Source organism: Streptomyces sp. NPDC056580, assembly GCF_042793175.1.
In the GTDB taxonomy this organism is placed as follows: Bacteria; Actinomycetota; Actinomycetes; order Streptomycetales; family Streptomycetaceae; genus Streptomyces.
Genome location: NZ_JBHTVE010000004.1, coordinates 471,522 through 524,884 on the forward strand (window position 1 = coordinate 471,522; position 53,363 = coordinate 524,884).

Genomic DNA, 53,363 nt, shown 5'->3' on the forward strand with positions numbered 1-53,363 from the left:
CGCGCAGCGCGGCGTCCGTCGCGTCCTCGGGGAGCGTGCGGGTGACGTGCAGGGGACTCAACGGCAGGGCTCCTTCTGGGATGGGGGCTTCCCCGCCCGGACGGAGCCGGGAGTGGGGGAGGACGCCGGCTCCTCGAGTGGGGTGAGGAGTACTCCGGCGCTGCTCGCGGTGAGCACGGTGCGGTCGGGTACCTCCTGCCAGAGCGGGTCGTCGTCGTACGGCTCCGAGGCGACGACCGTGCCCCGGCCGGGCTCCGCGCGGTACCAGAGGCTGTCGCCCCAGGCGGTGGCGGCGATGGTCCCGCCGTCGGTGAGCAGCAGGTTGAGGCGGGACGCGGGGGCCGCGGCGGCGAACCGGCGGACGGTGCCGCCGAGGGCCTCGGCGGGGTCGTCGCCGGCGCGCAGCCGGTGCAGCACCAGCGCCCAGACGAACGCCGAGTCGGTGCGCGCCTGCAGCGACAGCAGCTCGACCGGAGGCAGCCCGGACACCAGGTGCGCCGCCGTGTCCGGCCAGCCGGCGATCGCGCCGTTGTGGCTGAACAGCCAGCGCCCGGCGGCGAACGGCGCGGCCGCCGCCTCGGCGTCCGCGCCCGCGAGGGTGGCGTCGCGCACCGCGGCGAGCACGGCGCCGGAGCGCACCACCCGGGCCAGGTCGGCGAAGGACAGGTCGGCCCAGATCGGGCCGGCCCGCCGGTAGCGGGCCGGCGCCGGGTCGTCCGGGGCGTACCAGCCCACCCCGAACCCGTCGGCGTTGACCGTCCCGTACCGCTGCCGGCGGGGCTCCCACGACTGCCGGTACAGGCTGTGCGGGGGCTCCACGAGCAGCCGGCCGAGCGGCTGCTCCGGCCCGAGGTAGGCCAGGTGACGGCACATCAGACGGCCTCCGGGCGGGCGGTGCGGAACCCGGAGAAGATCTGGCGCCGGACGGGGTAGTCCCAGTTGCGGAACGTGCCCCGGCAGGCCACCGGGTCCACGGCGAACGAACCGCCGCGCAGCACCTTGTACTCGGGGCCGAAGAACACCTCGGAGTACTCCTTGTACGGGAACGCGGTGAACCCCGGGTACGGCAGGAAGTCGCTCGCCGTCCACTCCCACACGTCACCGATCAACTGCCGGACGCCGAGCGGGGACTCGCCGTCCGGGTAGCTTCCGGCGGGGGCGGGCCGCAGATGGCGCTGGCCCAGGTTCGCGTGCTCGGGGGCCGGGTCGGCGTCGCCCCACGGATAGCGCCGGGAGCGTCCGGTGGCCGGGTCGAAGCGGGCGGCCTTCTCCCACTCCGCCTCGGTCGGCAGCCGGCGCCCGGCCCAGCGGGCGTAGGCGTCCGCCTCGTACCAGCACACGTGCAGCACCGGCTCGTCGGCCGGCACCGCCTCGGTGACGCCGAAACGCCGCCGGAGCCACTGACCGCCGTCCCGCCGCCAGAACAGCGGGGCGGTGATCCCGTGCTGCCGGACGTGCGCCCAGCCCTCGGGGGTCCACCAGCGCTCGGTGCGGTAACCGCCGTCCTCGATGAACGCCTGGTACGCGGCGTTCGTCACCGGAGTCGTGTCGATCCAGAACGGCGCCACGTCCACCGGGTGCGCCGGGCGCTCGTTGTCCAGCGCCCAGGGCTCGGCGGAGGTGCCCATGGTGAACGGGCCGCCGGGGACCAGGACTTCGGCCGGGCCGGTGAACAGCGGGGCCGGCGCGGGATCGGGCGCGGTGAGGACCTGCGGTCCGGTGCGCAGCTGATGGGTGATCAGCATCGTCTCGTCGTGCTGCTGTTCGTGCTGCGCGATCATGCCGAAGGCGAAGCCGGCCTCGGTCAGCCGGCTGCCGTGGAAGTCCGCGGCCTGAAGCAGGTCGAGGGCCCGGCCGCGCACGTCGGAGGCGTAGCCGCGGGCCTCGGCGGGCGGCAGCAGCGGCAGCGAGGGGCGTTCGGCGCGCGAGTGCTCGAAGGCGTCGTACAGGCCGTCGATCTCGGGCCGCAGCGCCTCCCGGCCGCCGACCGCCCGCAGCAGCCACAGTTCCTCCTGGTTGCCGATGTGGGCGAGGTCCCACACCAGCGGGGACATCAGCGGGGAGTGCTGGGCGGTGAGGTCCGGGTCCTCGACGCAGTCGGTCAGCAGCTGGGTGCGGGCGCGGGCGGCGGTGAGCGAGGCGGCCGCGCGCTCGCGCAGCGCCTCGGTGTCCGCCTCGGTCGCCGTCGTCTCGGTCTCGGGGGCGGTCATGTGCGGATGTCCTTCCTCCCGTGGGCCGCGCGGCGGTCGGCGCCGCGCAGGCTGTCCAGCAGGTCGTCGGCCGGGCAACGGCCCCGGGCGACATGGCGGTCCAGGTATGCGGCGACGGCGTCGACGACCGCCGGTGTGGCGCCGAGCCGGGGCAGCGCCTGGAGCGCCGCCGCGAAACAGGTCACGGCGGCCTCGTGCAGTTCCGGGTCGGTGAGGCCGTGCCGGGCCGCGTCGATCCACAGCGGATTGTGCGGCGCGGGGAGGTTCATGGCCCGTTCGGCCAGCGGTTTGACCGCCTGGTGCGCGGCCTCGGCGGCCTCCGGGTCGTCGAACAGCGCCGCGGTCACCGCGAGCGGCACGATCCAGCCGTCGTCGCCGGGCTGCGCATCGATCATGCGCAGTTCCAGGTGGCCGCGTGGCCGGACCGGCGGGAACAGGGTGGTCAGGTGGTAGTCGAGATCCGCCCGGGTGGGCGGCCGGGGGGCGTGCGAGCGGGTCCACTCGCGGAAGGTGAGGCCCTCGGGCACGGTCCAGGGGCCGCTGTCGCTGCGGACGCACATCACCGGGGAGTCCAGTACGTGCCGGGCCCAGGCGGCCCTCGGCGCCCCGTCCGGCGGGGGAGCGCCCGCTCGGCCGGCGCCGATCTCCGTCCAGTGCAGCTGCCGGGTGGACCGCCAGCCGGTGGGCCGTCGCCCGACCAGCGGGGAGTTGGCGAACGCGGCCACCAGGACCGCGCCGAGCTGGTGGGCCAGCCACCAGCGCTGCTCAAGGCCCAGGACACCGGGCTCCTCGTGTCCGGCGTCCACGCACACCTGGACGGAGGCCGAAGCGCACATCATGTGGCGGCCGGCCGGGCCGGTGCGGTCGAGACAGGCCTCCATGGCGTCGTAGCGCGGTTCGCGCAGGAACCGGCGGGGCTCGCGCCAGGGGTCGTGGCCGACGCCGAGGAGGCCGAGTCCGTCCTTGGCGAGGACGGCGCGCACGGTCTCCAGATCGGCGGAGACGATGTCGACGCACTCCATCAGGGAGGCGGCGGGCGGCGAACTCAGTTCGAGCTGGCCGCCGGGCTCGATCGTCAGGGGCGAACGCAGCGGCACGCTCCGCAGGGTGGCGTAGGCCGCTTCGAGTCGTTCGGGTGTGACCGGGAGCTGCGGCTGCCGCAGCTCGTGGACGAGCCATTCCACTTCGACCCCGAGGGTCCGTGGCGGCCCGGTCTTGAAGCAGATGCCCCGGACCAGGGCTTCCACCTCGGCTTCGGTGACGGCGTCGCGGCGCTCCGTACAGTCGCCGCAATCGCTCCTCGAATCAGACATGTCGGGATCCTCCTGAGATTCCACCATGCCACCGGTCCGGCCCGTGCCGGGCCCCGGACTGGCACCCGTCCACCCAAGACCCTCGAGCCGATTCGCACAAGGGTGCCCATCGGGACGTTCCGGACCGGTCACCTCCGTTCCCCTGCGCGTTCCCCGGCCGTTCCGGTACCCGGGAAACTCCGTTGCACCGCGTACCAGCATCACCCAGGATGCGTGCATGAGCACGACGGGGGAGACCGCGCGGGCCGCGGTCGCGGCGCCCACGGGGGTGGCGCCGTGAGCGCGCGCCTGCGCGGTCTGGCCGCGGAGACCGAGCGGATCGTGGCGGCCGGCGCCTACCGCGCGCCCGGCGGAGGGGAAGTGCCGCTCGCGGCCGCCGTCGAGGCCGCCCGGGCGGGCACCCGGCTGTACGGCCCCGAGCCGGTACCGGTGCCGGAGGCCGCGGACGCCGAGCCCGTCTTCGAGGTCACCGGCGAGAGCAGTGCCGAGGCCGCGCGCCGGCTGACCGGCGCGCCGGTCGCCGTCCTGAACTTCGCCTCGGCCCGCAATCCCGGCGGCGGCTACCTGAACGGCGCCCAGGCCCAGGAGGAGGCCCTGTGCCGCGCCTCGGCGCTGTACACCTGCCTGCTCCAGGCCCGCGCCTTCTACGACCACCACCGCGCACACCGTGACCCGTTCTACACCGATCGGGTGATTCACTCCCCGGCCGTGCCGGTGTTCCGCGACGACCGGGGCGCACTGCTCGACCGGCCGTACCTGGCGGGGTTCCTCACCGCGGCGGCGCCGAACGCGGGTGTCGTACGGCGCACGGCCCCCGAGCGGGCCGGTGACCTGCCGGCCGCCCTCGCCCGGCGTGCCGAGCGGGTCCTGGAGACCGCCGCCGCGCACGGTTACCGGCGACTGGTGCTCGGAGCCTGGGGCTGCGGCGTGTTCCAGAACGACCCGGCGCAGGTCGCCGGGGCCTTCCGGGCGCTGCTCGGACCCGGCGGGCGGTTCGCGCGAACGTTCGAGCACGTGGTGTTCGGCGTCCTGGACCGCACGCCGGGAGCGACGGTGCGGGAGGCCTTCGCGCGCTCCTTCCCGGAGGGCGCGGTCACGGGCTGACGGGCGGCGGGAGCCGGCCCGGGACGGTCGTGCCGCCCGCCGGGGGTGCCTCACCGGCCGGCGGCCGTCGTGCCACCGGCCGGGGGGCCGCTTCACCGGACAGAGCCGTCGGACCGCCGGTCGGGTCCCGTCAGGTCCAGCCGTACCGCTCGTGCAGCCGCTGCCTGACCAGGCTGAAGCGCATCCGGTCCAGCGCGCACGCCTCCCGGCGCATGCCGTCGTCGTGCAACCTCAGCACGCGGTCCACGTCGACCCACGAGTCGCGGCCCGACCGGTCCCAGGGGCCGCTGCCGATCGCCACCCACTCGCGGTCGCCGTCGTGCCGCTTGCTGGAGAGCTGGACGGCGAGGAGGGTGCCCGCCGCCTCCCGGGCGACCACCAGCACCGGCCGGTCCTTGCCGCGGCCGTCGTTCTCCTCGAACGGCACCCAGGTCCACACGATCTCGCCCGGGTCGGGGTCGCCGTCGTGGGCGGGGGAGTACTCGGTACGCACCCGGCCGACCCCGCGAGGGTCGGCCTCGGTGGTGGCGTGGGGGCCGAAGCGGCCCGGGACGTTCTCATCGGTAGGCGTGCTCACGGACAGCACCCTAGGGCCTGACGTGGGCACGCCGGGACCGCGGGGGTGCTCGCCGGGCGGGCGGCCGACCACGGTGAACGGGGCGACAGGCCTGCGGAGTTGCCGGCCCGCGCCGCGCGGCCGGGGCGAACGTCCGCGCCCGGCGCCCGCGCGTCACGCCGGTGCGCCGCCGTGCGACCGGATCCGTTCCTGGAACTCGCCGCGGAGTACGGCCGCTTGGTGTGTCCGTTCCATCTCGGCCTGATGCGGGGCGCGTTGAGCGGGCTCGGCGCGCCGCTGACCGCCGCCGGCCTGGAACCCTTCGCCGAACCCGGCTTCTGCCTCGCCCACCCGGGCGGGGCGAGGACCGCGGAGCAGAAAGGGGCGACCCCCCGATGAACACCGCGTCGGCCGCCACCGCGAGTGCGGTGGTGTTCGTCCGGCTCGGCATGGTGCCGGCGATCTCCTTCCCGGAGGCGCCGCCGAAGTTCCGTGCGCCGGGCGTGACCATCCCCGTCGGCCTGGGCATCGGCCGGCTGGTCCTCCGGACGCTGAACGCCGTCGAGACCGTCCTGGCCGTCGTCGTGACCGCCGCCGTCGCCCTGGGCGGCGCCACGGCCGGGACCGGGTGGCGGACCGCGGCCGTCGCCGTGCTCCTCGCCGCCCCTCTCGCCGTCGTCAGGCCGCGCCTGAACCGCAGGTCCGACCGTGTGCTCGCGGGTGATGGAGCTGCCCCGCTCCCGCGGCCACCTCTGGTACGCGGCCTGGAGACGGCGAAGGCCATGGCCCTGATCGCCCTGGGCGTGGCGCTGCTGCGGGGCTGACCGGAACGGCGCGACGGCCGGGGCCCCGGTGCGGAGCCCCGGCCGACGGACGGCCCCCGTCGGACCTTCAGCCCTCCTGCTCCACCGGCACCTTCTGCGACGCGGGCGGCACCGTCCCGTTGAGCGAAGCGCCCGGCTCACCCTTCCCGTGGTGGTTCGTCGACGCGAGCAACTGGCGGGCGAGGCCGAGGCCGGTGCCGCCCATGGTGAGCGCCTTGGCGAACAACTCGGCCATGCCGTCGGCGCCGTTGAGCAGCACCATGTTGTCCACGTTGCCGAACGCGGACGCCCCCGCCTGGACGATCTCCGGCCAGTTCTCGGCGAGTTGCTGGGCGACGACGGCCTCCTGGTTCTCCGCCAGGGCGGTCGCCCGCGCCTTGATGGCCTCCGCCTCGGCGAGGCCCTTCGCCTTGGTCGCCTCGGCCTCGGCCAGACCCCTGGCCTGGGCGGTGGCGGCCTCCGCCTCACCGGTGGCCCGGGTCGCCGCGGCGGAGGCTTCGCCCCGGGTCCTGGTCGCCTCGGCCTCGGCGCCCGCGGCCGCCTTGACCCGGGTCGCCTCGGCGGCCGCCGCGAGCTCCGTCTCCTTCGCCTTGGCCTGCGCCGCCGAGATCCGAGCGTCGCGCTCGGCCTCCGCCAGCGTCCGCTTCTCGTAGGCCCGGGCATCGGCGGGCTTGCGCACGTCCGCCTGGAGCTGCTGCTCACGCCGGTGCGCCTCCAGCTCGGCGACCCGGGTCTCCTGGACGACGACCTCCTGCCGGGCGGCGGCCGCGGCCAGCGGACCGGCCTGCTGCGCCTTCGCCCCCGCCTTGTCCCGCTCGGCCTGGTAGCCGGCCTGCAGGATCTCGCTGTCCCGGGTTGCCTCCGCCATCCGGGCGTAGGACTGCTGCTCCGCCTCGGTGGCCAGCCGGTTCGCCTCGGCCTGCGCGATGCGCGCGTCCCGCTGCACGGCCGCCGCGTGCGGCATGGCCAGGTTCTGGATGTATCCGGTCGGGTCCTCGATCTCGTGGATCTGCAGCGAGTCGACGATCAGACCGAGCTTCTCCATCTCCGTGCCGCACGCCGCCCGGGTCTGCCCGGTCAGCTTCTCCCGGTCGCGGATCATGTCCTCGACCGTCAGCCCGCCCACGATGGACCGCAGATGGCCGGCGAAGACGTTGTGCACCCGCTCCGACATCAGCCGCTGCTGGTCCAGGAAGCGGCGGGCCGCGTTGGCGATCGACACGAAGTCGTCGCCCACCTTGAAGATGACCACGCCCCGCACCTTCAGCGGGATGCCCTGGTGGGTCACGCAGTCCACCTGCAGCTCGGTCTCGTTCAGATCCAGCGAGAGCTTGCGCACCGCCTGCACACCGGGCAGCACCAGCGTGCCGCGCCCGGTGACGATGCGGAATCCCATGCCCTCCTCGAGCCCCTCGGTGCGGTGCTTGGACCCGGAGATGATGAGCGCCTCGTTCGGCTCGGCGACCCGCCACATCATCTTGAACAGCCCGATCAGCACGAGGACGGCAACGACGGCCGCCCCCGCAACGACGCCGATCACCATCGGCATTCGCCCCCTTTGCATGGTGCCCTCTCGGCACCGAACGAAGGGAGTGTGCGCCCGTGGCGACGCGCCGAGAAGACCTCGGCCCGTCCTTGTCGCAATCTTGATGCACACGCCCCTCACCTGGGGCGGCGCAGGCTCAACTGTCGTACGCGGCCGTCACGTACACCGTTCTCGGCGGCAGGTGCTCCACCACCATCACCACCGTGCCCCGCTCCAGGCGGCCGACGCCGTCGGCGGCGTAGGCGAGGAAGTGCTCGGCGCCGCCGCGCACCCGGACGATCACCTCGCCCACCAGACCGGGCCCGATCGTCCCTGTCACCCGTCCCATGAGCCCGACCATCGACGCATCGTCCATGGCCACAGGGTAAGGGCGGAACGCGCCCCCGCCGCCGGGCCGTTCGGTCCTTTGACCGGGCCGCTCGCGCGCGCCGGGCCGTCACACCACCCGGGCGTCCGGCTCCGCCACCGGCGGCCACCGCTCGTGCCAGCGAAGCTCGGCCTCGAGCTGCGCGGCCAGGGAGACCAGCAGCGGCTCACTGGCGGCGGGACCCAGCAGCTGGGCGCCCACGGGCAGGCCCTCGCCGACGAACCCGGCGGGCACGTTGACCCCGGGCCAGCCCAGGACGTTCCAGGGCCAGGCGTAGGGACAGGCGGCGATCATGGCGCGGTCGGTGGCCAGCCCGCCGAGCCCGGACAGTGCGCCGATCGCGGGCGGGGGAGCGGCCGTCGTCGGGGTGAGCAGCACGTCGTAGGAGTCGAAGAAGGCGCCGATCCGCCGGTGCAGGACCGCCTCCGCGCGCCGGGCGGCGCGCAGCGGGGCGCCGCCGAGCAGCCGGCCCAGCCGGGCCGCGCCCCGGGTGCGCGGGTCGAGCAGCGCCAGGTCGGGAGCCTCGCGGACGTAGTCGGCGATACCGGCGGTGGCCCGTGGGACGAAGGTCAGCCCGATCTGCCCGTAGGGCGGGTCGGCCTCCTCCACGATGTGCCCCGCCGCGGCCAGTTGCTCGGCGAGTTCGAGGACGCGGGCCCGCACCTCGGGGAGCAGGCGCGCGCGTACGGCGGTGAACGGGGGCTTCAGCGACAGGGCGATGCGCAGTCGGCCGGGGGCGCGTCCCACCGCCTGCGACACCGTCAGGGCGGGCGGCCGGTGCGGGTCCCGGGGGTGGTTGCCCCCGGCCGCGTCGAGCAGCAGGGCCGCGTCGGCGACCGTGCGGGCCAGCGTGCCGTTGACGGTGATGCCGTGGAAGGCCTCGCCGCGCGGCCAGGTCGAGATGCGCCCGCGCTGTGGCTTGATCCCGACCAGATGGGTCCAGGAGGCCGGGATGCGCACCGACCCCGCGCCGTCCGAGCCGAGCGCCGCGGGCACCAGACCGGCGGCGACCGCGGCCGCGGAACCGCCCGAGGAGCCGCCGGGCGTGTGTCCGGTGTGCCACGGGTTGCGGGTCTCCCCGAACGCCGGTCCCTCGGTGAACGGCCACTGGCCCAGCTCGCAGGTGTTGGTCTTGCCGATGATCACCACCCCGGCCGCCCGCAGCCGCCGTACCGCCTCCGCGTCCGCCGCGGCCGGCGGGAACTCGCCCCGGCAGCCGAAGGCGGTCGGCTCGCCGGCCACGTCCATGTCGTCCTTGACCGCCACCGGCACCCCGAGCAGCGGGCGCCGCACTCCGGCCGCCAGCTCCCGGTCGGCCGCTTCGGCTTCGGCGAGCGCGGCCTCGGCCCGCACCAGCCGGAAGGCGTTCAGCGTCGGCCGGGCGGCCTCGATCCGGGCCAGGGCCTGCTCCACCAGCTCGCGCGAGGTCACCTCCCCGCCGGCGAGCGCGCGGGCGGACTCCGCGAGTCCTGCGGCACGGTCGGGCGTCATTGCCGGATACCTCCGAGAGCCTGCGGGCACGGTATCTACCGAACGGTAACCTCAGAACGGGGGAGGGCGTACAGCTTCGGCACGGGCGATATCCGGTCGTGTTCGGCCGGGCGGGCGGTCCACGCGCGGGCCCGCGGCCTCAGCCGGCCAGCAGTCTGCGCAGCCACGCCAGCCGGGCCGCACGGGCCGCCCGGGACAGGGACGCCCGCGGGACGAGTCCGTCGAAGCCGTGGAAGCCGCCGGGCCAGACGTGGAGTTCGGCCACGCCGCCGCAGCCCCAGATGCGCGAGGCGTAGGCGACGACCTCGTCGCGGAAGGTCTCCGCCGAGCCGACGTCGAGGAAGGCCGGGGGCAGGCCGGACAGGTCCGTGGCGCGGGCGGGGGCGGCGTAGGGGGAGACGCCGGGGCCGCCCCGGCGGTCACCGAGCAGCGCGGTCCAGGCGGTGTCGTTGGCGGTGCGGTCCCAGACGCCGACGCCCGCCATCTGGTGGCTGGAGACGGTGTCGTTGCGGTCGTCGAGCATCGGGTACATCAGGAGCTGGCCGATGACCTGCGGGCCCTCGCGGTCGCGCAGCAGCAGGGCGAGCGCGGCGGCCAGGCCGCCGCCCGCGCTGGCCCCCGCGAGCACGATGCGGTCCGGGTCGCCGCCGATCTCCTCGGCGTGCCCGGCCGTCCAGACCAGGCCCGCGTACACGTCCTCGACCGGCGCCGGGTGCGGGTGCTCGGGCGCGAGGCGGTACTCGACCGAGACGACCACGGCGCCCAGTTCCCGTGCCCAGTCCAGCGGGGCCTCGACCCCGGCCCGGTTGTGGCCGAGGATCATGCCGCCGCCGTGCACGTGGTAGATCACCGGCAGCGGGGCGGCGGGGGCCGCGACGGGGCGGCAGATCAGCAGGGAGACGTCCGGCGCGCCCCCGGGACCGGGCACCGCGCGCTCCTCCGTCTCGAACGCGCCGCCCATCGTGACGTCGAACAGCTCGGCCAGCTCCTTGCTCGCCCCCTGCCGGGCGGTGGGGATCTCGTCCGGCGTCAGCCCGGGCGGGACCGTGTCGGCGGCCGGCTCCAGCACGGCGGCGAGCTCCGGATCGAACGGGGGCGGCGGGGACGGGGAGTGGACCGGGGGCATGGCTTCTCCTCACCTGGCTCGACGGGGCGCGGTCGCGCGTCCTCGCGACACGTATGACCCGTGCGTTTGTTTCGAGTCCTCGGTGTCCACCGGACGGCGGCCGCCCGTCCGGGCCCGGCCGGGTCATGCCGAAGGGGCCGGAACCCACCGGTTCCGGCCCCTGACGGTGTGCGTACGGCTCAGGCGGCCGCGACCTCGCCCACGTTGCCGTGCAGACGGGCGACGACCTCGGTGAGCTGCGCGGCGACCTCGGCGTCGTCGACCGGGTGGGTCTCGGCGAAGCGGGTCACGGAGCCGGGGATGGACAGCTTGATGTCCTCGATCACCTTGCCGCCTGCGATGCCCACGGCCTTGCGGGTGTCGTCCTGCGCCCACACGCCGCCGTACTGGCCGAAGGCGGTGCCGATCACGGCGACGGGCTTGCCGCCGAAGGCGCCGGCGCCGTACGGGCGGGACAGCCAGTCGATGGCGTTCTTCAGCACGGCCGGGATCGTGCCGTTGTACTCGGGGGAGAAGAGCAGGAAGGCGTCGGCGGCACCGGCGGCCTCGCGCAGCGCGGCGGCGGGCGCCGGGACGTCGCCCTCGACGTCGATGTCCTCGTTGTAGAAGGGGACCTCGGCCAGGCCCTCGAAGACCACGACCTCGGCGCCCTCGGGAGCGAGCTTGACCGCCGCCTCGGCGAGCTGACGGTTGTGCGAACCGGCGCGGAGGCTGCCGACGAGCGCGAGGATGCGAACAGACATGGGGGTACTCCAAATGGGGGGCTGAAACATCGCCGTTACGATCCGGACCGAGGTCCGCTTAGCTTTTGTATCAGGCTAACCGGACCGCGGTCCAGTTTTCTTCCCGATGCTTTACGCTGTCGTCATGTCCGCCGCCCTGCCCCCCTTCCCGAACCAACAGGAGCCCCACGACACGCCTCAACTGCTGGAGGTCGAGTCGGGTCCGGGTGAGCCCTGCCTGCGCGCCGACGCGGCCCGCAACCGGGCCCGGCTGCTGGAGGCCGCCGCCCGGCTGATCGCCGAGCACGGGGTCGCCGGCGTGACGATGGAGGCCGTGGCGGCGGCGGCCCAGGTGGGCAAGGGCACGGTGTTCCGCCGCTTCGGCGACCGCACCGGCCTGCTGATGGCCCTGCTCGACCACTCGGGCCGGCAGCTCCAGGGCGACTTCCTGTGCGGGCCGCCGCCGCTCGGTCCGGGAGCGCCGCCCCTGGAGCGGCTGCGGGCGTTCGGCGTGGCGGTGCTCTACCGCTCGGCCGAGCAGCTCGACCTCCAGCTCGCCGCCCAGCCGGAGCCGGACCGCCGGTTCTCCCACCCCGCGGTCCAGGCGCTGCGCACCCACGTCACCATGCTGCTGCGGCAGCTCGTGCCTGGCGCCGACTGCGACCTGCTCTGCCTGACCCTGCTGGCGTACCTCGACCCCGCCCAGATCCACCATCTGACCCGGCAGTGCGGGATGCCGATGGAGCGCCTGGAGGCCGGCTGGACCGACCTCGTGGCCCGGGTGACGGGCACGGAGCCGCCCGCCTGAGGCGGCCGCGGTCCGGCCGCGGAGCCGCTCAGCCGGCCTGGCCGGCGAACATCTCGAGCAGTCCGCGCGGCGCGTCGGACCGGAACAGGGTCGCGCCGCTGCGCGCCGACTCCGCCGCGGACGCCTCCGCGCGCGGGAACATCCGCTCCTCGTAGGCGGCGAGCGCGGCCTCGGTGTCCCCGGGGTGCGCGGCGACGGCGAGGCCCAGCTCGGCGCCGTCGAGCAGTGCGAGGTTGGCGCCCTCGCCGGCGAACGGCGACATCAGGTGCGCGGCGTCGCCGAGCAGGGTGACACCGGGGGTCCGGGCCCAGCGGTGGCCGGTCGGCAGGGCGTGGATCCGCCGCGGCACCAGCGCCCCGTCCGCCTCCGCCAGCAGCGCCCGCAGGCTCTCGTGCCAGCCGTCGAACTTCTTCAGCACGGTCGTCCGCGCCGCCTCGGTGTCGGTGAAGTCGATCCTGTCGAGCCAGTCCTCCGGCGCCTCGACGGCGGCGTACACGTGCAGGCTGCCGTCGCTCTCGCGGTGCCCGAGGAAGCCCCGGCCGGCGCCCAGTGCGAACAGCATGCCGCCGCCGACCACTTCGGAGGCCTCCGGATGCCGGGCGTCGGCGTCCAGCAGGTCCGCCTCGACGAACGACACGCCGGTGTACGCGGGCCGCGCGGCGGAGAGCAGGGGGCGGACGCGGGACCAGGCGCCGTCCGCGCCGACCAGCAGGCCGGTGGTGAAGACGCCGCCGTCCGCGAGCGCCACCTCGTGCCGGCCGTCGCCGAGCGGGCGTGCGCCGGTCACCTTCGCGCCCCAGCGCACGGTGCCCTCCGGCAGGGAGTCCAGCAGCAGGCCGCGCAGGTCGCCGCGGTCTATCTCGGGGCGCCCGCCGGTGCCGTCGTCGGACTCCGCCAGGTGGACCGCGCCGTCCCGGTCGAGGACGCGCAGCGCCTGGCCGCCGGGGTGCACCCGGGCGAGGAACGCCTCGTGCAGCCCGGCCGCGCGCAGCGCCTCCTGGCCGGAGTCGTCGTGGATGTCGAGCATGCCGCCCTGGGTGCGCGCGGCCGGTGAGGCGTCCGCGTCGAAGACGGCCGCTTCCACGCCGTGGACGTGCAGCACCCGGGCGAGCGCGAGCCCGCCGAGTCCGGCGCCGACCACGGCGACGGGGTGGTGGGGAAGGGTCATGGTGGTCTCCTGGGGCCGGGGCCGTGGCTCAGTCGGGTACGGCGGTGTGCTCGATGCCGTCGATCAGCGCGCGGAAGGCCCAGGACATACGGGCCTCCGGGGCGCCGGACAGCAGTCGCCCGGCGCGGGCGGCGATGTGCGGATGGGTCTCCCGGGACGCCCCGCGCAGGGCGCCGTCCAGTGCCTGCCAGTCGCCCGGGGACTTCTCGCCGGCGTGCTCGGCGGCGGTGGCGGTGGCGTGCTGGAGGAGCAGGTCGACGCCCCAGGCGGCCCGGTCGTGCGGCACCCCGCCCTCGGCGAGCAGGGCGAGCAGCGTCTCGATGAGGTTCAGGTAGTGCGGGCCGCTCGGCCGGGCGGTCAGCGCCGAGCGCGCCAGGTCGGGGTGGGCCAGCAGCATCCGCGTGCAGTCGGTGAGCACCCGCTCCAGCCGTTCCCGCCAGTCGCCCCCGGCCGGGGCGGGTCCGACGGTGCCGAGCAGCTCGTCGAGGACGGCCGCGTGCAGCTCGTCGGTGCTGCGGACGTAGACGTAGAGCGAGGCCGGGCCGGTGTCGAGTTCCTGTGCCAGCCGCCGCATGGTCACCTTCCGCAGGCCCTCGGACCGCAGGATCGCGACGGCGGCCGCGACGATGCCCTTCCGGCTGAGCGCCGGCTTGGCGGGGCGTTCACGGCGGGAACGGGGGGTTTCGGTCATGCGGCGAGACTAGCGAACATGTTCGTCACGAACAAGTTCGTCCTGCTCGTGTCCGACGACTGCCCGGCGTCAGTCGTGAGCCCTGCGGACCGGGTTGGTGCAACGGTGAACGACGTTCCCCCGGCCGACCCCCGCCGCGGCCCCTCTGCCAAGATGCCGTCTGTCATGGTGCAGATACCGAACACGCCGCCGTCCGCGGTGCCGGCGCAGCACTCCGTCCCCACGAGTGCCGACGTGGCCCGGTTGGCGGGCGTCTCGCGCGCGACCGTCTCCTACGTCCTCAACAACGCCACGGCCGTCCGGATCAGCGAGCCGACGCGCCGCCGCGTCCGCGAGGCCGCCCGGGAGCTGGGGTACGTGCCCCACGCCGCCGCCCGCAGCCTGCGGGCCGGGCACAGCCGCATGGTCCTCATGCCCGCCCCCGCGATCCCGGCGGGCCCCCTCTACAGCCGCTTCCTCGCCGAACTGCAGTCCGCCCTCGGCCGCCTCGACTACACGGTGGTCCAGTACGGCACCGTCGGCCTCCAGGGCGACGAAGCCGCCCGCGCCTGGGCCGAGCTGCGCCCCGTGGCCGTCCTGGTGCCCGGCGCGGGCCTCGGCCCGCCGGGCGTCGCGGTGCTCAGACGGTCCGGCGCCCGGGCCGTGGTGACCCTCGGTCCCGAGCGGGTCGAGGGCGCCCACGCCCTGCTGATGGACCACGAGGCCGTCGGCCACTGCGCCGGCGCCCACCTGCACGCCGGCGGGCGCCGCCGCATCGGTGTGGTCGTCCCCGGGGAAGCCGGTCTCGAGGCGTTCTCCCGGCCCCGGCTGGCCGGTGTCCGCCGGGCGGTGCGCGGCACCGACGCCACCGTGACCGCTCTGCCGCTGGTGTACACGGAGCAGGCCGCCGCCCGGCTGGCCGCCCGCTGGCGCGAAACGGGACTCGACGCGGTCTTCGCCTACAACGACGAGTACGCGATGCTGCTGATGCGCGCCCTGCAGGACGAGGGCCTCCGCATCCCCGAGGACGTCGCCGTGGTCGGCGCCGACGACCTGATGCTCGGCCGGCTGCTGCGCCCGCGGCTCACCACCGTCCACGTCGAACTGCCCTCCGGCCGGGACCTGGCGGAACTCGTCGACCGTGCGGTCCGGGAACCCGGCGGCGAGCCCGAGGTGCACCGGGTGCTCGGCGCCACGCTCGTGCCCCGCGAGTCCGGCTGACCGCGCCGCCGGCCCGGCCGCCGGTCCGTACGGACGCGAACGGCCCGTGGCGCGTCATGCGCCACGGGCCGTTCCGGGACCGGACTACGAGGACTGCTCGCCCTGCGCCTGCTGGGCCGCGATGCTCTTGCGGACCTCGTCCATGTCCAGCTTCCGGGCCTGCCCGATCACGTCGGCGAGGGCGGCCTCCGGCAGGGCACCCGGCTGCGCGAAGATCGCGACCTGGTCCCGGACGATCATCAGCGTCGGGATCGACTGGATGCCGAAGGCCTCCGCCAGCTCGGGCTGGGCCTCGGTGTCCACCTTGGCGAAGAGCAGGTCCGGGTTCTCCCCGGCGGCCTTCTCGTACACCGGCGCGAACTGACGGCACGGCCCGCACCAGGACGCCCAGAAGTCGATGAGGACGAACTCGTTCTCGGTGACCGTCTGGTCGAAGTTCTCCTTGGTCAGCTCCACAGTGCTGCTCATGGCCTGTTTCCCTCTTCCTGGTGTGGGGTGTGCCGTCGGCGGAAACACGGCGGCCCGGCCGCCTATTCCACGAGTGTTCCGTGCGGACACGCGCGTGTCCCGCGCGACTACCCGTGTGGCTTCCGCGCCAACCACCCACCAGACTGACCCCATGACGGAAACGGAATCCATCGCGTACGACGTCGTGGTGCTCGGGGCCGGGCCCGTGGGGGAGAACGTCGCCGACCGCACCCGTGCGGCCGGCCTCACCACCGCGGTCGTGGAGAGCGAGCTGGTCGGCGGCGAGTGCTCGTACTGGGCGTGCATGCCCAGCAAGGCGCTGCTCAGGCCGGTGATCGTCCAGGCCGACGCGCGCCGCCTGCCCGGCCTGGAGCAAGCGGTGCAGGGCCCCCTCGACACGCCCGCGGTCCTCGCCCGCCGGGACGACTACACCTCGCACTGGCAGGACGACGGCCAGATCCGGTGGCTGGAGGGCATCGGCGCCGACCTGTACCGCGGCCAGGGCCGACTGGCCGGCCCCCGCACGGTCACCGTGACCGGCCCCGACGGCACGGTCACCACGCTCACCGCCCGGCACGCCGTGGCCGTGTGCACCGGCACCAGCGCCCGGCTGCCCGGCCTGCCGGGCCTGGACGCGGTCAAGCCGTGGACCAGCCGCGAGGCCACCAGCGCCAAGTCGGCCCCCGGGCGGCTGATCGTCGTCGGCGGCGGAGTGGTCGCCACCGAGATGGCCACCGCCTGGCAGGCCCTCGGCTCCCGGGTCACCCTGCTGGTGCGGGGCAAGGGCCTGCTGAGCCGGATGGAGCCGTTCGCCGGGGAACTGGTCGCCGACGCGCTCACCGAGGCGGGCGTGGACGTCCGCACCGGCACCTCCGTGGAGTCCGTCTCCCGGGAGAACGGCACGGTCGTGGCCGTCACCGGCGCCGGCGACCGCATCGAGGCCGACGAGATCCTCTTCGCCACCGGGCGCTCCCCGCGGACCGAGGACATCGGCCTGGACACCGTCGGCCTGGAACCCGGCTCCTGGCTCGACGTCGACGACAGCCTCCTGGTCGCCGGCACCGACTGGCTGTACGCGGTCGGCGACGTCAACCACCGCGCCCTCCTCACCCACCAGGGCAAGTACCAGGCCCGGATCGCGGGCGCCGCGATCGCCGCGCGCGCCGCGGGCAACGAACCGGCGGAGGAGCCCTGGGGCGCGCACGCGGCCACCGCCGACCACCACGCCGTGCCCCAGGTCGTCTTCACCGACCCGGAGGCCGCCGCCGTCGGGCTCTCCCTGGCCGAGGCGGAACAGGCCGGGCACCGCGTCCGCGCCGTCGACGTCGAGTTCTCCTCGGTCGCGGGCGCCGGCCTGTACGGCGACGGCTACAAGGGCCGCGCCCGCATGGTCGTCGACCTGGAGGAGGAGATCCTGCGCGGGGTCACCTTCGTCGGCCCCGGCGTCGGCGAGCTCATCCACTCCGCCACCGTCGCGGTCGTCGGCCGGGTCCCGGTCGGCCGGCTCTGGCACGCCGTACCGTCGTATCCGACGCTGAGCGAGGTGTGGCTGCGGCTGCTGGAGGCCTACCGGGACAACTGAGCCGCGGGATCAGGGCAGTTCGAAGCCGAGCGCCTCGGCCGCCGCACGCGGTTCCGGCTGCGCCCACAGCGCCGCCACCGCCTCGTTCGTGGACAGCGAGCGCGGCTGCGCGCGGTCGAGGTAGAGCACGCCGTCGAGATGGTCCGTCTCGTGCTGGACGATGCGGGCGGGCCAGCCGGTGAACACCTCGTCCAGCGGGCCGCCGTGCTCGTCCTCGCCGCGCAGCCGCACCTCGGCGTGCCGGGCCACCACGGCCTGCCAGCCCGGCACGCTCAGGCAGCCCTCGAAGAACGCGGCACGGGCGCTGCCCACCGGCTCGTACGAGGGGTTGACCAGGACCCGGAACGGCTGCGGCACCCGGCCGCGGGCCCGCGCCACCTCCTCCGGAACCGGCGCCGGGTCCTCGATGACCGCGATCCGCAGCGGGATCCCGACCTGCGGCGCGGCCAGGCCCACGCCGGGTGCCGCGTGCATGGTCAGGCGCAGCGCCTCGACGAACCGGGCCAGCAGGGCGGGGCCGAGCTGGCCGTCGTACGCCTCGGTGCCGCGCCTGAGGACCGGCCGGCCGGCCGCGACGATGGGCAAGGGGCCGCCGGCGGCGAGGAGTTCCTCGACCCGCTCGGCGACAGGGGCCTGATCGCTGGGAGGTGCCATCGCGACAGAATGCCATGCCCGCCCGGCTCGCGCGGTGCCGGCCGCCAACTCCCCGGGGCCCGGGGTGCCGGAGCGCGCCCCGAGTGCGGCAGCGGCAGGGGCCCGGTTCCCACCGGAACCGGGCCCCGGGGCGTCGTCGTTCACTCCTCGGGGAAGTCACCCGCGAGCGCGGCGGCGATCCGCAGGTGCGGGGCCGCCTCGGCGTGCCGGGCCTGCCGCTGCAGCGTGCGGCCCAGCATCAGCCGGGCGTAGTGCTCCACCGGGTCCCGCTCCACGATGATCCTCAGCTCGGCCTCAGCGCGGCGCAACTGGGCGGAGTGGTAGTAGGCACGGGCCAGCAGCAGCCGGGGCCCGGTCTGCTCCGGCACCTCCTCGACCAGTCGCGCCAGCACCCGCGCCGCGGCCGCGTAGTCCTCGGCCTCGAAGAACAGCCGGGCGCGCTCCCAGCGCTCGGCCGGGGTGCCGTGGTCGTAGTACGTGGTGTCCACTCGTTGCGTCTCCACTGTGACCTCCTTCGACGGCCACAACGGAGCGAATTCGTTGAATATTCCACTACCTGTGCGCGCTGCCCCGCGCGCTGGGTCAGGGGCGCGCCCACTGCCGGTCGTAGCGCGGGACCGTGGCTCCGCCGCCCGCCCGGACCGCCTCGACCACCGCCTGGTGCAGGTCCCTGCTCTCCGGCTGCGAGGAGCAGGGCACCGGGCTCCCGGTCAGCGTGTACCACAGGGAGGTCCCGGTGTACTGGACCCGGACCACGGCCTGCCTGGCGTCCCATGTGGTGTGCACGGTCAGATCGCCGGTGACGATCCCGGCCTCGTCGGTGCGGACGCCTCCCGGCCCCGTGAAGACGCCCTGCGTCGTCCAAGATGTCTGGACCATGATTCCGGCCTTCCTCGTGAACGCGGGCGCGGCGCTTCCTCCGGCGGCTCGCCTCCGCACGGATCCAGTGTGTGCCCACTCCCGGCGCACGTCCTGTCGGGAGGGCCGCTCACTTCAGCCCGCTGAGCATGACCCCCCGGACGTAGTACTTCTGGAGCAGCAGGAACACGGTCAGCACCGGCAGGACGCTCAGCACCAGGCCGGCCATGACGACGGGCATCGTGCGGGCCGGGTCGACGTGGTCCTGCAGGAGCTGGATGCCTACGGGCAGCGTCATCACGTCCGGGTCGGCGGTCGAGACGAGCAGCGCCCAGATGTACTCGTTCCAGGCGTCCACGAAGGTCAGCAGCCCGAGCGTGACCACGACCGGCTTGGTCTGCGGCACCACGATCCGCCACCACACCGCGAACTCGCCGGCCCCGTCGATCCGCGCGGCCTCCAGCACCTCGTCCGGGATCGAGACCATGAACTGGCGCATCAGGAAGATCCCGAACCCGTTGACGAGGAACGGCATGGTGAGCGCCACGATGCTGACGGTCAGGCCAGCGCCGCCGTGGCCGAACAGGTCGTTGCCGCCCGCCAGCGGCCAGTGCACCAGGATCAGGAAGTGCGGGACGAAGAAGAGGAACGGCGGGAACATCATCGTCGACAGCACCAGGCGGAAGACGAAGTCCCTGCCGGGGAAGCGGAGTTTGGCCAGGGCGTAGCCGGCCAGCGACGACGTCAGCAGCACCGAACCGGTGATCACCGCGGTGGCGGTCACGCTGTTGCGGAAGAGCACCGGAAGGTCGAGCTGCTCGACGGCCGCCCGGTAGTTGGACAGGTCGAACGCCTTCGGCAGGAACCGGTACGGCAGCGTGCCGGACTCGCCGGGTCCCTTGAAGGACGTCATCACCATGTCCAGGAAGGGCACCATGGTGACGACGGCGCCGCTCACCACCAGCAGGTACGACAGCCACGGGAAACGGCGGCGGATCACGCGTCCTCCCCCTCGCGCCGGAAGAGCGGCAACTGCGCCAGGGTGACCACGAGGACCACCAGGAACAGCACGAAGGCGGCGGCGCTCGCGGTGCCCCAGTCGCCGTAGCCGAAGGCCTGCCGGTACATCTCCAGTGCCGCGACGGCGGTCGCGTCGCCGGGCCCGCCCTTCGTCATCACGGTGATCAGCGCGAACGACTGCAGACCGGTCAGGAACTGGGTCACGCACACGAACAGCAGGGACGGCCGCAGCAGTGGCAGGGTGATCCGGAGGAAGACGGTGACGGGCCCGGCGCCGTCGAGTTCGGCCGCCTCGTAGTACGACCGGGGGACCGACTTCAGCCCGGCGGTCAGGACGAGGATCGCGGAGCCGACCGAGGCCCAGGCCTGGACGACCACGACCGAGGGCAAGGCGGTGCCCGGGTCCTGCAGGAACGCCACCGAGCCGACCCCGAGCGCGTTCAGCACGCCGTTGACCAGGCCGCCCGGCTCGTACATGTACTTCCACACGTTGCCGACGGCGACGACGGTCGTGACGATCGGCAGGAAGTACAGGGTGCGCCACAGCCCCTGGAACCGCAGCTTGTCGATGCAGGTGGCCACGACCACCGAGCCGGTGAGCGCGAGCACCACGGTGCCCAGCGCGTACAGCAGCGTGTTGGTGAGGACCGGGGTCAGGAAGGTCGACCCGTCCGCGAAGAGGCGGGCGAAGTTGTCCAGGCCCACCGGCTCGATGTCGGCGAGCTCGAACCCGGTCCAGCGGGACATCGACAGCAGCAGCGCGAAACCGAGCGGCAGGAACAGGAACACCGCGAAGAACAGCAGCGTCGGCGCCAGGAAGAGGTAGGCGACCGCGGTCTGGCGGCGCCGGGCCCGCCCGGGGCGGGCGGCGGCCCCGGGCCCGGCGTCCCGGGCGTCCCGCGCCGTCCGCCCCGCGGTCCGCGGCGCCAGCGTGTTCACCATGAGCGGGACACCTCCTGGTCGACCTGGCGGCGGGTGGCGCGCAGTGCCTCGTCCACCGACCGCTGGCCGGTCCACAGGGCCTCGATGTTCTTGCGCAGCAGCGACTTGGCCTGCTGCGCGCCCGGCACGTTCGGCTCCGGCACCGCGTACGCCAGCGCGTCCAGGAAGCAACGCAGGTTCGGATCCCCGCCCCCGCTCAGCAGGGTCCGCATGTCGTCGGCGCGGCCGGTCAGCGAGCCGACCGACACCTGAAGGGCGCTCATCCGGGTCGCCGCCGCATCCTTGCCGGCGCCCTTCACCCCCACCTTCTCGGTGTTGAGCCAGCGCAGGAACTCCCAGGCCTCGCACGGGTGTTCGCAGGCCGCGTTGACGCCCAGCATGAAGCCGGTGGAGAGCGTCCCGGGCTCGCGGTCCGCCCCGGGAAGCGGCACGGGCGCGACGCCGACGTCCCGGTAGCCGGCGCCCATCAGCTCCTTCAGGCTCCCGGTCCACCAGCCGGCGCCCACCACCATGGCCACCTGCCCGGACGGGAACGCCTGGTAGACGTTGACGCCGGGCGCGCTCGCGCCCGTGACCACGAGCCGGTGCTCCAGGTCGAACACGGCCCGGCCTGCCGCCGAGTCGATGGCGGTGCTCCGGCCGTCCGCGGAGACGAACCTGCCGCCGGCCGCGTTGAGCAGGGCGAGGGTCTGGCCGACCGTGGTGGAGTCGTCGTACGTGGACAGGCCGAACCCCTGCACCAGCGTGTTGCCGTACCGGTCCCGCCGGGCGGTGCGGTGGGCCGCGTCCTCCAGCTCCCGCCAGGTGCGCGGCGGTCCGTCGAGGCCGGCCGCGCGCAGCAGCCGCCTGTTGTAGTAGAGCGCGTACGTCTGCACCTCGGTGGGGTAGCCGTAGACCCGGCCGGCCACCGACGCGGACCGGACCGCCGCCTCGCCGTAGCCGCGTCCGATCTCCTCGGCGTGCTCGGGCGGAGCGGGCCGCAGGACGCCGGCCCGGACGAGCTGGCCGTTCCACAGGCAGTACGGGTGGAGGATGTCGGCGCCCTGGCCCGCGGCCTGCCGGACCATGAACGTCGTCAGCAGGTCCGTGAACTCCACCGCCTCGGTCCGCACCTTGACCCGGTCGTGCGTGGCGTTCCACTCGTCGACCGGGCCCTGCAGGGCCTGCTTCAGCTCCCCGCTCGCGTAGTGCGAGAGCAGGGTCAGCTCGACCGGGTCCCCGGCCCGTCCGGTGCCCCGGCGCCGGGCGGCGCACCCGGAGGCGAGCAGCGCCGAGGTGAGCGCGAGGGCGAAGTGACGGCGGCCCAGCCCGCCCGAGGCGCCGGGCCGGCGGGCATGTGTCACGGGGCGGTCTCCCGGCGCAGCACCCGGAAGACCCGGGTCTCGCTGAAGCCGGCCTTGCGGTACAGGTGGCCCGCCGGTGACCGCGCCCCGGTCCACAGGAACCACGCCGAGTGCGCGCGGCGCGCCCGCATCCGTTCCAGGACCAGGTGCAGCAGGACCTCACCGAGCCCGGTGCCGCGCATCTCCTCCCGGACGCCGATCGGGCCGAACCGCTCGTCCACCGCGTCGAACGCCCCGTGCATCGCCCAGCCGGCCATGCGCCCGGCGGGGTCCCGGGCCACGACGATCCGGTCCAGCGGTGTGCCCGCGGTCAGGCACGCGCGGATCGTGCACGCCCAGTCCGGGCCGAAGTGTCCGCCGGCCAGCGCGAGGAGGTCCACCAGGTCGTCGTCGGACGGAGTGGCGAACCGGTGGCCGGACGCCGTCAGTTCGCCCAGCCGGCGTACGACGTCCCCGGGGACTCGGTAGCCGACCAGAGCGCGGTGCATCGCCGTCGCCTCGTACAGCGTGCGAAAGCCCAGGGACTCCAGCAGCGCGGCGGCCCGCGGGTACTCCTCGGCGTCCAGGCCGGGCAGCACGTAGTCGGGGGTGTACGAGGAGAAGTCCACCCGGGTGCGGCCGTGCCCGTGCAGCCAGTCCAGGGCCTCGGTCAGCAGCCGGCGGCCGAGGCCGCGGCCGCGGGCGGCCGGATCGACGAAGAAGAACGGGATCCAGCCCTGCCGCGGCTCCAGGTCGGTGCCGGCCAGCGGCGTCAGCCGGCGCACCGCGTAGGCGGCGCCGACGACCCGGCCGCCGTCGACGGCGACCCGGAGCCCTTCCGGGTCGAAGTTGGGGTCGAGCAGCACCAGGGAGCGGAAGCGGTCCGCCGTGACGGCGTCGGCGGGCGCGCTCCGGCGCCACGTCTCCACCAGCGGAGGTCCGTCGCCCGCGCGGAAGCCCCGGACCGCGGTCCGCGGGGTCGTCGTGAGGTCGGTCATCGACGGGGTCGTCCTTCCCGGTGTCAGCAGTGGGGCAGCACGTCGTCACCGGCCCGCCGGCCCGGCTCCGCCGGCGGGCCGCACAGGGGCGTCGGGGCCTCGCACGCGTCGACGGCGCGCCGCGGCAGGTCGGACGCCCACGGCAAGTCGGACGCCCACAGCAGGTCGGCGACGGGGCGGCGGCCGGTCCCGGAGGGACCGCGGTCCGGGTCGCGCCGGGCGCAGTCGTCCGGGCCCGGCGTGTCCGGGCCCGGCGGGTGCTGTGCGACCCCGGTCGTCACCGCGACGCGGTCGTCCGTGCTCATCCCTGCGCGCTCATCCGTGGGCCCCGCCTGCCGGTGTCATCTCGAAATGATTGCCCGAAATCTACTGTTATGCGCCGGAGGTTGGCAACGATCCGCCCGCGGGCCACGCCGCCCCGGCCGCGCGGTCCCGCCCGTCAGGCGCCGGACGTGAGCCGGACCCCGGTGATCAGATCGGGACTGATCCGCACGGCGCGGTCCATGGCGTGCCCCGTCCAGGGCGCCGGCAGGGCCCGGTAGCGGGCCAGTTCGGCGGGATCGGTCACCAGCCTGGCGTAACCGGTCGCCACCACGCTCCCGCCCAGGTGGCTGTCCGGGGCGACGACGTCGGCCTCGTAGGCGGCGACGACACCGGCGCCGTCGCCGTCCCAGGCGTGCGCGGTCAGGGCCGCGCCGTCATGGCCGCGGATGACGATGTCCCCGCCGTCCAGCACGCCCGAGGCGGCGTCCGGCGTCCCTCCCCCCGGGGGTGACGCGCGTCCTCGGGATGTGGCCGGGTGGCCCCGGGCGACCAGGACCATCGGCCCGCCCGGGGGACCGGCGGCCCCTGCCATGGCGGACCCCTTCTCCACGACGCCGGCACCGGGGCCGGACGGTCCCCGGACGGGAAGTGGGGAGCACCCTGCCGCCTATCCTCCCGGCGGGCACCGACGGTCGCGCCGAGAGCCGCGCCGCCCGTGCGGCCTCCCCGGTCGTCGCCGGCCGGCGCATCCGCCGCTCCGCCGTGGGTACCCACACCAGTCCGGTGACCCGGGACGTACCGCACCAGGCGACCGCACGTCTCCGTCGTGGCCCACGGCTGAGCGCAACGGGAACCGAGGCTGAGGGAGGGAGCACCATGAGGCACGACAAGGTCGGCTCCGTGATGACCGCCGAGGTCGTCCGGGCGGCATACGGCACCCCCTTCGAGGAAGTGACACGGTTGTTCGCCGAACACCGGATCAGCGGACTGCCGGTGATCGACGAGGGCGAGAAGGTGGTCGGAGTCCTGTCCGAGACCGACCTGGCGGCGCCTCGGGCCGGGTCGCCCGGCCCCTCCCGCCGGCGCGTCGCGCCCGCCTCGGCGCCGACCGGCGCCGCCCGTCGGCGCGCCGCCGCGAGCGGGGCCCGCACGGCCGGTCAGCTGATGACCGGGCCGCCCGTCACCGTGCACGCCGAGGCCACCGTCGCCGAGGCCGCCCGCACCATGACCGAGCGGGGCGTGGCACGGCTCGTCGTCGTCGACGAGGAGGACCGGCTGGTCGGCATCGTCACCCGGCGCGACCTGCTCCAGGTCTTCCTGAGGCCCGGCCCCGGCGTCCACGACGAGGTGACCGGGGAGATCCCCGCGCGGCAGGACCGGGACGACGTGTCCGAGGGCCGCCCGCGCGTCCGCTGAGAGGCGGTGGACGGCGGCGACGCCCGCGCCGGAGAAGCCGGCCACCGCGCTGGTGCGGGCCGCGTCGGGTGCGAGCCTGCTCGTGGTGGGCCGTCGTCTCACCGGCCGCCCGGCGATCGCGCACGGGCCCCGTCACCCATGCCGTGATACGCCAGGTCGGCTGCCCCGTGGCCGTCGTGCCGCACCACTGAGCCGGCGGCCGGTGCCGCCCGTCACGGGGTGAGGCGGGTCAGACGCGGACGCCGAACATGAAGGGCCCGCCGATGGTGTCCATGGACTCGTACCGCACGACGGTGCCGGTGCGCGGGGCGTGCAGGACCTGGCCGTTGCCGGCGTAGAGGCCGACGTGGTGCAGGTCGTTGAAGAAGAAGACCAGGTCGCCGACCTGGAGCTGGCTGCGGGTGAGGCGGGTGCCGATGCCAGCCTGGGCCTCGGAGGTGCGCGGTATGGAGACGCCTGCCTGGGCGTAGGCCCAGGAGGTCAGGCCCGAGCAGTCGTAGGACGAGGGACCGGTGGCGCCGTAGACGTAGGGCGAGCCGATCTTGCTCTGCGCGGCGGAGAAGGCGGCGGCGGCCCGGCCGGAGGCGGAGGTGTCGTTGCCGAGGTCCACGCGCTCGCTGGAGGAGCGGTTGGCGCGCTGCTGCTCGGCGGCGAGGGCCGCCTTCTCCTTGGCGGTCAGGGTGTTGAGCAGCTTCTGCGCCTCGGCGAGCTTGCCCTGGACTTCCTTCTTCTTGTTGCCCAGCTCGGTGCGGGTGGAGGCCAGGTCCTTGAGCTTCTCGGTGGCCTCGGCCCGCTCCTGGGCGAGTTGGCGCTGCTTGTCCTGGATCTTCTTCAGCGCCTCGACCTGCTGACCGCTCAACTGGTCGAGCGTGGACGCCTTGTCGAGGTAGTCGTCCGGGTCGGCGGACAGGAAGAGCTGGACCGAGGGGTCGATGCCGCCGGAGCGGTACTGCGCGGTGGCCAGCGAACCCAGGCCGTCGCGGAGCTTGTTCAGCTCCTCCTGGCCCCGGGCCACGTTGTCCTGGATGGTGGAGATCTCCTTCTGCAGCTTCTGCTGCTTCTCCTTGGCCCCGTTGTACTTCTCGGTGGCCTGCTCGGCCTGCTCGTAGAGCTTGTCGACCTTCGCCTTGACCTCGTCCTTGCCGAGCTTCTCGCTCGGGGCGGCGTTGGCGGCGTTCGCGCTCAGCACGACGGCGGCCGCGGCGGCGGTGGTCAGCACGGTGACACGCGTGCGGCTGGGCTGCTTGGGTCGACGGTGGGACGCCACGAGGGACGGTCTCCTTGCTCCTTCGGCCGCCTGCCGGGCACGTCGGTGGGCGGGCCCCTACGCCGTCACTCCCTGGTGAGTGATCGCCTGAGCGGGGGCTGGACCAAGACCTTAATGACTTTCCTATGGATAGATCAAATGTTTGCATGGGGGGCCTCCGTTCCCGTGCGCGGCCCCCGGACGCCGGGAGGGCGTGCCACCCCGCCGGACGGCACGCCCTCATGTGTGGCTCGCGGCGGGGGAGTTGACGCGCTCCGCCGCCGTCGCGCGGGTTCAGCGCAGGCGCAGCGCCTCGCGCACCGTGGTGAACAGGTCGGTCTGGTCGGTGACGCCGAGGACCCGGTAGGCCTGTGGGCCCTGGGCGGCGATACGGACCTCGGTGCCGGTGTGCTCCTACGACTGGCCCGGGGTGTTGGTCGAGTAGTTGACCTTCAGCCGCTGGTCCTCATCGGTGACCAGGGTGGAGGACAGGCCGGGCGGGGTGGCCTCCAACGGCACGATCTGGCTGGTGTGGCCGTGGTCGGCGGTGGTGACGACCAGGGTGTCGGGGTGCCTGGCCGCGTAGGCGCGGGCGACCTTCACCGCCTTGTCGAAGGCCGCGGTCTCGCCGATCTGGCCGCACGGGTCGGCGGCGTGGTCCTGCTTGTCGATCGAGGCGCCCTCGATCTGCAGGAAGAAGCCCTGCTCGGAGTGGCCGGCCTTCTGCTTGGCCTCCAGCAGCTCGATCGCCTTCGTGGCGGAGTCGGCGAGGCTGGGGGTGGTGGCCGGGCGGTTCGGGTTGGAGGTGACGCACCGCTGCGGGTCCGTGCCGCCGACCGCCGCCGCCTTGCCGGTCCACTCGGTGGGCACGTTGCCCGGGGCGAACAGGCCGAGGACCGGCTTGCCCGGCTTGACCGCCTTCATCGACGCGTGGTCGGTGACGACCTGGTAACCCAGCTTCTCTGCCTGCTCGGTGACCGTCAGGCCCTTGTACCTGCCGTCGGTGACGGCCTGGTCGAAGCGCTGCCTGCCGCCGCCGAAGAGGACGTCGACCTTGTGGTCGACCTCCTGCTCGGCGATCGAGCCCGGGCCGCCGGCGGCGATCGTGTCGGTCGGGCACTTGGCCATGTCGGCCGGCCCCTGGCAGGAGCGGTCGGTGGCGTGGGAGGCGAGCACGGCCGGGGTGGCGTCGGTGAGTTCAGCGGTGGTGACGTCGCCGGTGGCGTAACCGTTCTTCTGCGCCAGCTCCAGCAGGGTCCTCACCGGCTTGTCCGTGCCGGGGGTCTTGGAGATGCGGCCGTTGACGGTCTTCACCCCGGTGGCCCACCCCGTGCCGCTGGCGGCGGAGTCGGTGACGTAGTCCGGGGTGCCGTCGGCGTGCACCGCGTAGGTGGTGTAGGCGCCGGTGAGCGGGAACCTGTCCATGTTCAGGCGGCCGTTGGCGCCCACCGTGTAGTCGCGGGCGAGTGTGATCTCCGAGTCGCCCATGCCGTCGCCGATGAGCAGGATGACGTTCTTCGCCTTCCCGCCCTTGATGGCGTTCCGCGCCTGCTGCTCGCCGCTGGAGGCGCCGGCGGCACTGGTGACCGCCACGGCGGCCGTGGTCGCGGTGACCAGCGCGGTCGCGACCGTGAGGCGACGGCGGGTGGCTCTGTGCATGAGATGACTCCTTGAGGCGTACGGTGATCGGAAGCGGGGACCGACGGGAATCAGATCACCAGCCCTCGGGGAAGCGCCGGTGAACCGCCGGGCGTGTACACGTATCCAGGTCATGACACGCAGAATCGGGGAAGGCCCGTGCCGGCGACGGCGCCTGACGCCGTGCCCGGTCCGGCCGCCGAGCGCCGGCACGGGGTCACTCCCTCAGCAACTCGTCCACGGCCCGCTCCAGTTCGGCCGGGGTCGCCGCACCGACCGCCCGCACGATCCCGCCCGCGTCCACCAGGACGTTCGTGGGGACGCCGGTGATGCCGAGCGCGGCGGCGTAGTCGCCGGCCTCGTCCAGCAGGATCGTGCCCGCGACGTTCCACACGCCGGCGAAGGCCAGCGCCTCGTGGCGCGCGTCGCGTGTCTCCCACACGTTGACATGGATGAAGTCCAGCCCGGACCGGGCGGTACGGCGGCGCAGGTCCTCGATGACCGGAGCCTCCGCGTTGCAGGGGCCTCACCAGCTCGCGAAGAAGTTGATCACGTATCTCCGCTCCGCCCACTCCCGGGTCGTACGCACCTCGCCGGTGCGGGCGTCCGGCAGGGCGAACTCGGGGAGCCTCCTGCCCACCGCCGGGTGGGTCAGCGGCCTCGCGGCACCCGGCAGCCAGGGCCTGTCCACCACGGTCAGCGTGCCGCTCCCGGCGTTGGAGACCAGCAGACGCCCCGAGACGGCGTCGATCTGGCAGTCACCGGGCCCGTTGCCGACGGTGATGCGGTGCGTCTCCGTCCAGGCGGCGGTGCCGATCGCGCTGACGGTTCCCGCGCCGCGGTTGCAGACGTACAACCGGCTGCCGTCCGGTGACACGCACATGCCCACCGGGGCGCGCTCGACCCGCACCTCGTCCAGCGGGCGCCCGGTCGCGAGGGACAGCCGCAGCACGGTGCCGTGCAGCGAGCCCGCCACGTACAGCTCGCCGGCCACGGGGTTGGCGACGGTCTTGCACGGCCCCTCGCCCACGGCGATCCGCCCCAGTGGGCGAAGGGTCCCGGTGTCGAACACGGTCAGTGAGGCGGCCATGAAGTTGGCGCAGTAGCCACGCCCCCGCTCGCCGTCCACGGCGATGCTGCCCGCCCCGAGTTCGGCGGGGACGGTGCCGGTCACCTCCAGGCGGTCGGCGTCGATGGCGGTGATCGTGCCCGCCGCGGTGTTGCCGCAGAAGACCCGCCGTCGTGCCGGATCGTGCCCGAGCCCCGCCGGGTAGGCCTCCTGCCCGACGTGAATCTGTGCGACCCGTGCGCCGCTGTCGGCGTCGAGCACGGTGACGGTGCCGGAACGGGCGTCGGCCGTGAACAGCCGCCTGGTCGGCAGGTCCAGCACGACGGGGATCGGCTCCCGGCCCGCGCCGGCCCGCCACAGCGGGACGCAGCGGTCGAGGTCGACGGCGACGACCGCGTTCTCCCGCGAGCAGGCCACGTAGGCCCGGCGCGCCGCGGTGTCCACGGCCACGGCTTCCGGACCGGCGCCGACCCGCGGTTCGGCAGCCACGGCGTGCCTCCGCTCGACCCGGCAGGCCGGGCCGCTCGGCCGGGGAGGCGGGTAGCCGGTCACGGCTCTTGTTATTCACGCCGGACCGCCGGACAAAACGCCCGGCCGCCGTCATGACCGTCATGGGCGCCTGCGACCGGCCCCTGTCCGCGGCGGACCGGCCGGCCGGGAAGCCGCCCGCTGGGAAGCCGCCGGCCGGGAAGCCCCGGTGACGGCGGGCCGGGAAGGCCGCGGTGCGAGGAGCGGGACGTGCGGTGGTTCGAGGAGCCCGTCAGCTCGGCCGACCTGGAGGACCTGCGCATGCTGGGCGGACGTGGCTCGACTCCGGGACGCGGGGCCGTGCGGCCGGCGTGTTCCCGCGGTGATCGCCGGATCGGCCGCTGTGAAGATGCGTGCGCCGCCCCGCCCGGACACGCTGGCCTCATGCCGGAGCAACGCCGTACCCGTCCCAGTACGCCCGACAAGAGCACGCGTGCCCGCGGTACCTCGGGGGACGCCGGTCAGCAGACGATCACGCACGTCGGGCCCGAACGGGCCGCCCGCACCGCCTGCGACTGGCTGCAGAGCTTCATCGTCCACCGCATCGAGAGCGTGTGCGCCGTGCGGCGCACCGAGCAGGGCTGGTGCGTCGCCGTCGACGTGCTGGAGGTGGCCCGCATCCCCGACACGACCAGTCTGCTCGCCACGTACGAGGTGGAACTCGACGAATCCGGCCGGCCCGCCGAGTACCGCAGGGTCTGCCGCTACCACAGGGGCACCGCCAATCACTGACGGGCCCGCCGGCGCCCACCGGAAGCCTTCCGAGAGGACCACCTGACCATGACCACGACCACCACCTACTCCAGCAGCGAGGTCGTGTACGTACCGCGCGCCGGGACGCTGTACGACACGCTCGAACTGATCCTGGACCGCGGCATGGTCATCGACGTCTTCGTCCGGGTCTCCCTGGTCGGCATCGAGATCCTGAAGATAGACGCGCGCATCGTGGTCGCCAGCGTCGACACGTATCTGAAGTTCGCCGAGGCGTGCAACCGGCTCGACCTGGAGGCGACTTCGCGCAGCACCACCATCCCGGAGCTGTTCGGCGGGAAGGCGGCCAAGGCCGCGGGGAAGCGCAAGGTCAAGAAGACCATCGAGTCGGTGGGCGAGAAGCTGCGCGACGTCGTCGGCGGTTCCGACGAGGGGGACGAGGAGGAGCCGGAGACACGGCCGCGGCACCGCACCGCCCCGGCGAAGTCCGAGGGACGCCGCAGACGGGAGAGTGAGTGATGACCACGGCTGGGCCCTACGTCTACGGCATCGTGGCCGTCGATCACCCCGTGCCGGCGCGACTGCGCGGTGTGGGCAGACCGGCGGCGCCCCTGGAGTTGCTGCCCGTGGGCGCGACCGCGGCGGTGGTCAGCGCCGCCCCGGTCCCGCTGCGCGCACGGCGGCGGGATCTGCTCGCCCACCAGGAAGTGCTGCTCGGGCTGGCCCTCGACGGGCCGGTACTGCCGATGCGCTTCGGGATGCTGGCCCCGGACGCCGAGGCGGTTCGCGGGCAACTGGAAGCCGGCCACGAGCGCAACGTCCGCGCGCTCGAGCGGCTGGCGGGCCGCGTGGAGATGAACGTCAAGGTGCTGCCCGCCACCGGCGCGCTCGCGGCGCTGGTCGCCGAGGAGCCCCGGGTCCGCGAGCTGCGCGAGGCCGCGCGCAGCCACCCCGGGTACGAGGCGAACCTGCGCCTGGGCGAGGCGGTGGCCCACACCCTGGCGCGCCGCGCGGCCGACGTCGCACAGCGGATCGTCCCGGAACTGGCGGCGCTGGCAGCGGCCCGCGCGACGGGGCCGCAGGTGGCCGAGGCCGTTCTGAACATGTCATTCCTCGTCGACCGGCGGGACGTCCCGGACTTCCGCGCCGCTGTCGACCGCATGTCCGGCCGGTACCGGGACCGGGCCGAGCTGCGCGTGGCCGGGCCGCTGCCCTGCTACAGCTTCGTCGAGCCCGAGGGCGCGCTCGCCGCGGCGGCGCGGACAGGGGCCTGACATGGGGTTGCTCACCGCACTGCTCACCGCGCCGCTGGCTCCGGTGAGAGGCGTGGTCTGGGTCGCCGACCAGCTTGCCGAGGCCGCCGACCGCGAGGTCAACGACCCGGCGTCTGTCCGCGCCCGGCTGGCCGCACTGAACCGGGCGCTGGAGGACGGCGAGATCGGTCTTGCCGACTTCGAGCGGGAAGAGGACCGGCTGCTCGACCTGCTGGAAGCGGGAACGGGTCCGGAGGTGGCCAGGTGACCGAGGTCGACCACCGCAGAACCGGCCAGGTGCCGGGCCCGGCCGCCAGCAACCTCGCCGACATCCTGGAACGCGTGCTGGACAAGGGCATCGTCATCGCCGGTGACATCAAGATCGACCTGCTGGACATCGAGCTGCTCACCATCCGGCTCCGCCTCTTCGTCGCGTCCGTCGACACCGCGAAGAAGGCGGGCATCGACTGGTGGGAGACCGATCCCGCGCTCTCCTCCCGCGCCGCGCACCAGGAACTGCTGGAGGAGAACCGGCGCCTGCGCGAGCGGCTCGCGGCGCCCCGGTCCGCCGAGGGCGCCGGACTGCCCGGCGGCGGGACGGACGCCCCCTACGCGGACGACGAAGCCTACGAGGACTACGCGGACTACGAATACGACGAGGACTACAAAGACGACGAAGACGACGAAGACGACGAAGACGACGAAGACGACGAAGACGGCGAGGACGACGAGGACGACGAAGACGGCGAGGACGACGACCACGACGGGCGGCCGCGTGGACGGGACCGACGAGCCGAGGAGGGACCGGTGACATGAAGCAGTCCGCCTCCGCGGAGCCGCCCGCCTCGGCGGCCACCTACGTCTTCGTGATCTGCCGCCAGGTGGACGAGGACGTCCTCTCCCGGTTGCCGGGGATCACCGCCGCGCCGGTGCGGGCGCTGCCGTTCGAGCGTCTGCATGCCGTGGTGCAGGACGTGCCGGCGGCGCAGGCCGACCGCCAGTCCTGGACCGATCGGCTGTCCGACCCGCACGAGCTGGAGCGATGCGTCCGTGCACACCACCAGGTCGTGACGGCCGTCGCGGCTCACGGGCCGGCCGCGCCGATGGCACTGGCCACTCTTTACAGCAGCGAGGAGCGCGCACGGCAGGCGCTCGGCGCCGACGCGGCCCGCTTCCACGGTGTGCTGGACCGCGTCGCCGGGCGGGTCGAGTGGGGCGTCAAGGCGTACCTGCCCGTGGCGCCGCCGGCGGACGGGGCGGGTCACGGCGCCGTCCCCGCTCATGTGCCGGCCGGACCGGGGGCCCCGGGCGCCGGACGTGCCTACCTGGAGCGGGTACGGGGCGCGCACCGGGCCCGGGAGGAGAACCGGCGCGCCGCCCTGCGGGCCGCCGAGGAGACGGACGCGGTGCTTCGGGGCGCGGCGGTGGCGGCCCGCCGGCTCCGGCTCCAGGACCAGCGGCCGGACGACTGCCGCGGGGCACAGGTCCTCAACGGCGCCTATCTGGTGGAGGAGGACCGGACGGCGTCGTTCACGCAGGCGGTGGACATGCTGCGACGGCGCACCGGAGCGCTGCTGATCGAGCTGTCCGGCCCCTGGGTTCCCTACTCCTTCGCGGGGGAGGACGGCTCCCATGGAGACCGCTGAAGCCGTGCCGTGGCAGGAACCCGAGCCGCTGGACGGGCCGATCGGGGTCCCGCTGGTGGACCTGCTGGACCGGCTCCTGGCCACGGGTGTGGTGATCAGCGGCGACCTGGTGATCGCCATCGCGGACGTGCCGCTGGTACGGCTGTCGCTGCGTGCCCTGCTGTCCTCGGTGAACGAGCGGGTGCCCGCTCCCTGGGCGGACTCGGGGGCACTGTGACGGAACCCCGACTCGACGTGGACCCCGACACGGTCGGACGTGATCTCGTGGCCCTGGTGCTGACCGTCGTCGAACTGCTCAGGCAACTGATGGAGCGACAGGCGATCCGCCGGGTGGAGCAGGGCGACCTCAGCGATGAGCAGGTCGAGCGGATCGGGGTGACGCTGATGATGCTGGAGCGGCGGATGAGCGAGCTGTGCGACCAGCACGGGCTGCGGCCGGAGGACCTCAACCTCGACCTCGGACCGCTGGGGACCCTGCTGCCGCGCGACTGGTGACGGGCGGGGCCAGGGCGGCCGCGGCGCCGTATCTCAAGCTTGCGTGACTCGCGCACCGAACAGGACATAGGCCCAAGAATTCGAATAGAAGGCAGTTATTGGATGACCAGGTTATATGAGGGACATTATGGGAACTGGTGAGCGCCGGGGCAGCCGACGAGGAGGGTCCGGTCATGCGGGAGTCGTCGCAGGACGTCACGGTCGTGGCTCTCCTGGCGGATCCGGACGCGCCGACAGAGCTCGCGCGGCGCATGGCCCGGGTACTTCCTGCTCGGCTCGCCGACAAGTCGGGCCAGGGACGACGGTTCGACGTCAAGGTGGTCAGTGAGCCCTTCACCGGGGGGACCGAGGACCTGCCGACGTTGACGCGCCGGATCATGGACCGCAGGCGAGAGGAGCATTGGGACATCGTCGTGGCTCTCACCGACCTTCCGCTGCACACCCACGGGAACAAGCTCGTAGTGGAACTGAGTCATGAACACTGCTGGGCGCTGCTGTCCCTCCCAGCGCTGGGAGGCCTGCGATTCCGCAGAAGGGCCCTGCGGGCGGTGGAGGAGACCGTGCTCAGCTTGGCGAGTCAGCAGACCACCGGGGCCGGGGAAGCTCCGCAGGACCGGTCGCTGGGTCGCTTCGCCAGTCGTCTTGCACCGATTCACCCGGGCCCGATCGGTGAGGAGGAGACCGCTGATCTGCGGTACGTCGTCAGCGGGCCGCGCGGTTACCTGAGGGTGCTCGGCGGTATGGTCCGAACCAACCAGCCGTGGCGGTTGGTGCCGGGTCTGTCGAAAGCCCTGGCGGCCGCCCTCGCCACGGGAGCGATCGCCACCGTGAACTCCACCCTCTGGAGTCTGTCCGAGGCACTGAGTACGCCACGCCTGGTGATCGCCATGGTCGGGTCCGTCGCGCTCATGATCGGTTGGTTGATCGTGGACGCGCACCTGTGGCATCGATCAAAAAACACCTCGCCGGAGGAGAGGAAGAGGACGAGCCTCTACAACGCGTCCACGATCGTGACCGTGGGAATAGGGGTGCTCGTCTGCTACGCGGGTCTGCTGGTCATCAACTTGGTGTGGGCACTGTTCATCCTCAACGACAAAGTCTTCGCCTCCATGACACGAACTCCGCTGCACGCCGCGGAGTACTGGACGCTGGCCTGGTTCGTCGCTTCCATCGCCACGGTGGGCGGCGCCCTGGGATCGGGCTTCGAGAGTGACAGGGCGATCCGGGCAGCCGCCTTTTCCAAGCGTGAACAGGAACGCCGCCGCATGCTCGAGGACGACGACGACTAGCCGGCCGCCGTCGGCAGGCGTTCATGTGCGCTGCCGTCGCCTCCTCGCGACGGCAGCGGTGACGGACACTGGTCCGGCACCGCTGGCTCGACGGCGGCTCAGGCGGCGGTGGTCCCGCCGCCGGTGGTCCCGCCGCCCGTCGCTGCACCGCCCTGGGCGGCGTCCTCGTGCGCACCCTCGCCGGACTCACTGATCTGGACCCGGCGAGGCCTGGCGGCCTCGGCCTTGGGGACGGTGATGTGGAGCACTCCGTCCTGCATCTCAGCCTTGATCTTGTGGGTGTCCAACTCTCCGGGCAGCCGCAAACGGTACTCGAAGGCTCCGACGCGGCGGGTGCTGCGGCGCAGGACACCCTTGCGCTCCCGCTCCTTGATCTCTCCGGTGACCACGAGTTCGGGACCGTTGGCCTCTACGTCGATGTCCTTGCTCTTCACACCGGGGAGTTCGATCTCTATGTGGAACGCGTCCTCGGACTCCGACACGTCCGCGAGAGGCGTCCACGCGGCCGCGGGTGCCGCGCCCACCGCCGACTCCAGCAGGCCGCTCATCTCGCTGAGCAGTTCGTCGAACTCGACCATGGGATTGAGAGCGGCAGGTGCCCAGACGGGCCTTTCCTGCAGACCGCCACCGCGGTGGCGCCGGACGGGCATGGCCATCGCCATCGCCTCCTTCTTCCTTCTCGTGATCTCATCGTCCGCCGTTCGTCATGCGAGCCACGCGGACTCCTTGTGACGTATGCGTGGGGAGGCGTCCGAGTGGCCCGCGGCGGCTGACGTGCCCGTGGTGCCGGGTACGGCCGAGTGCCCCAGGTGCCGGTGCACGAAGTGAATGGCCATCGCGCCCTCACCGGCCGCGGAGGCCACCCGTTTCACCGAACCGCTGCGGACGTCCCCTACCGCGAAGACCCCGGGCAGGCTGGTCTCCAGGGTCATGTTCGAGCGCCCGAGGCTGTGCCACACCTGGGGGGAGGTGCAGGCTTCCTGCGCCTCCGGCCCGGTGAGGATGAAGCCGCGGGAGTCGAGGGCGATGGTGCCGGCGAGCCACTCGGTGTAGGGGTCGGCGCCGGTGAAGACGAACAGGCTCCTTACCGCGAGCCGGCGGTGCCCGCCCGTGCGGTTGTCGACCACGTCGAGCTCCTCCAGCACTTCCTGGCCGATCACCTCGGCCACCTCGGTGTGCAGCAGGACCTCCACCCGCGGATGGCGCTCGACCTGGTCGATCAGGTAGCGGGACATGTTGGCCTCGAGGCTGGCTCCTCGGACCAGCAGGTACACCTTCGGCACGTACCCGGCGAGGAACAGCACCGCCTGGCCCGCCGAGTTGCCTCCGCCGACGACGGCCACCGGGTCGGTGCGGCACTGCTGGGCCTCGTAGGCCGTCGCCGAGTAGTGCACGCTCGTCCCCTCCAGGCGTTCGATGCCGGGCACCTGGAGCCGGCGGTAGCGGGCACCCATGGCCAGGACGACGGCGCGGGCGGCGATCTCGCTGCCGTCGGCGAACGCCACCACGTAGTGGTCCTCGTCCTTGGGATGGAGACCGGTCGCCTCCAGCGGAAGGCTGATCCTCGCGCCGAACTTGTCGGCCTGGAGCACGGCGCGTTCGGTGAGTTCGGCACCGGAGATGCCGGATGGGAAGCCGAGCAGGTTCTCGATGCGGGACGACGTGCCGGCCTGGCCGCCAGTGGCCATCGCCTCCACCACGGTGGTGCTCAGGCCCTCGGAGGCGGCGTACACCGCGGCAGCGAGGCCGCCGGGTCCGGAACCTACGATGAGGACGTCGCCGTGACGGTTTGCGGCGGGTAGTGACGGCAGGCCGATGAGCCGGGCCAGTTCCGCGTTGCTGGGGTTGCGCAACAGGGTGGTGTCCCGCCAGATGACCAGTGGTGTCTCCGCCGGGCCGACGCCGAAGCGGCGCAGCAGTTCCTCGGCCTCCTTGTCGGTCTCCAGGTCGATCCAGCGGTGCGGCAGCCGGTTGCGGACGGCGAACTCGCGCAGCCGTCTGGTGTCGGGCGAGTAGCGCGAGCCGATGATGCGGAAGCCGGCGCCCTGCCCGACGAGCAGCGCGCGACGGCACAGGCAGGCGCGCAGCACGGTGTCCCCGATGGCGGAGTCCTGGGACACCAGGTGGCGCAACTGGTCCAAGGGGACGACGAGGACCTCGCCCGGCTCCCTGGCGACAGCGGTGTAGAAGGCCACTTGTTCGTGCAGCAGGCCGAGTTCGCCGATGAAGCGACCGGGGCCGTGCACGCGCAGCACATGCTCCTCCGGAGTGCCGTAGTCCTCGACGACGGCGACGGTACCGCTGAGGACGACGTAGAACGTCTCGCAGCGCTCTCCCTCCCGGATCAGCACGTCGTCCGGAGCCATGCTCCGTCGTTGCCCGTGCTCCGCCAGACGTGCTATCTGGTCCTCGGTCAGGCGCGGATACGCGCCGTAGATGTCCGGGGTCTCCCAGAAGGTGGCCTCGCCCGCTTCCTCCGGCACCGGTTCCTCGCCCGGCAGCGACTGGTCGCCGGACATCAGACGAACGCCTCGTGCACGTAGCACCAGCGCCAGTCCTCGCCGGGCTGGAACGACCGCACGATCGGATGGGCGTCGGCAGCCGCGTGCCTGCGCGCGTGCTTGTTCGGCGAGGAGTCGCAGCAGCCGACGTGCCCGCAGGTCAGGCAGAGCCTCAGGTGGACCCACGGGGAGCCGAGCATCAGACACTCCTGACACCCTTGCGGGGTCAAGGGCTGGACCGGCCGGACAAGCGCGAGGTGGGGGTCTGCATGCAGGGTCATCCGGATCACCCTTTCCGGGCAGTGATCGACTGTTCCACCCACCGGCGCAGAGCGGGGGCGGGCGCCGCCCCCGCCTGCCGGGCGATCATCTCGCCCCGGTCGAGGATGAGCAGTGTCGGTACGGCCTGGACCTCGAAACGCTGCGACAGTCGGGGGCTCTTGTCGACGTCGACCTTGACGAGTTTGATCCGGCCGGCGAGGTCGGTGGCGACCTTCTCCAGTGCGGGGCTGACCATGCGGCAGGGGCCGCACCAGGTGGCCCACAGGTCGACCACGACGGGGACGTCCGCCCGCTCGGCGACCTCGGTGAAGTCGTCGTCGCCCGCGTCCACCATCCATGGCAGGGGCTGCTTGCAGTGGCCGCACTTGGGGCGGCCCTCCGCGGCCACGGGCACCCGGTTGGTGCGCCCGCAGTGGGGACAAGTCACGGTCGTCGCCTGCATCGTGCTCATGCCGCCCGCGCTCCCTTCACGTCCTCGGGCTGGTCGTAGGTGACCACCAGTTCCCCCGCCTCGGCGTCGACGCGGACCGTCGCGCCGTCCTGGACGTCGCCGCGCAGCAGGGCGCGTCCGACCAGTGTCTCGACCTCGTGCGAGATGTAACGCCGCAGCGGCCGGGCCCCGTACACCGGGTCGTAGCCCTGATGGGCTATCAGTTCACGTGCGGCCTCGGTGAGTTCGACGGTGATGCGGCGTTCGGCGAGCCGGCGGCGCAGCTCGTCGAACTGCAGCTCCACGATCCGCTCGATCTGCCGCTCACCGAGCGGCTTGAACAGCACGATGTCGTCGACGCGGTTGAGGAACTCCGGGCGGAAGTGCCCGCGCAGCTCGCCCATCACCAGGGCGCGGGCGTCCGGCTTGATCTCGCCCTCGGCGGTGGCGCCGTCGAGGAGGTACTCGGAGCCGATGTTGGACGTCATGATGATCACGGTGTTGCGGAAGTCGACGGTGCGGCCCTGGGAGTCGGTGATGCGGCCGTCGTCGAGGACCTGCAGCAGGGTGTTGAAGACGTCGGTGTGCGCCTTCTCGATCTCGTCGAACAGCACCACCGAGTAGGGCTTGCGGCGTACGGCCTCGGTGAGCTGACCGCCTTCCTCGTAGCCGACGTATCCGGGCGGTGCGCCCACGAGCCGGCTGACGGTGTGCCGCTCCTGGTACTCACTCATGTCCAGGCGGACCATGTTCTCCTCGGAGTCGAACAAGGCCCGGGCGAGGGTCTTGGCCAGCTCGGTCTTCCCGACGCCGGTCGGGCCGAGGAAGATGAACGAGCCGATGGGGCGGCGAGGGTCGCGGATGCCGGAACGGGCGCGGATGATGGCGTCGGCGACGAGCTTGACGGCCTCGTCCTGGCCGATGACGCGCTCGCGCAGGATCTCGTCGAGGCGCAGCAGCTTCTCTCGTTCGCCCTCCTGGAGGCGGGCGACGGGGACGCCGGTCCAGGCGGCGACGATCTCGGCGATCTCCTCCTCGGTGACGACCTCGCGCAGCAGCCGGTTCTGTCCTTGTTTGGCGGCCAGTTGCTCTTCCTCAGCGGCGAGCCGGCGCTCCAGGTCCTGGAGGCGGCCGTAGCGGAGTTCGGCCGCTCGGTTGAGGTCGTAGGCGCGTTCGGCCTCCTCGGCTTCGTGGCGGACCTGCTCCAGTTCCTGGCGCAGTTCCTGCACGCGGCGGATGGCCTGCCGTTCGGCCTCCCACTGGGCGCGCTTGGCGTCGGCCTCGCCACGCAGGTCGGCCAGTTCCTTGCGCAGTTCCTCCAAGCGAGTCTTGCTGGCGGGGTCGGTCTCCTTGGACAGGGCCGCCTCCTCGATCTCCAGGCGGGTGACGCGGCGGGTGATCTCGTCGAGTTCGGCGGGCATCGAGTCGATCTCGGTGCGCAGCCGGGCGCACGCCTCGTCGACGAGGTCGATGGCCTTGTCGGGCAGGAACCGGTCCGTGATGTAGCGGTGGCTGAGGGTGGCCGCGGAGACCAGCGCGGTGTCCTGGATCTTCACGCCGTGGAAGACCTCGAGTCGTTCGCGCAGTCCGCGCAGGATGGAGATGGTGTCCTCCACGCTCGGCTCGTCGACCAGCACCTGCTGGAAGCGGCGTTCGAGGGCGGCGTCCTTCTCGATGTGCTTGCGGAACTCGTCGAGGGTGGTGGCGCCGATCATGTGGAGTTCGCCGCGGGCGAGCATCGGCTTGAGCATGTTGCCCGCGTCCATGGCCCCCTCGGCGGCGCCCGCGCCGACGACGGTGTGCAGTTCGTCGACGAAGAGCAGGATGCGTCCCTGGGCGGCCTTGACCTCGCTGAGCACGGCCTTGAGGCGTTCCTCGAACTCGCCGCGGTACTTGGCGCCGGCGACCAGGGAGCCCATGTCGAGGGCGAACACCGTCTTGTCGCGCAGGCCCTCGGGGACGTCGCCGCGGACGATGCGCTGGGCCAGGCCCTCGACGATGGCGGTCTTGCCGACGCCGGGATCGCCGATGAGGACCGGGTTGTTCTTGGTCTTGCGGCTGAGGATCTGGGTGACGCGGCGGATCTCCGCGTCACGGCCGATGACCGGGTCCAGCCGCCCGGACCGGGCCTCGAGGACCAGGTCGCGGCCGTACTTCTCCAGCGCCTCATAGGCCACTTCGGGGTTGGCGGAGGTGACGCGCTGGTTGCCGCGGACCTGGGTGAGCATGCTCAGGAACGAATCCCGGGTCACGCCGTGCTCCTTGAGCAGCCGTCCTGCGGCGGTCGCCGAGCCCTCCTCGGCCAGGGCGAGCAGGAGGTGCTCCACGGACACGTACTCGTCCTTGAGGCGTTTGGCCTCCCGCTCGGCGGCGTCGAGCAGGCGGGACAGGCGCTGGGTGACGAAGACCTGGCCGGGTGCCGCGCCGGGACCGGTGACCTTCGGGCGACGGGAGAGTTCCTCGCGCACGGCCGCCCGCAGCTCCTCCGGGTCGGTGCCGGCGCCTTGCAGCAACCGTGGGATCAGACCGTCCTCCTGCTCGAGAAGCGCGAGCAGCAGGTGTTCCCCGTCGACCTCGGTCTGCCCCATGGCGACGGCCGCGCTCTGGGCCGCCTGGAGGGCTTCCTGGGACTTCTGGGTGAGACGGTTCATGTCCATGGGGGTGTTTCCCTCCTCGTACCGGCGCGGCGCAGGGCGGCTTCGAGCATGCTGATGTGGTCCAGCAGATCGAGCACCAGGCCGATGGATGCGTAGTTGAGGCACAGCCCGGTGCGCAGTCGCTGGACACGGGCGAGGACGGCCGGTGCCGTGGGTTCGAACACCAGCCCTCCCGAGGCGTCGCGCTCGGCCTCGACCAGGCCCAGAGCGACGAACCGGCGGATGAGGTCGGGATGGACGCCGGAGCGGCGTGCCACGGTCTGCAGAGAGAGTTTGGGCACCGGCACGATCGCGTACCGGACGCGCGCCTGCGCGAGAGCTGTCAGCCGAGACGCGTGGCGCGCCCCGGCGCGTGGGTCACTCATCGTGTCTCCTGGGGTCGAACGAAGAGACGGCGGCGAGCTCCTCGAAAAGTGCGCGCTCCCGGTCGCTGAGCTTGGACGGCACCATGATCCGGAGCTCGGCGTAGAGGTCGCCGCTCGGGCCGCGCGGGTTCGGCATGCCCTCACCGCGCAGGCGCAGGCGTCGGCCGCTGGACGAGCCCGCGGGCACGTTCACCTTCGCCGTCGCCCCGCTCGGCGTGGGCACCGGAACCGTCGCACCCAGCGCGGCCTCCCAAGGAGTGACCGGAACCTCCGCGTACACGTCCCGGCCGTCGAGGCGGAACCGGGGGTGCGGCTTGATACGCACCCGCAGGTACAGGTCCCCCGCGGGGGCGTCACCGTTGCCCCGGCCGCCCTCGCCCGCCAGCCGGATACGCTGCCCGTCCGTGACGCCCGGTGGCACGTCGACCTCGTAGCGCCGCGGCTGCCCTGTGGGACTGGCGAGCGTGACGGTGCGACGGCCTCCGCGGTAGGCCTCCTCGACGGTGAGCGGCAGTTCGGCCTCCTGGTCGGCTCCGGGGACCCGCACCCGTCCGGCGCCTCCGAAGAACGAGCCGAACAGGTCGTCGACGTCGACGCCCTCCCCGCCGAAGCCGCCGGTGGCATACCTGACCCGGGGTCCGCCCCCGGTGGACCAGCGGAAGCCGCCACCGGGTCCCGCGCCTGCGCCGACCCGCTCCTCCCAGTCGTCGGGGACCTTCCGGAAGTCCTCGCCGAAGCGGTCGTAACGGGCCCGCTGGTCGGGCTCGGACAGGACACTGAAGGCCTCGTTGATCTCCTTGAACCGCTCCTCCGCAGCGGGGTCCTTGTTGACGTCGGGGTGGTACTTGCGGGCCAGCTTGCGATACGCCCGCTGGATCTCGTCCGTGTCGGCGTTCCGCGGGACCCCGAGAACTTCGTAGAAGTCGCGTGCCATGGCCGCTCACTCCCGCTTGGCGACGGTCACGGCGGCCGGCCTCAGCTGCCGCTCGCCCTCGCCGTAACCGGGGCGCAGCACCTGCACCACGGTGTTCGGTTCGGCGTCGGGGTCCTGGATCACGCCGACGACCTCGTGCCGGGAAGGGTCGAACGGGACGCCGGTCTCGGCGTGACGCTCGTAACCAAGGCGTTCAAGGACGGACACGGCCTGGTCGCGCACGGCGCGAACGCCCTCGACGAGCGCCCCGGAGTCGGAGCCCGCGTGGTTCAGGGCCAGTTCGAGGTTGTCGACGACGGGAAGGAAGGCCGCGGCCGTACGGGCGCGTTCGACCGCGCGCTCCCGGTCCAGTTCCCTGGCATGTCGCTTGCGCAGGTTGTCCAGATCGGCGAGAGCACGCCGCCAGCGGTCCTCGACCTCTTTCAGGGCGGCCGCGTACTCGTCCTCGCCCCCGGCCGCACCGGTGGCCGCGTCGGCCCCCGGTTCGGCCTCCGTGGTCGGCGGCGCGGGCTCCGGCAGGTGGCCCTGCGGCGGTTGTGCGGCGCCTTCGGGCGGCGGGTCGGACCATCGGTCCTGGGGAGGGATCGGCATGGCGGGTACCTCAGCCCTTGTCGAACTCTGCGTCGATCACGTCTTCGTCGGCGCCGGCCCCGCCCTGCCCGGAGCCGTCGGGGCCGGTGGTGTCCGACGGACCACTCGCCGCCGCCGCTCCGGCCTGGTGGGCGGCGAGCCCGGCATGGACCTGCTGGAGTTCGGAGATCAGCGGCCTGGCCTTGTCCGCTCCGGCCTCGTTCTTGACCGCGTCGCGGGCCTCGCCCACCAGCATCTCGGCGCGGGCCTTCTCGTGCGCGGGCGCGGCCTCGCCCAGTTCGTTCAGGCGCTTTTCGACCTGGTAGGCGACCGCGTCGAGTTCGTTGCGGGCGTCGACGGCCTCGCGCAGTGTCTGGTCCTGGCCCCGGTTGCTTTCGGCCTCCTGGACCATGCGTTCGACCTCGCTCCGGTCCAGGTTGGAGCTCTCGCTGATGGTGATGCCCTGTTCCTTGCCGGTGTCCTTGTCGCGGGCGCTGACGTTGAGGATGCCGTTGGCGTCGATGTCGAAGGTGACCTCGATCTGGGGTTCGCCCCGCGGCGCCGGGCGGATGTCGGTGAGCTGGAAGTGGCCGAGCACCCTGTTGTCGGCGGCCCGTTCGCGCTCGCCCTGGAGGGCGACGATGTCGACGGCGGGCTGGTTGTCCTCGGCGGTGGAGAAGGTCTCGCTGCGGCGCACCGGGATGGTGGTGTTCCGCTCGATGATCTTCGTCATCACACCGCCCCGCGTCTCCACTCCCAGCGACAGAGGTGTGACGTCGAGCAGCAGAACGTCCTTGACCTCGCCCTTGAGCACCCCGGCCTGGATGGCGGCGCCCAGCGCCACGACCTCGTCCGGGTTGACGCTCATGTTGGGGTCCTTGCCGCCGGTCAGCCGACGCACGAGGGCCTGGACAGCCGGGATGCGGGTGGAACCGCCGACGAGGATGACCTCGTCGATGTCGTTCTCACCGACCTTGGCGTCGGCCATGGCCTGCCGGACCGGACCGAGGCAGCGCTCCACCAGGTCGCTGGTGATCTGCTCGAACGTGGACCGCATGATCGAGTCGGTGAGATGCTTGGGCCCGGAGGCGTCGGCGGTGATGAACGGCAGGCTGACCTGGGTCTGGGTGACGGAGCTGAGTTCGGTCTTGGCCTTCTCCGCCGCCTCGAACAACCGTTGCAGCGCCTGCGGGTCCTTGCGCAGGTCGATGCCGTTCTCCTTCTGGAAGTCGTCCGCGAGGTAGTCGACCAGACGCCGGTCGAAGTCGTCGCCGCCCAGATGGCTGTCACCCGCTGTGGAGCGCACCTCGACCACGCCGTCGCCGACGTCGAGGATGCTCACGTCGAAGGTGCCGCCGCCGAGATCGAAGACCAAGACGGTCTCGTGCTCCTTCTTGTCCATGCCGTACGCGAGGGCGGCCGCCGTCGGTTCGTTGATGATCCGCAGCACTTCCAGTCCCGCGATCCGTCCGGCGTCACGTGTCGCGGTGCGCTGGGCGTCGTTGAAGTAGGCGGGCACCGTGATGACCGCCTCCGTGACCCGCTCACCCAGCTGCTTGGAGGCGTCGTCGGCGAGTTTGCGCAGCACCAGGGCGCTGATCTCCTCAGGCGCGTAGAGCTTGTCGCGCACCTTGAAACGGGCCTCGCCGTTCTCTCCCGGGACGACGTCGTAGGCGACGGCCTTGGCCTCGTCGGAGACCTCGTCGAAGTGCCGGCCGATGAACCGCTTGGCCGAGTAGATGGTGCCCTTGGGATTGAGGATCGCCTGGCGGCGGGCCAACTGGCCCACCAGGCGCTCGCCCGTGTCGGTGAAGGCCACCACGGACGGTGTCGTGCGGTTGCCCTCGCTGTTGGGCACGACGGACGGCTCGCCGCCCTCCCACACGGCGATCACCGAGTTCGTGGTGCCCAGGTCGATGCCCACTGCCTTGGCCATGAGGAACTCCTTCCGCGGCGGTCGACGTCCGTCGGCGACCGTTCATCCTCCGGGCCGTGTCCGCCCGGTTCTGAGACTCGTTCAGCTGGGGACGGCGCCGCTGTGTGGGCGTCGGCCCCTTGGGGAGGCGCTCTCCGTGTTCGCGTCGGGACTGCTGTCCAGCCCGGCGACCGGCCGGACGGCCTCGTCGGCGACGTCCTCGTCCGCCACGACGTCGTACCGGCCGGGCTCCGTCGAGCGGACCGGGGCGAAGTTCCGGCGGCCGCCCTGGGCCGCGTGCAGCAGCACGGCGAGCAGTGCACCGACGACCGCTCCGAAGATCAGCCCGTACAGTGCGGGGAGCAGACCGGAGACGACCGGACTCAGCCAGTTCGGCAGCCCGGGGATCCAGCCGACGAGCACGCCGGACAACGCTCCGGCGGCCGCCCCGTGGAGGGCGGCCTGATCGACGGCACGTCCGGCCTCCCGGAACGTCGAGTACGAGGCAACGGCCCCGCGGGCCGGCTCGGTCATGGCCACTCCTTCCGCCGACGGACCGCCGAGCGGTTCCGCCAGGCCCCAGAGTGTCTCTTCGCCCGGTCCCGCCGCCTGCGCCCAGCGGGTCGAAAAGTCTCACCGGCGGTCGGTCTGCGAGGACAGGAGGCGGGACGACGATTCGGGTTCGCGGGTCGCGAGCGGGGGTCGCGGATGTACTTCTTCGAGGCCCGGGGGTCGGACCGGGGGCCGTACGGAGGCGACCGTCGCGGATGACCAGCCCGTGAGGCGCAGAGCGCCCACGCTCACCGTGCACCGCCTGCTCTCCCCGCGGCGACCTGGCCGTTGGTTCAGCCGGGCATGGGATGGTGCGCCCGGGCGAACTGCTCCACGACGGAGGCGCAGAAGGCAGGCAGGTCGGCCGGACCGCGGCTGGTGACCAGTTGCCCGTCGACGACCACCTCCTGGTCGGCGACGACCTCCGCGCCGGCGTTGCGCAGATCGGTGCGGATACTGGGCCAGGACGTCAGGCGGCGGCCGCGCACCGCGTCGGCTTCCGCCAGCGTCCACGGGCCGTGGCAGATCGATGCGACCGGTTTCCCGCTGGCCATGAAGTCCCTGACGAACTGCACCGCGTCGCGGTCCATGCGCAGCTGGTCGGGGTTCATGGTGCCGCCGGGCAGGAGCAGGGCGTGGTAGTCGTCGACGGAGGCGTCGGCGACCAAGCGGTCCACCGGGAAGGTTCCTGCCGGGTTGAGGTCGAACTGGCGGGCCTGGATCTCGCCGGGATGAAGCGAGACGATCTCGGTCTTCGCCCCCGCGCCCTGCAGCGCACCGCGCGGCTGGTCGAGTTCCACGCGCTCGACGCCGTCGGTGGCCAGAATCGCCACCCGCATCCCCTGCAGTTCCTGTGTCATGGTACGGCTCCCTTCACGAGTCGCTGGTTGTACGACGCGAGCGGCAGGGACACCCGGCAGGGCCCCTCCTCCACCCGGACGGCAGCTCCGGCTGACACCTGCTCGGGGCACCCTCGGCCGCGGCTTGCGGTCCCCGGTCCGGAGGGATCCGAGCCGCAGACGTTCCTTGTGGTGATCCTCCCCAGGGCATTCGTGTGCCTTTCGAGAAGCGCGTCGAGGACCTCGGCACGCCGGTTCAGATCGCTGACATGCACCGGGGCGCCACTGCTAGAGCAGCTGGTCGAACACCGCGGTCACGCCCTCCCAGTTGCTGGTCTGCGGGTTCTTGAGATCCGGGTACATGATCTTGAACGTCTCGGCGAGGGCGACACTGAGACCGCCGACGATCTCGGGGTAGCGCTCTTCGGTCTCCTGGGTGGGTGCCCTGTCGAGAGGAGGGTGCGCGGCGAGCTGATCCAGGATCGGCTTCAGATCGACCTCCTCGTCGAGCCGCCGGAACCGGTGGATGCTCTCCTGGAGGCCCTTGGTGATCGGTAGGTCCCACGGTTCGACGGTGTCCCGGCCGTTGGCCTTGGCCGACGCCTGGCCGACGACCAGGAGGTCGTAGAGCTTGGCGTCGACGAAGTCGCCGTATCGCTTCAGGTCGTTCTTGTCCACGTCGAGGCCTGCGGCGGCGCGGAAGAACCTCTCGAACTTCGACACAGCCATCACGGTCATGCCTCTCGCCTCCTTACCGGGAACCGGACGGCGTCGTTCGCCCCGGCCAGCGCCGCCATCGGCCGTTACCGGTCGAGATTCGCAGAGCCCGCCTGCCGACGCCTCCGCACCCCAGGCCGAAAAAGGACACCCCCGCCTACCCTGGCAGAGCAGCATGGCCAACTCGGGGAAGCGGGACCGTGCCAGGTCGGTGGACCGTGGGGGCACGACCGGCGCGGCTCTCACCCGCCCCCAGGAGATGAGCATGACTCTTCAGACACCTGTGCCGGCAGACCCCGCTTCATCCAGGGCCCCTTGAAGCCGTTGTGTGACGCCCTCCGCCGCCGCGGAGGCCGTCTGCACTTGTGCTCGGAGGTCTATGGCTCCCGCCGCTTTTCCGCCCGCCGGGAGCAGGCATGGTGTGGCCCGTATCCGGAGCATGGAAAGGGCCTTCGCTGAGGCGCCCGCACCATGACGCGCATCAGCCCGCTTCGGAAGAAGGAGCGCCCATGGACTACAAGACCTTCCTCGAGACCGTCACCCAGCGTGCCCCCATCCCCCCGGAAAAGGCGGAGCCCCTCACTCGCGCCACCCTGGCGACACTGGCCGAGCGGCTCACCAGGGGGGAGGCGGAGGACCTCGCGTCCGAACTGCCCAAGCCGCTGAAGGAACCGCTGGTCTCTCCCACCCCGGAGGCCGAGGCCTTCGGACTCGACGAGTTCGTCAATCGGGTGAGCAGGCGAGCAGAGGTGAGCCCGGAGGAGGCCCGCGAGGGTGTACGGGCCGAGCTGAGCACCCTGAGGGACGCGGTCAGCGACGGCGAGTTCCGCCATGTGATGTCCCAGCTGCCCCGGGACTTCGAGGCTCTCGTCGGCGCCCCGGGCTAGAAGGAGCCGAGACCGACGAGGCCGGCGCCATCATCGAGGAGACGCAACCAGCCGTGCTCACGGCGGCCCGAAGCAGTGGCGCGGCAGGTACGCCTTCCCGGTGCCGCATACGAGGGCCCGACGCGTGCGGCGGGCTTTCGGCCGTGGCCGGCTTGCCGTTCACGCCGCGTGTCATGACTCCCGCCGCTTGTCATGACGCGAATTCCATCGACCTCACGACAGAGGATCCGGCATGAGTACTCAGACGCCCCGCATCAGCTCACCCTCCCGCGTTCCGGCCAACGCCTCCTCGAGCGGGGACGGCATCGTCGTCGCAGCCGGCCCGGTACAGGTGGACGCCTTCATCGACTTTCTGTGCCCGTTCTGCAAGCAGTTCGAGGAGAGGAGCGGGCCGCTCCTCGACGAGCTGGTGGCGGACCAGGCGATCAGTCTCGTCTACCACCCGATGGGTTTCCTCGACGACCTGTCCACCACCCGGTACTCCTCCCGTGCCTCGGCGGCCTCGGGCTGCGCGTCCGACGGCGGCCACTTCATGGAGTACCTGTACGCGCTGTTCGCCAACCAGCCGCCCGAGGGCGGGCCGGGCCTGTCCGACGACGAACTCGTCGAGCTCGGCCGCGCGGTGGGACTCGGGGACAGCTCGTTCGCCGAGTGCGTCCGACAAGCCGTCTACCTGGACTGGAGCTCCTATGTGACGGCGACGGCCGTCCAGCGGGGCGTGGGCGGAACGCCGACCGTGGCGGTCCAGGGCGTCCCGGTGCCGGCCAACCCCCAGACGATCCTTGCCGCGGTTCGTGCCGTCCTCGCCGGTGACGGCTGATGAGTCGGTACGTATACGGACCCGGACACGGCCGATTTCGCCGGAGGATCGCATGACTGAACCGACAGTTCCCTCAGCCGACGCACCCGTGGACGTCGAAGGCGCGAAGCAGCGGCCGTTCTCCGAGCACTTGGCCATGGCCAGGGCGTATCCCGGCGGCAGGATGACCGTGGGCGCCATCACGCCCCTGGAGGGCTTCGACGGGCCCGTGCCGTCCCTGGCCGGGCACATCGAGCGGATCCAGCAGGCCGAGCGGGCCGGCTTCGCCTCGGTGTGGGTCCGGGACGTGCCGCTGCTGGACCCGGGCTTCGGGGACGCCGGGCAGGTCTTCGACCCGTGGGTGTACCTGGGGCAGCTCAGTGCCCGCACCACCTCGATCACACTGGGGACCGCCAGCATCGTCATGCCGCTGCGGCACCCACTGCACACCGCGAAGGCGGCCGCCTCGGTGGACCAGCTGTCGGGCGGACGGCTCCTGCTCGGGGTGGCCACCGGTGACCGGCCCGTGGAGTTCCCGGCCGTCGGGCAGGACCTGGCCGACCGGGCCGAGAGGTTCCGGCAGTCCCTGGAGTACTTCCGTGTCGTCCTCGAGCACCGTTTCCCGCACGTGGAGTCGCCGCTCGGCCGGATGCACGGCACCGATCTGCTGCCCAAGCCGGTGTACCGGCGGATCCCCGTACTGATGACGGGACGCGGCAGGCAGGACGTCCGGTGGATCGCCGGCAACACGGACGGCTGGCTGTACTACACCCCGCCGCTCCAGCAGCAGGCCGAGAACATCCAGCGGTGGCGGGAGCTGACCGAGGGCGACGGCGGTGGGTTCAAGCCGTACGCACAGGCCACCTATCTGGATCTGACCGAGGACCCGCTGGCCCTGCCCCGGCGCATCCACCAGGGCTTCTCGGTGGGCCGGGTGTCGTTCCTGGCGATGATGCGGGCATGGCAGGAGATCGGCATCGACCAGCTGATGATCAACTTCAAGCACAGTCGACGTCCGGTCGCCGAAGTGATCGACGAACTGGCCGAACACGTGCTGCCGCACTTCCCGCCCGGGCGCTTCGCGGCGCGCGGCGAGCACCGGCGGCCCGTGGAGCGGACCGGTCCCTGAGGAAGCACGACCCCGGAGAGGCAGCACGACCCCGGCGCCCCCCGTGTGACAGCGCCGGGCTCAGCCCCGGACGGCCCCGGACGGCCGCTCCTGCGCGTAGTCGCACGTGCCCTCCGCCCGGAACTGCAGGGCCGCTCCGGTCACCTCCGCGCCGAGGCCGCGCAATTGGTCCGCGACCGCCTGGTCGGTGAGGCGTCCCTCGCCGTCGAAGACCCTGGAGGACCGCGGGACCGCGAACACCAGCGGCACGGCCCAGCCGCGCAGCGACCGCACGATGAACTCCATCGCGTTGATCGCCTGCAGGCCCTGCACTCCACCGGCGGTCGTCAGCATCCCCACGGGCTTGTTGGTCAGGTAGGGCGGGTCGTGGTCGGCCAGGAGGGCGAGCCAGTCCACCGCGTTCTTGAACGCGCCACTGACCGACCCGTGGTAGGTCGGGCTGCTCCACAGCAGGGCGTCGGCGGCCTGAACGGTCTCCGCAAGCCGGCGGGCGGACGGAGGGATCCCGTGCTCGGACGTGTAGAACGGGAGATTCAGCCGCTTGAGGTCGATCACCTGGGTGTCGGCGCCCGCCTCGGCCGCCCCCCCGACCGCCACACGCAGTGCGGTGAGGCTGGTCGACGGGGTGCGCAGCGAACCTCCCATTCCGACGACGAGTGGGCGCGCCATCCTGACAACTCCTTCAGAGCATCTCCAGGGGCGTGGGCCCGCCGGGCGGCGGGAACGCCTCGTCGAGGGCGTCGAGTGCCTCGGCGGGAAGGCGGAGGTCCACCGCGCCGCGGTTCTCCCGCACGTGGTCGGGTGATCCGGAACGCGGGATCGCGGCCACCCCCTGTCGCAGCACCCAGGCGAGTGCCACCTGGGCCGGCGTCGCTCCGAGGGCCCGGGCCACGGCACCCAGTGCCTCGACCTTCACCAGTCGCGCCTGCTCGATGGGGGAGTAGGCCATGACCGTCACCCCGGCCTCGCGGCACCAGGGGAGCAGATCCCACTCGACGCCGCGCCGGGAGAGGTTGTACAGCACCTGGTCGACGGCCACGGCGTCGCCACCGGGGAGAGCGGTCAGCTCGGCCATGTCGGCGACGTCCAGATTGCTCACGCCCCAGTAACGGATCTTCCCCGCCTCCATCAGGTCGGTGAATCCCGCAAGGGTCTCCTCGAGTGGCCACCGTCCCCGCCAGTGCAGCAGGTACAGGTCCAGCTGCTCCGTACGGAGCCGCCGCAGGCTGCGCTCGCAGGCGGCGACGGTGCCGTTCCGGTCGGCGTGGCCGGGCAGCACCTTGCTGACGAGGAAGACCTCCTCCCGGCGTCCCCGGACGGCCTCGCCGACGAGCTCCTCGGCTGCGCCGTCGCCGTACATCTCCGCCGTGTCGACGACGGTCATGCCCAGGTCCACGCCCAGCCGCAGCGCGGCGATCTCCTGTTCACGCCGGGCCGGATTCTCGCCCAGGTACCAGGTGCCCTGCCCGAGCGCCGCGATCTCCTCACCGGAGGGGAGCGCCGTCGTTCTGACTGATTCCGCACACATCCCGGACCTCCCGTCTGCTGCCGGGCCGTGTCACACGTACCAGCACCGAGTGCCCAGGTCCGCGCCTCCCAGACAGCCGTGCCGCATGCGCCGCGGGGAGGTCAGGAGGAGCGAGCGGACCGCGCCGACAGCTCGCCGGGAGCGGGTGCGCGATCGCGCAACGCGACGGCCACCGACACAACGGCGCCACAGGAGAGGACCGCCGCGAAGCCGATCATCGCGGTCTGCACGGCGAAGTGGCGCAGGGCGATGCTGAACAGGACGGAGGGCAGGCCCATTCCGAGGTACGCGACGACGAAGAACACGGCGAGGACCCCCGCGCGTGAGGCGGGCTCGGCCAGTGAACCGGCACGTTCGACTCCTCCCTTGAACAGCAGCCCGGAGCCGGCTCCCGAGAGGGACACGGCGACCAGGTAGAGCCAGAGTGCCGGGTGGTAGAGGGCGACGGCGCACAGGACCAGGCCGACCGGGAAGACCACCGCCCCCACTGTCAGGACCCGGGGCAGTGGGAGGCGTCCCAGCACCAGCTGTGCGGCCGCCGCGGAACCGAACATGAGGAAGGCGGCGAGGCCGACCATGAGGTGCGAGTCGGTGTGCAGGGTGCCGTGGAGCACGCTCGCCCCGAGGGAGGAGATCAGGCCGAGGATCGCGAAGGCGAAGGCGCCCAGCGCGCCGGCCGCACCGAACGCCCGCCGGGCGCCGGGGCGCAGGACGAACCGGGTGGGCGCTACCGCCCCGGGCAGCTCCCGGTCCACGGTCTCCGGGGTGCACAGCACCAGCGCCAGGCACACCGCCATGGCGAGCGTGAAGATCGCCTGGGCGGTGACCAGGGGAGAGGGCAGCCACTCCGCGACGGCTCCGGCGACCAGGGGCCCTGAGGCCAGGCCGCCGAGGTTGGCGGCGGTGGCCACGATGCCGGGCAGCACCGAACCCCTCCGGTCGGGGCGGGCCTCGTCGTGAAGGTCGTGCAGGTACGTCGTCGCGGTGGAGGCCATCAGCCCCAGTCCCACACCGTTCAGGACCCTGCCCGCTATCAGCCCCGGCAGGTCCCGCCACAAGATCAGTACGACCGACGCGACGATGCCGACGAGCAGCGCCGGGACGATGATGCGCCGTCGGCCGAGCCGGTCCGACAGGTGTCCCAGTCCCAGGAAGGCGGCCGCCGCGCCCACGACCATCGAGGCGTACGCCACCGTGACCGTGGTCGCGCCGAAGTGGTCCCGGGCCTCGTACAACGGCCACAGCGGGGTCGGCGCGGTGCCGAAGGCCATCAGCACGGTGAAGGCCACCGCCACGAACCAGAAACCCGTCGTGTGCGTGGCACGGCGCCGGGCGGGGGCGCGGGGCGGCAGGCCGGTGGAGGCGGAGGCTGGGATCCGGGGGGTCGGGTCGTCGGGAGCGTCGGCTGTGGGACGGCTCAACGACGTCGGTACGGCAGGCAGGAGTACCCCTCCTCGGGCGGAAGTGGATGGCATTCCTCCATCCTCCTCACCAGGCAGAATCAGCGCCAACGAATGTTTTTGCTCGGCTCCAGCAGTGCGAGTGATACTTGTGGTGTGGAGCTACGTCAGCTGGAGCACTTCATCGCGGTCGCCGAGGAGCTGAGTTTCACGCGTGCCGCCCGTCGGCTGCACGTGGTGCAGTCGGGGGTGTCCGCCGCGATCCGCTCCCTGGAGCGCGAGCTCGGCTGCGCGCTGTTCGAACGCACGTCGCAGCAGGTCCGGCTCACCGGAGCGGGCGCGGCGCTGCTGCCGGAGGCCCGGGCCACCCTGCACGCCGCCCAGGCGGCCCAGGACGCCGTGCGCGCCGCACAGGACACGCTGCGCGGGACGGTGAACGTGGGCGCCATGGCCTCGGTCGAGGTGGTGGACCTGCCGGCGCTCCTGGGGCAGTTGCACGCACGGCATCCGGCGATCGACGTCCGGCTGCGGCTGGCGACGACCGGCTCGGAGGGACTGGCGCACGCGCTGCTCAGCGGGGACCTGGACGTGGCCTTCCTGTCGCTGCCCGAACGCAAGCCCGCCGGGATCGACGCACGGGAGCTGACCACTGTGCCGCTCGTCCTGGTGGTCAGCGCCGGCCATCCGCTCGCGCAGCGGGAAAAGGTCGCACTCGCGGACCTCGTGGGGGAGCCCTTCGTGGACTTCCCGCCGGGCTACGGCAACCGTGAGGTGGTCGACCGGGCGTTCGCGACGGCGGGCGTCGTACGCCGGGTGGCACTGGAGGTGCCCGACATCGACATGGGGGCGGCACTGGTCCGCCACGGACTGGGCATCGCCTTCCTGCCCGAGTTCGCCGTTGCCCGCACACCCGGCCTGCACGTCCTGGACGTCCACGACACCGTGCTCCGCTGGAGCATGCATCTCGGCACGTCGTCGACCAGGCGGCCCACCTCGGCCCTCGGGGCGCTGCTCGACCTGGTGGACCTGCACGTCATCGCCCTGTGACGTCCGGGCGTCTCCGACGGCAGGCCGAGGCCGGCCACCAGCAGGACATACGTGGCTCGGCCGGAGGACGGCTAGGGCATGTCAGCGGTCATGACCACGTACCCGTGCGTGCCTCGCGCCACGGCGGCACCGGGGACCGGCGATCCCGCGGGTGGTCCCGGGGTCACCCGGCGGATTCGAGGGCCTGAGAGAAGTCCGTTCCGAGTTGCGACATCAGGTCGTTGAACTCCTTCTCGCTGATCGCCTCCCGGAGCACGGCCAGTACGGTCCGCACGCCCCGGTCCGC

The 53,363-nt window shown here is 72.8% G+C and carries 58 protein-coding genes and 5 pseudogenes (2 of these 63 cut by a window edge); 21 read left to right on the top strand and 42 right to left on the bottom strand.

All coding sequences use genetic code 11. The annotated features are described in order from the left end of the window. The 4 genes in view from egtD to egtA are tightly spaced (each overlapping or abutting the next) and all read right to left on the bottom strand, a layout consistent with a single transcriptional unit that may run on beyond the window. On the bottom strand, positions 1-61 hold the beginning of the coding sequence (gene egtD, locus ACFQ9Z_RS10990; protein ID WP_383014243.1) for an L-histidine N(alpha)-methyltransferase. Its footprint begins 902 nt before the window's first position; 61 of the gene's 963 nt are visible here — the first part of the coding sequence; the start codon lies at positions 59-61; its stop codon lies beyond the left edge, outside the window. Further along, positions 58-873 carry an ergothioneine biosynthesis protein EgtC gene (gene egtC / locus ACFQ9Z_RS10995; RefSeq protein WP_383014246.1) on the bottom strand — a complete coding sequence of 272 codons (816 nt, stop codon included), beginning with the start codon at positions 871-873 and terminating at the stop codon, positions 58-60. The genes egtD and egtC overlap by 4 nt, the downstream gene beginning before the upstream one ends. Next, positions 873-2,210, bottom strand: a complete 1,338-nt coding sequence (egtB, locus tag ACFQ9Z_RS11000) for an ergothioneine biosynthesis protein EgtB (RefSeq protein ID WP_383014249.1) — start codon at positions 2,208-2,210, stop codon at positions 873-875. Before egtB ends, egtC begins: the two co-directional genes overlap by 1 nt. Continuing rightward, the gene (gene egtA, locus ACFQ9Z_RS11005; protein ID WP_383014252.1) at positions 2,207-3,523 is read right to left on the bottom strand and encodes an ergothioneine biosynthesis glutamate--cysteine ligase EgtA; all 1,317 of its coding nucleotides are present in this window, start codon (positions 3,521-3,523) and stop codon (positions 2,207-2,209) included. Before egtA ends, egtB begins: the two co-directional genes overlap by 4 nt. A 276-nt stretch (positions 3,524-3,799) precedes the next feature. Here egtA and ACFQ9Z_RS11010 point away from each other — a divergent pair, with 276 nt between their 5' ends. After that, positions 3,800-4,627, top strand: coding sequence for a TIGR02452 family protein (locus ACFQ9Z_RS11010; RefSeq protein ID WP_383014256.1), 828 nt, complete (start codon positions 3,800-3,802; stop codon positions 4,625-4,627). Between the two features lie 130 nt (positions 4,628-4,757). On the opposite strand, the gene ACFQ9Z_RS11015 is transcribed toward ACFQ9Z_RS11010, so the two are convergent. Next, a complete protein-coding gene (locus tag ACFQ9Z_RS11015) occupies positions 4,758-5,204 on the bottom strand; it encodes a type II toxin-antitoxin system PemK/MazF family toxin (protein ID WP_281294129.1) in 447 nt (148 codons plus the stop codon). A gap of 171 nt (positions 5,205-5,375) precedes the next feature. On the opposite strand from ACFQ9Z_RS11015, the gene ACFQ9Z_RS11020 reads away from it, so the two are divergent. Together ACFQ9Z_RS11020 and ACFQ9Z_RS11025 are read left to right on the top strand one after the other, a co-directional pair. After that, a complete protein-coding gene (locus tag ACFQ9Z_RS11020) occupies positions 5,376-5,582 on the top strand; it encodes a hypothetical protein (RefSeq protein WP_383014259.1) in 207 nt (68 codons plus the stop codon). Then, positions 5,579-6,007, top strand: a pseudogene (locus tag ACFQ9Z_RS11025) (hypothetical protein). Before ACFQ9Z_RS11020 ends, ACFQ9Z_RS11025 begins: the two are co-directional and overlap by 4 nt. Before the next feature lie 67 nt (positions 6,008-6,074). Here the strand turns inward: ACFQ9Z_RS11025 and ACFQ9Z_RS11030 are convergent. The 5 genes from ACFQ9Z_RS11030 to ACFQ9Z_RS11050 all read right to left on the bottom strand — a co-directional run bounded on the left by ACFQ9Z_RS11030 (position 6,075) and on the right by ACFQ9Z_RS11050 (position 11,280). Further along, positions 6,075-7,556 (bottom strand): flotillin family protein, encoded by a 1,482-nt coding sequence (locus tag ACFQ9Z_RS11030; RefSeq protein ID WP_383014263.1) that lies wholly within the window; start codon positions 7,554-7,556, stop codon positions 6,075-6,077. Between the two features lie 133 nt (positions 7,557-7,689). Further along, entirely contained in the window at positions 7,690-7,908 is a 219-nt protein-coding gene (locus tag ACFQ9Z_RS11035; protein WP_383014266.1) for a hypothetical protein, read from the bottom strand. Positions 7,909-7,989: 81 nt separating this feature from the next. Beyond that, positions 7,990-9,411 carry an amidase gene (locus tag ACFQ9Z_RS11040; RefSeq protein WP_383014269.1) on the bottom strand — a complete coding sequence of 474 codons (1,422 nt, stop codon included), beginning with the start codon at positions 9,409-9,411 and terminating at the stop codon, positions 7,990-7,992. A gap of 139 nt (positions 9,412-9,550) precedes the next feature. Then, the gene (locus tag ACFQ9Z_RS11045) at positions 9,551-10,537 is read right to left on the bottom strand and encodes an alpha/beta hydrolase fold domain-containing protein (protein WP_383014272.1); all 987 of its coding nucleotides are present in this window, start codon (positions 10,535-10,537) and stop codon (positions 9,551-9,553) included. Positions 10,538-10,716: 179 nt separating this feature from the next. Then, positions 10,717-11,280, bottom strand: a complete 564-nt coding sequence (locus ACFQ9Z_RS11050) for an NAD(P)H-dependent oxidoreductase (RefSeq protein ID WP_143634708.1) — start codon at positions 11,278-11,280, stop codon at positions 10,717-10,719. 106 nt (positions 11,281-11,386) lie between these two features. Here ACFQ9Z_RS11050 and ACFQ9Z_RS11055 point away from each other — a divergent pair, with 106 nt between their 5' ends. Continuing rightward, positions 11,387-12,067, top strand: coding sequence for a TetR/AcrR family transcriptional regulator (locus ACFQ9Z_RS11055; RefSeq protein WP_383014276.1), 681 nt, complete (start codon positions 11,387-11,389; stop codon positions 12,065-12,067). A 28-nt stretch (positions 12,068-12,095) separates the two neighbouring features. On the opposite strand, the gene ACFQ9Z_RS11060 is transcribed toward ACFQ9Z_RS11055, so the two are convergent. Both ACFQ9Z_RS11060 and ACFQ9Z_RS11065 read right to left on the bottom strand, forming a co-directional pair. Further along, positions 12,096-13,235, bottom strand: coding sequence for an FAD-dependent oxidoreductase (locus ACFQ9Z_RS11060; protein WP_383014279.1), 1,140 nt, complete (start codon positions 13,233-13,235; stop codon positions 12,096-12,098). Between the two features lie 28 nt (positions 13,236-13,263). Next, positions 13,264-13,926: a TetR/AcrR family transcriptional regulator gene (locus ACFQ9Z_RS11065; RefSeq protein WP_383014281.1), complete on the bottom strand. Its 663-nt coding sequence runs from the start codon at positions 13,924-13,926 to the stop codon at positions 13,264-13,266. A 165-nt stretch (positions 13,927-14,091) separates the two neighbouring features. On the opposite strand from ACFQ9Z_RS11065, the gene ACFQ9Z_RS11070 reads away from it, so the two are divergent. Continuing rightward, positions 14,092-15,126, top strand: coding sequence for a LacI family DNA-binding transcriptional regulator (locus ACFQ9Z_RS11070; RefSeq protein WP_383014284.1), 1,035 nt, complete (start codon positions 14,092-14,094; stop codon positions 15,124-15,126). An 84-nt stretch (positions 15,127-15,210) separates the two neighbouring features. On the opposite strand, the gene trxA (ACFQ9Z_RS11075) is transcribed toward ACFQ9Z_RS11070, so the two are convergent. Continuing rightward, positions 15,211-15,594, bottom strand: coding sequence for a thioredoxin (gene trxA / locus ACFQ9Z_RS11075; RefSeq protein WP_383014287.1), 384 nt, complete (start codon positions 15,592-15,594; stop codon positions 15,211-15,213). A 151-nt stretch (positions 15,595-15,745) separates the two neighbouring features. Between trxA (ACFQ9Z_RS11075) and ACFQ9Z_RS11080 the strand changes: the two genes are divergently transcribed. Further along, the gene (locus ACFQ9Z_RS11080; RefSeq protein WP_383014290.1) at positions 15,746-17,176 is read left to right on the top strand and encodes a dihydrolipoyl dehydrogenase family protein; all 1,431 of its coding nucleotides are present in this window, start codon (positions 15,746-15,748) and stop codon (positions 17,174-17,176) included. A gap of 9 nt (positions 17,177-17,185) precedes the next feature. Here the strand turns inward: ACFQ9Z_RS11080 and ACFQ9Z_RS11085 are convergent, their stop codons facing one another. From ACFQ9Z_RS11085 to ACFQ9Z_RS11125, 9 genes are all read right to left on the bottom strand, one after another. Next, entirely contained in the window at positions 17,186-17,830 is a 645-nt protein-coding gene (locus tag ACFQ9Z_RS11085; RefSeq protein WP_383014294.1) for a peptide deformylase, read from the bottom strand. Between the two features lie 140 nt (positions 17,831-17,970). Next, positions 17,971-18,318, bottom strand: coding sequence for a tetratricopeptide repeat protein (locus ACFQ9Z_RS11090; RefSeq protein ID WP_383014484.1), 348 nt, complete (start codon positions 18,316-18,318; stop codon positions 17,971-17,973). A 94-nt stretch (positions 18,319-18,412) separates the two neighbouring features. Further along, positions 18,413-18,709: a hypothetical protein gene (locus tag ACFQ9Z_RS11095; RefSeq protein ID WP_199212972.1), complete on the bottom strand. Its 297-nt coding sequence runs from the start codon at positions 18,707-18,709 to the stop codon at positions 18,413-18,415. A gap of 109 nt (positions 18,710-18,818) precedes the next feature. Further along, entirely contained in the window at positions 18,819-19,688 is an 870-nt protein-coding gene (locus ACFQ9Z_RS11100) for a carbohydrate ABC transporter permease (RefSeq protein ID WP_383014298.1), read from the bottom strand. Next, positions 19,685-20,650 carry a carbohydrate ABC transporter permease gene (locus tag ACFQ9Z_RS11105; protein WP_383014301.1) on the bottom strand — a complete coding sequence of 322 codons (966 nt, stop codon included), beginning with the start codon at positions 20,648-20,650 and terminating at the stop codon, positions 19,685-19,687. Before ACFQ9Z_RS11105 ends, ACFQ9Z_RS11100 begins: the two co-directional genes overlap by 4 nt. Continuing rightward, the gene (locus ACFQ9Z_RS11110; protein WP_383014304.1) at positions 20,644-21,993 is read right to left on the bottom strand and encodes an ABC transporter substrate-binding protein; all 1,350 of its coding nucleotides are present in this window, start codon (positions 21,991-21,993) and stop codon (positions 20,644-20,646) included. Before ACFQ9Z_RS11110 ends, ACFQ9Z_RS11105 begins: the two co-directional genes overlap by 7 nt. Further along, positions 21,990-22,970, bottom strand: a complete 981-nt coding sequence (locus ACFQ9Z_RS11115) for a GNAT family N-acetyltransferase (protein WP_383014307.1) — start codon at positions 22,968-22,970, stop codon at positions 21,990-21,992. Before ACFQ9Z_RS11115 ends, ACFQ9Z_RS11110 begins: the two co-directional genes overlap by 4 nt. 23 nt (positions 22,971-22,993) lie before the next feature. Then, the gene (locus ACFQ9Z_RS11120; protein ID WP_383014310.1) at positions 22,994-23,275 is read right to left on the bottom strand and encodes a hypothetical protein; all 282 of its coding nucleotides are present in this window, start codon (positions 23,273-23,275) and stop codon (positions 22,994-22,996) included. 134 nt (positions 23,276-23,409) lie between these two features. Beyond that, complete coding sequence (locus tag ACFQ9Z_RS11125; protein ID WP_383014313.1) at positions 23,410-23,826, bottom strand: pyridoxamine 5'-phosphate oxidase family protein; 417 nt, start codon at positions 23,824-23,826, stop codon at positions 23,410-23,412. A 284-nt stretch (positions 23,827-24,110) separates the two neighbouring features. Between ACFQ9Z_RS11125 and ACFQ9Z_RS11130 the strand changes: the two genes are divergently transcribed. Continuing rightward, positions 24,111-24,650: a CBS domain-containing protein gene (locus tag ACFQ9Z_RS11130; RefSeq protein WP_383014316.1), complete on the top strand. Its 540-nt coding sequence runs from the start codon at positions 24,111-24,113 to the stop codon at positions 24,648-24,650. Between the two features lie 34 nt (positions 24,651-24,684). Next, positions 24,685-24,841, top strand: a pseudogene (locus ACFQ9Z_RS11135) (universal stress protein); the annotation flags it as partial. A 38-nt stretch (positions 24,842-24,879) separates the two neighbouring features. On the opposite strand, the gene ACFQ9Z_RS11140 reads toward ACFQ9Z_RS11135, so the two are convergent. The 4 genes and pseudogenes from ACFQ9Z_RS11140 to ACFQ9Z_RS11155 form a co-directional block, all read right to left on the bottom strand. After that, positions 24,880-25,917, bottom strand: a complete 1,038-nt coding sequence (locus ACFQ9Z_RS11140; protein ID WP_383014320.1) for an NlpC/P60 family protein — start codon at positions 25,915-25,917, stop codon at positions 24,880-24,882. Positions 25,918-26,190: 273 nt separating this feature from the next. After that, positions 26,191-27,555: pseudogene (locus ACFQ9Z_RS11145) on the bottom strand (alkaline phosphatase). A gap of 196 nt (positions 27,556-27,751) precedes the next feature. Continuing rightward, a pseudogene (locus ACFQ9Z_RS11150) lies at positions 27,752-28,048 on the bottom strand (TlpA family protein disulfide reductase); the annotation flags it as partial. 12 nt (positions 28,049-28,060) lie between these two features. Next, a complete protein-coding gene (locus ACFQ9Z_RS11155) occupies positions 28,061-29,092 on the bottom strand; it encodes a hypothetical protein (RefSeq protein ID WP_383014323.1) in 1,032 nt (343 codons plus the stop codon). A gap of 423 nt (positions 29,093-29,515) precedes the next feature. Between ACFQ9Z_RS11155 and ACFQ9Z_RS11160 the strand changes: the two genes are divergently transcribed. The 9 genes and pseudogenes from ACFQ9Z_RS11160 to ACFQ9Z_RS11200 all read left to right on the top strand — a co-directional run bounded on the left by ACFQ9Z_RS11160 (position 29,516) and on the right by ACFQ9Z_RS11200 (position 34,525). Further along, a complete protein-coding gene (locus ACFQ9Z_RS11160; RefSeq protein WP_383014325.1) occupies positions 29,516-29,863 on the top strand; it encodes a gas vesicle protein in 348 nt (115 codons plus the stop codon). Between the two features lie 48 nt (positions 29,864-29,911). After that, positions 29,912-30,361 carry a gas vesicle protein GvpJ gene (gvpJ, locus tag ACFQ9Z_RS11165; RefSeq protein ID WP_383014328.1) on the top strand — a complete coding sequence of 150 codons (450 nt, stop codon included), beginning with the start codon at positions 29,912-29,914 and terminating at the stop codon, positions 30,359-30,361. Continuing rightward, positions 30,361-31,116 (top strand): GvpL/GvpF family gas vesicle protein, encoded by a 756-nt coding sequence (locus tag ACFQ9Z_RS11170; RefSeq protein WP_383014330.1) that lies wholly within the window; start codon positions 30,361-30,363, stop codon positions 31,114-31,116. Before gvpJ ends, ACFQ9Z_RS11170 begins: the two co-directional genes overlap by 1 nt. A gap of 1 nt (position 31,117) precedes the next feature. Then, a complete protein-coding gene (locus ACFQ9Z_RS11175) occupies positions 31,118-31,363 on the top strand; it encodes a gas vesicle protein GvpG (protein WP_383014333.1) in 246 nt (81 codons plus the stop codon). Next, positions 31,360-31,671 (top strand): annotated as a pseudogene (locus ACFQ9Z_RS11180) (gas vesicle protein); the annotation flags it as partial. The gene ACFQ9Z_RS11175 and the pseudogene ACFQ9Z_RS11180, both read left to right, overlap by 4 nt. Before the next feature lie 236 nt (positions 31,672-31,907). After that, positions 31,908-32,741 carry a GvpL/GvpF family gas vesicle protein gene (locus ACFQ9Z_RS11185; protein WP_383014336.1) on the top strand — a complete coding sequence of 278 codons (834 nt, stop codon included), beginning with the start codon at positions 31,908-31,910 and terminating at the stop codon, positions 32,739-32,741. Further along, a complete protein-coding gene (locus tag ACFQ9Z_RS11190; protein WP_383014339.1) occupies positions 32,728-32,958 on the top strand; it encodes a gas vesicle protein in 231 nt (76 codons plus the stop codon). The genes ACFQ9Z_RS11185 and ACFQ9Z_RS11190 overlap by 14 nt, the downstream gene beginning before the upstream one ends. Continuing rightward, positions 32,955-33,236, top strand: a complete 282-nt coding sequence (locus tag ACFQ9Z_RS11195; protein ID WP_383014342.1) for a gas vesicle protein K — start codon at positions 32,955-32,957, stop codon at positions 33,234-33,236. Before ACFQ9Z_RS11190 ends, ACFQ9Z_RS11195 begins: the two co-directional genes overlap by 4 nt. A gap of 173 nt (positions 33,237-33,409) precedes the next feature. Continuing rightward, on the top strand, positions 33,410-34,525 hold the full coding sequence (locus ACFQ9Z_RS11200) for a hypothetical protein (RefSeq protein WP_383014345.1): 1,116 nt from the start codon (positions 33,410-33,412) through the stop codon (positions 34,523-34,525). 98 nt (positions 34,526-34,623) lie between these two features. Here ACFQ9Z_RS11200 and ACFQ9Z_RS11205 read toward each other — a convergent pair whose 3' ends face one another. The 12 genes from ACFQ9Z_RS11205 to ACFQ9Z_RS11260 all read right to left on the bottom strand — a co-directional run bounded on the left by ACFQ9Z_RS11205 (position 34,624) and on the right by ACFQ9Z_RS11260 (position 46,308). Beyond that, a complete protein-coding gene (locus ACFQ9Z_RS11205; RefSeq protein ID WP_383014349.1) occupies positions 34,624-35,181 on the bottom strand; it encodes an Hsp20/alpha crystallin family protein in 558 nt (185 codons plus the stop codon). A gap of 48 nt (positions 35,182-35,229) precedes the next feature. Next, complete coding sequence (locus tag ACFQ9Z_RS11210; RefSeq protein ID WP_383014352.1) at positions 35,230-37,044, bottom strand: FAD-dependent oxidoreductase; 1,815 nt, start codon at positions 37,042-37,044, stop codon at positions 35,230-35,232. Continuing rightward, on the bottom strand, positions 37,044-37,307 hold the full coding sequence (locus ACFQ9Z_RS11215) for a UBP-type zinc finger domain-containing protein (RefSeq protein WP_383014355.1): 264 nt from the start codon (positions 37,305-37,307) through the stop codon (positions 37,044-37,046). The genes ACFQ9Z_RS11210 and ACFQ9Z_RS11215 overlap by 1 nt, the downstream gene beginning before the upstream one ends. A 5-nt stretch (positions 37,308-37,312) precedes the next feature. After that, positions 37,313-37,759 (bottom strand): thioredoxin, encoded by a 447-nt coding sequence (trxA, locus tag ACFQ9Z_RS11220; RefSeq protein WP_383014359.1) that lies wholly within the window; start codon positions 37,757-37,759, stop codon positions 37,313-37,315. Continuing rightward, positions 37,756-40,395, bottom strand: coding sequence for an ATP-dependent chaperone ClpB (gene clpB / locus ACFQ9Z_RS11225; protein ID WP_383014362.1), 2,640 nt, complete (start codon positions 40,393-40,395; stop codon positions 37,756-37,758). The genes trxA (ACFQ9Z_RS11220) and clpB overlap by 4 nt, the downstream gene beginning before the upstream one ends. Next, a complete protein-coding gene (locus ACFQ9Z_RS11230; protein WP_383014365.1) occupies positions 40,386-40,760 on the bottom strand; it encodes a chaperone modulator CbpM in 375 nt (124 codons plus the stop codon). The genes clpB and ACFQ9Z_RS11230 overlap by 10 nt, the downstream gene beginning before the upstream one ends. Beyond that, the gene (locus ACFQ9Z_RS11235) at positions 40,753-41,694 is read right to left on the bottom strand and encodes a DnaJ C-terminal domain-containing protein (protein WP_383014368.1); all 942 of its coding nucleotides are present in this window, start codon (positions 41,692-41,694) and stop codon (positions 40,753-40,755) included. Before ACFQ9Z_RS11235 ends, ACFQ9Z_RS11230 begins: the two co-directional genes overlap by 8 nt. Positions 41,695-41,700: 6 nt before the next feature. After that, positions 41,701-42,285, bottom strand: a complete 585-nt coding sequence (locus tag ACFQ9Z_RS11240) for a nucleotide exchange factor GrpE (protein ID WP_383014371.1) — start codon at positions 42,283-42,285, stop codon at positions 41,701-41,703. A gap of 10 nt (positions 42,286-42,295) precedes the next feature. Further along, the gene (gene dnaK / locus ACFQ9Z_RS11245) at positions 42,296-44,200 is read right to left on the bottom strand and encodes a molecular chaperone DnaK (protein WP_383014374.1); all 1,905 of its coding nucleotides are present in this window, start codon (positions 44,198-44,200) and stop codon (positions 42,296-42,298) included. 81 nt (positions 44,201-44,281) lie between these two features. Next, the gene (locus ACFQ9Z_RS11250; protein ID WP_383014377.1) at positions 44,282-44,713 is read right to left on the bottom strand and encodes a hypothetical protein; all 432 of its coding nucleotides are present in this window, start codon (positions 44,711-44,713) and stop codon (positions 44,282-44,284) included. A 311-nt stretch (positions 44,714-45,024) separates the two neighbouring features. Then, positions 45,025-45,591, bottom strand: coding sequence for a type 1 glutamine amidotransferase domain-containing protein (locus ACFQ9Z_RS11255; protein WP_383014380.1), 567 nt, complete (start codon positions 45,589-45,591; stop codon positions 45,025-45,027). Positions 45,592-45,858: 267 nt separating this feature from the next. After that, positions 45,859-46,308, bottom strand: a complete 450-nt coding sequence (locus tag ACFQ9Z_RS11260) for a DUF1931 family protein (RefSeq protein ID WP_383014383.1) — start codon at positions 46,306-46,308, stop codon at positions 45,859-45,861. A 488-nt stretch (positions 46,309-46,796) separates the two neighbouring features. Here ACFQ9Z_RS11260 and ACFQ9Z_RS11265 point away from each other — a divergent pair, with 488 nt between their 5' ends. The 3 genes from ACFQ9Z_RS11265 to ACFQ9Z_RS11275 all read left to right on the top strand — a co-directional run bounded on the left by ACFQ9Z_RS11265 (position 46,797) and on the right by ACFQ9Z_RS11275 (position 49,102). Further along, a complete protein-coding gene (locus tag ACFQ9Z_RS11265; protein ID WP_383014387.1) occupies positions 46,797-47,174 on the top strand; it encodes a DUF2267 domain-containing protein in 378 nt (125 codons plus the stop codon). A 232-nt stretch (positions 47,175-47,406) separates the two neighbouring features. Further along, positions 47,407-47,994, top strand: coding sequence for a DsbA family protein (locus tag ACFQ9Z_RS11270; RefSeq protein ID WP_383014390.1), 588 nt, complete (start codon positions 47,407-47,409; stop codon positions 47,992-47,994). Positions 47,995-48,046: 52 nt separating this feature from the next. Beyond that, a complete protein-coding gene (locus tag ACFQ9Z_RS11275; RefSeq protein ID WP_383014393.1) occupies positions 48,047-49,102 on the top strand; it encodes an LLM class oxidoreductase in 1,056 nt (351 codons plus the stop codon). A 60-nt stretch (positions 49,103-49,162) separates the two neighbouring features. Here ACFQ9Z_RS11275 and ACFQ9Z_RS11280 read toward each other — a convergent pair whose 3' ends face one another. The 3 genes from ACFQ9Z_RS11280 to ACFQ9Z_RS11290 form a co-directional block, all read right to left on the bottom strand. Continuing rightward, positions 49,163-49,771 carry an NADPH-dependent FMN reductase gene (locus tag ACFQ9Z_RS11280; RefSeq protein ID WP_383014396.1) on the bottom strand — a complete coding sequence of 203 codons (609 nt, stop codon included), beginning with the start codon at positions 49,769-49,771 and terminating at the stop codon, positions 49,163-49,165. Positions 49,772-49,784: 13 nt separating this feature from the next. Next, on the bottom strand, positions 49,785-50,630 hold the full coding sequence (locus ACFQ9Z_RS11285) for an aldo/keto reductase (protein WP_383014399.1): 846 nt from the start codon (positions 50,628-50,630) through the stop codon (positions 49,785-49,787). Between the two features lie 101 nt (positions 50,631-50,731). Beyond that, positions 50,732-52,051, bottom strand: coding sequence for an MFS transporter (locus ACFQ9Z_RS11290; protein ID WP_383014402.1), 1,320 nt, complete (start codon positions 52,049-52,051; stop codon positions 50,732-50,734). A gap of 135 nt (positions 52,052-52,186) precedes the next feature. Between ACFQ9Z_RS11290 and ACFQ9Z_RS11295 the strand changes: the two genes are divergently transcribed. Beyond that, positions 52,187-53,077 carry a LysR family transcriptional regulator gene (locus ACFQ9Z_RS11295; protein WP_383014405.1) on the top strand — a complete coding sequence of 297 codons (891 nt, stop codon included), beginning with the start codon at positions 52,187-52,189 and terminating at the stop codon, positions 53,075-53,077. Between the two features lie 163 nt (positions 53,078-53,240). Here the strand turns inward: ACFQ9Z_RS11295 and ACFQ9Z_RS11300 are convergent, their stop codons facing one another. Then, positions 53,241-53,363 carry the 3' end of a DUF2267 domain-containing protein gene (locus ACFQ9Z_RS11300; protein WP_383014408.1) on the bottom strand. The gene runs 258 nt beyond the window's last position, so the window shows 123 of its 381 coding nt (coding positions 259-381); its start codon lies off the right edge, out of view; its stop codon occupies positions 53,241-53,243.

Coding starts and splice junctions, on each gene's coding strand:
- egtC (WP_383014246.1), bottom strand. CDS start 873: ATGTGCCGTCACCTGGCCTACCTCGGGCCGGAGCAGCCGCTCGGCCGG.
- egtB (WP_383014249.1), bottom strand. CDS start 2,210: ATGACCGCCCCCGAGACCGAGACGACGGCGACCGAGGCGGACACCGAG.
- egtA (WP_383014252.1), bottom strand. CDS start 3,523: ATGTCTGATTCGAGGAGCGATTGCGGCGACTGTACGGAGCGCCGCGAC.
- ACFQ9Z_RS11030 (WP_383014263.1), bottom strand. CDS start 7,556: ATGCCGATGGTGATCGGCGTCGTTGCGGGGGCGGCCGTCGTTGCCGTC.
- ACFQ9Z_RS11035 (WP_383014266.1), bottom strand. CDS start 7,908: ATGGACGATGCGTCGATGGTCGGGCTCATGGGACGGGTGACAGGGACG.
- ACFQ9Z_RS11040 (WP_383014269.1), bottom strand. CDS start 9,411: ATGACGCCCGACCGTGCCGCAGGACTCGCGGAGTCCGCCCGCGCGCTC.
- ACFQ9Z_RS11045 (WP_383014272.1), bottom strand. CDS start 10,537: ATGCCCCCGGTCCACTCCCCGTCCCCGCCGCCCCCGTTCGATCCGGAG.
- ACFQ9Z_RS11050 (WP_143634708.1), bottom strand. CDS start 11,280: ATGTCTGTTCGCATCCTCGCGCTCGTCGGCAGCCTCCGCGCCGGTTCG.
- ACFQ9Z_RS11055 (WP_383014276.1), top strand. CDS start 11,387: ATGCTTTACGCTGTCGTCATGTCCGCCGCCCTGCCCCCCTTCCCGAAC.
- ACFQ9Z_RS11060 (WP_383014279.1), bottom strand. CDS start 13,235: ATGACCCTTCCCCACCACCCCGTCGCCGTGGTCGGCGCCGGACTCGGC.
- ACFQ9Z_RS11065 (WP_383014281.1), bottom strand. CDS start 13,926: ATGACCGAAACCCCCCGTTCCCGCCGTGAACGCCCCGCCAAGCCGGCG.
- ACFQ9Z_RS11070 (WP_383014284.1), top strand. CDS start 14,092: ATGGTGCAGATACCGAACACGCCGCCGTCCGCGGTGCCGGCGCAGCAC.
- trxA (WP_383014287.1), bottom strand. CDS start 15,594: ATGAGCAGCACTGTGGAGCTGACCAAGGAGAACTTCGACCAGACGGTC.
- ACFQ9Z_RS11080 (WP_383014290.1), top strand. CDS start 15,746: ATGACGGAAACGGAATCCATCGCGTACGACGTCGTGGTGCTCGGGGCC.
- ACFQ9Z_RS11085 (WP_383014294.1), bottom strand. CDS start 17,830: ATGGCACCTCCCAGCGATCAGGCCCCTGTCGCCGAGCGGGTCGAGGAA.
- ACFQ9Z_RS11095 (WP_199212972.1), bottom strand. CDS start 18,709: ATGGTCCAGACATCTTGGACGACGCAGGGCGTCTTCACGGGGCCGGGA.
- ACFQ9Z_RS11105 (WP_383014301.1), bottom strand. CDS start 20,650: ATGGTGAACACGCTGGCGCCGCGGACCGCGGGGCGGACGGCGCGGGAC.
- ACFQ9Z_RS11115 (WP_383014307.1), bottom strand. CDS start 22,970: ATGACCGACCTCACGACGACCCCGCGGACCGCGGTCCGGGGCTTCCGC.
- ACFQ9Z_RS11120 (WP_383014310.1), bottom strand. CDS start 23,275: ATGAGCACGGACGACCGCGTCGCGGTGACGACCGGGGTCGCACAGCAC.
- ACFQ9Z_RS11125 (WP_383014313.1), bottom strand. CDS start 23,826: ATGGCAGGGGCCGCCGGTCCCCCGGGCGGGCCGATGGTCCTGGTCGCC.
- ACFQ9Z_RS11130 (WP_383014316.1), top strand. CDS start 24,111: ATGAGGCACGACAAGGTCGGCTCCGTGATGACCGCCGAGGTCGTCCGG.
- ACFQ9Z_RS11160 (WP_383014325.1), top strand. CDS start 29,516: ATGCCGGAGCAACGCCGTACCCGTCCCAGTACGCCCGACAAGAGCACG.
- gvpJ (WP_383014328.1), top strand. CDS start 29,912: ATGACCACGACCACCACCTACTCCAGCAGCGAGGTCGTGTACGTACCG.
- ACFQ9Z_RS11170 (WP_383014330.1), top strand. CDS start 30,361: ATGACCACGGCTGGGCCCTACGTCTACGGCATCGTGGCCGTCGATCAC.
- ACFQ9Z_RS11175 (WP_383014333.1), top strand. CDS start 31,118: ATGGGGTTGCTCACCGCACTGCTCACCGCGCCGCTGGCTCCGGTGAGA.
- ACFQ9Z_RS11185 (WP_383014336.1), top strand. CDS start 31,908: ATGAAGCAGTCCGCCTCCGCGGAGCCGCCCGCCTCGGCGGCCACCTAC.
- ACFQ9Z_RS11190 (WP_383014339.1), top strand. CDS start 32,728: ATGGAGACCGCTGAAGCCGTGCCGTGGCAGGAACCCGAGCCGCTGGAC.
- ACFQ9Z_RS11200 (WP_383014345.1), top strand. CDS start 33,410: ATGCGGGAGTCGTCGCAGGACGTCACGGTCGTGGCTCTCCTGGCGGAT.
- ACFQ9Z_RS11205 (WP_383014349.1), bottom strand. CDS start 35,181: ATGGCCATGCCCGTCCGGCGCCACCGCGGTGGCGGTCTGCAGGAAAGG.
- ACFQ9Z_RS11210 (WP_383014352.1), bottom strand. CDS start 37,044: ATGTCCGGCGACCAGTCGCTGCCGGGCGAGGAACCGGTGCCGGAGGAA.
- ACFQ9Z_RS11215 (WP_383014355.1), bottom strand. CDS start 37,307: ATGACCCTGCATGCAGACCCCCACCTCGCGCTTGTCCGGCCGGTCCAG.
- trxA (WP_383014359.1), bottom strand. CDS start 37,759: ATGAGCACGATGCAGGCGACGACCGTGACTTGTCCCCACTGCGGGCGC.
- clpB (WP_383014362.1), bottom strand. CDS start 40,395: ATGGACATGAACCGTCTCACCCAGAAGTCCCAGGAAGCCCTCCAGGCG.
- ACFQ9Z_RS11230 (WP_383014365.1), bottom strand. CDS start 40,760: ATGAGTGACCCACGCGCCGGGGCGCGCCACGCGTCTCGGCTGACAGCT.
- ACFQ9Z_RS11235 (WP_383014368.1), bottom strand. CDS start 41,694: ATGGCACGCGACTTCTACGAAGTTCTCGGGGTCCCGCGGAACGCCGAC.
- ACFQ9Z_RS11240 (WP_383014371.1), bottom strand. CDS start 42,285: ATGCCGATCCCTCCCCAGGACCGATGGTCCGACCCGCCGCCCGAAGGC.
- dnaK (WP_383014374.1), bottom strand. CDS start 44,200: ATGGCCAAGGCAGTGGGCATCGACCTGGGCACCACGAACTCGGTGATC.
- ACFQ9Z_RS11250 (WP_383014377.1), bottom strand. CDS start 44,713: ATGACCGAGCCGGCCCGCGGGGCCGTTGCCTCGTACTCGACGTTCCGG.
- ACFQ9Z_RS11255 (WP_383014380.1), bottom strand. CDS start 45,591: ATGACACAGGAACTGCAGGGGATGCGGGTGGCGATTCTGGCCACCGAC.
- ACFQ9Z_RS11260 (WP_383014383.1), bottom strand. CDS start 46,308: ATGACCGTGATGGCTGTGTCGAAGTTCGAGAGGTTCTTCCGCGCCGCC.
- ACFQ9Z_RS11265 (WP_383014387.1), top strand. CDS start 46,797: ATGGACTACAAGACCTTCCTCGAGACCGTCACCCAGCGTGCCCCCATC.
- ACFQ9Z_RS11270 (WP_383014390.1), top strand. CDS start 47,407: ATGAGTACTCAGACGCCCCGCATCAGCTCACCCTCCCGCGTTCCGGCC.
- ACFQ9Z_RS11275 (WP_383014393.1), top strand. CDS start 48,047: ATGACTGAACCGACAGTTCCCTCAGCCGACGCACCCGTGGACGTCGAA.
- ACFQ9Z_RS11280 (WP_383014396.1), bottom strand. CDS start 49,771: ATGGCGCGCCCACTCGTCGTCGGAATGGGAGGTTCGCTGCGCACCCCG.
- ACFQ9Z_RS11285 (WP_383014399.1), bottom strand. CDS start 50,630: ATGTGTGCGGAATCAGTCAGAACGACGGCGCTCCCCTCCGGTGAGGAG.